The sequence below is a fragment of the gamma proteobacterium symbiont of Axiagastus rosmarus genome (genome assembly GCF_059730925.1).
In genome coordinates this window covers 3,646,524-3,704,194 of the sequence record NZ_AP035925.1, presented here as the reverse complement: position 1 = coordinate 3,704,194, position 57,671 = coordinate 3,646,524, and the positions used below count along the sequence as shown (strand labels likewise).

The window sequence follows — 57,671 nt, the reverse complement described above, 5'->3', positions numbered from 1 at the left end:
CAGTACACATCATCGTCATGATAATCAAAAACATATTTGAAGGTGGTGGCAGCATACACCAGGTAACCACCGGTGGTGTGCAGCACGCCTTTCGGCTTGCCGGTGGAGCCGGAGGTATAAAGGATAAACAGCGGATGTTCGGCCTCGACCGCTACCGGCTGATGCTGATCGCTGGCTTTCGCCATCAGTTCATGCCACCACAGATCGCGGCCTTCGCGCCAGCCGGTCTCTTTGCCGGTGCGCTGGAACACCACCACGTTTTTCACGCTGGTGACGTTTGGATTGTTCAGCGCATCATCCACGTTTTTCTTCAGCGGAATGCTGCGTCCGGCACGCACGCCTTCGTCAGCGGTAATCACCAGTTTTGCACTGGAATCCACTACGCGTCCGGCCACCGCTTCAGGTGAGAAGCCGCCAAAAATGACCGAGTGCACGGCGCCGATGCGCGCGCAGGCCAGCATGGCGACCGCGGCTTCCGGCACCATCGGCATGTAGATCGCCACCACATCGCCTTTCTTCACACCAAGGCCGGTCAGCACGTTGGCAAAGCGGCAGACGTCGGCGTGCAGTTCACGGAAGGTCAGGGTTTTGCTTTCGCTGGCGTCATCGCCTTCCCAGATAATCGCCGGGTGATCGCCGCGCGTAGCCAGGTGGCGATCGAGACAGTTGGCGGCAAGGTTCAGCGCGCCATCTTCATACCAGCGAATCGAAATATTGCCGGGGGCAAACGAGGTATTTTTCACTTTGCTGTAGGGCGTCATCCAGTCGAGGATTTTGCCCTGTTCGCCCCAAAAGGCCTCAGGATCGTCAACCGACTGTTGATACAGCGCCGCGTACTGATCGGCATTTATCAGGGCATTCGCTGCAATGGCAGCGGGTACGGGATGCTTGTGTATTTGGCTCATGGCTGACCTCCTTGAAGATGTTAATCATATGTCAATCAAAGGTTAATTGAAGAGTGAGGCCGGGCTTTGTTTCTGTTTTGCAGTCTGGATCACGACCTTGTGTAAGGCTGAAAAGTCACCCAATTCAATCTGTTTACCGGCGCAGGAAATGAGGCAAAACCACTGGCTGGATCAATAAAATTATGAACCAGTCGGTTAAATAAGCAGCAAACAGACCGGCACGTTTTTTCAGCAATCCTGAATAGCTATGCGGAAAATTATCGAATTAACACTTTTCATAACAGCGAGTTATGACAGGCGCATGTCAGCAGCATTTTATGCTGCCTGGCTGTGCAGGATTTAAGCTATCGCCCCAGGGGTTGCATTTACCGTAGTGAAAATGGTACTTATCTCGGCCCTGTTCAGCAGGTATCAACTCAGGCTGCATCATCGCGCGGGCGCATAATGCCGGCGCAGCGGTAATTGATGCAGTCCATTATAACCCTCTATTTTATCGGGCTTTTGCTCACTTCCCTGTGTGTAATGTCTTCTGCACCTTCGCAGCAGAGCAAAGGGGTTTTAACTGAGGAAATAACGCGTTATGAAAGGTTTTAAACTCACCCTCGCGTGGCAGATTCTGATTGCCCTGATTCTCGGCGTTATCGTCGGAACCGTGCTGCATAATCAGCCAGACGATCGTGAATGGTTAATCACTAACATTCTTACTCCTGCCGGCGACATCTTTATTCATCTGATCAAGATGATTGTGGTGCCGATTGTTATTTCCTCACTGATTGTCGGCATCGCCGGCGTGGGTGATGCGAAAAAGCTCGGGCGGATTGGTGTGAAAACCATCATCTATTTTGAAGTGATTACCACCATTGCCATTGTGGTCGGCATCACGCTGGCCAACGTATTCCAACCCGGCAGCGGCATTGATATGTCAACGCTGGCAACGGTGGACATCTCTAAATACGAAGCCACAACGGAAGCGGTGCAGGGTGCGCCACATGGCCTGGTGACCACCATTCTGTCGCTGATCCCGCAGAATATTTTTGCCTCGCTGGTCAAAGGCGACATGCTGCCGATCATCTTCTTCTCGGTGCTGTTTGGCATGGGGCTGTCGGCGCTGCCGTCGGAGCATCGCGATCCGCTGGTGACCGTATTCCGTTCCATTTCCGAAACCATGTTTAAAGTGACGCACATGATCATGCGCTATGCGCCGGTCGGGGTGTTTGCGCTGATTGCCGTCACCATTGCTAACTTCGGTTTTGCCTCGCTCTATCCGCTGGCCAAGCTGGTGCTGCTGGTGTACGTGGCGATTCTGTTCTTTGCGTTCGTGGTGCTGGGTGCGGTGGCGCGCTTCTGCAAGTTGCGTATTACGACCCTGATGCGCATTCTGAAAGATGAGCTGATTCTGGCGTATTCCACCTCCAGCTCAGAGACCGTGCTGCCGCGCATCATGCAGAAGATGGAAGCCTACGGCGCGCCGAAGGCGATCACCAGTTTCGTGGTGCCAACCGGCTATTCGTTCAATCTGGATGGTTCAACGCTGTATCAGAGCATTGCGGCGATCTTTATCGCCCAGCTGTACGGCATTGACCTGTCGCTGACCGATGAAATCATTCTGGTGCTGACCCTGATGGTGACGTCGAAAGGCATCGCAGGTGTGCCGGGCGTCTCGTTTGTGGTGCTGCTGGCCACGCTGGGCAGCGTTGGTATTCCGCTGGAAGGTCTGGCGTTTATCGCCGGCGTCGACCGTATCATGGACATGGCGCGCACCGCGCTCAACGTCATCGGTAACGCGCTGGCGGTGCTGGTTATTGCCCGCTGGGAAAACCAGTTTGATACCAAACAGGCCGCCGCCTACGAGCTGCAGCTGCGCACGCAAAATGCCAGCTAAGCGACACGCTCTCTGACTGAACCCGCCTTCTGGCGGGTTTTTTTATGTCCGCTGCCGCAAAAGGCAAAAAAATTGACCTGAGCAGGAGGAATTAACAATTCTATATGATATATAGTTTCAAGAATAAATTATTCCTGAAGGGAGCGAACATGAACATTGATCTGAGCCAGATGATCACCGAGGGCCGCAACCCGGCGAGCCAGAACATTGACGAGCTGAACACGGAAGCGATGCTGCGCGTCATTAACGATGAAGACAAAAAAGTGGCGCTGGCGGTGGAAGCTATCGTGCCGCAGATTGCTGAGGTGGTGGATGCCATCACGGCGGCATTCAGCCAGGGCGGACGTCTGATTTACTGCGGTGCCGGGACCTCCGGCCGTCTCGGTATTCTCGATGCCAGCGAATGCCCGCCCACGTTCGGCACGCCGCGCAGTCAGGTGGTCGGGCTGATCGCCGGCGGCCACACCGCCATTTTACAGGCGGTGGAAAACGCCGAGGACAATCGCGAGCAGGGAGCGCAGGATTTAAAAGATATCGACTTTTCGGCGCGCGATGTGCTGGTCGGCATTGCTGCCAGCGGCCGCACACCTTATGTGCTCGGTGCGCTGGCCTGGGCGAAGCAGCAGGGCGCCTTCACCGCCGCGCTGACCTGTAATCCCAACAGCGCCATGTCGCAGGCGGCGGACGTCGCCCTGACGCCGGTGGTAGGCCCGGAAGTGGTCACCGGCTCGTCACGCATGAAAGCCGGCACCGCGCAGAAGCTGGTGCTCAATATGCTGACCACCGGCGCCATGATCCGCAGCGGCAAAGTGTACGGCAACCTGATGGTCGATGTAGAAGCCACCAATCAGAAACTGGTGCAGCGGCAAATCAACATCGTTAAGCAGGCCACCGAATGTGACGATGCCCGCGCACAGCAGGCGCTGGCAGCGTGCGGCGGCCACTGTAAAACCGCCATTGTGATGATACTGGCGGACCTGAACGCCGATGACGCGCAGGCGCTGCTGGCGCAGAACCACGGCTTTATCCGCCAGGCATTACACCACGCAGGAGCGCAATGATGGCGGCGATCACTGAAAGCTTATTACGCGATATCCTGCAGGCGGTCGGCGGCGCAGGCAACGTGGTGCACTGCGGTAACTGCATGACGCGTCTGCGTCTGACGCTGGCCGATGCCGCGCGGGTCGACAGCGCCCGGCTGAAAACGCTGCCCGGCGTGCTGGGCGTGATTGACAGCGATGCCCAGTTGCAGATTGTGCTCGGTCCTGGCAAAGCGCAAACCGCAGCGGAAAAAATGCAGGTGATGCTGAACAGCGCCACGCCAGAGGCGCCGGGCGATCTGCACAGCATTGCCAGCGCGCAGAAGCAGCAGATGAAAGCGAAGCAAACCAGCGCGCTGCACCGTTTTCTCTCCTGCTTTGCCACCATTTTTACCCCGCTGATCCCGGGCTTTATCGGTGCCGGATTGCTGCTGGGATTTGCCACGCTGATTGAGCAGGTGTGCCATCTCAATCAGCCCGGGGAACACGCCCGCTGGCTGCTGGATACCGTGGCTTATATGAAGGTGTTCGGCAAAGGGTTGTTCACCTTCCTCAGCATCTTAATCGGCTATAACGCGCAGAAAGCGTTTGGCGGCACCGGCGTGAACGGTGCGATTATCGCCTCGCTGTTTGTGCTGGGTTATGTCCCGAACGCGACCGTCGGCTATTACAGCGGCATGCAGGATTTCTTCGGCCTGACTATCGATCCGCGCGGCAATATTATTGGCGTGCTGCTGGCGGCGATATTTGGTGCCTGGCTGGAGAAACAGCTGCGCAAAATTATCCCGGATAATCTCGATATGATCCTTACCTCGCTGCTGACGCTGTTAATTACCGGCGCGGTGACGTTCCTGGTGATCATGCCGATTGGCGGCGAGCTGTTTAAAGGCATGTCGTGGCTGTTTATCCACCTGAACAATAACCCGTTCGGCTGTGCCATTCTGGCCGGTTTATTCCTGATTGCGGTGATGTTCGGCATTCACCAGGGTTTTATTCCGGTCTATTTTGCGCTGATGGAAACCCAGGGTTTCAATTCGCTGTTCCCGATACTCGCCATGGCCGGAGCCGGTCAGGTCGGTGCTTCGCTGGCGCTGTGGTGCAAAGCCGACAAGCATTCGCTGCTGCGCAGCCAGATTAAAGGTGCCATCGTGCCAGGTCTGCTGGGCGTCGGTGAGCCGCTTATCTATGGCGTGACGCTGCCGCGTCTTAAACCGTTTATTACCGCCTGCTTCGGCGGTGCGCTGGGCGGCTTCTTTATCGGGCTGGTGGCGTGGCTCGGACTGCCGGTGGGCATGAACACGGTGTTTGGCCCGTCAGGACTGGTGACGCTGCCGCTGATGACCTCTTCGCAGGGCATCTTTGCCGGTATGGCGGTCTATCTGGTGGGGCTGATCGTGGCGTGGATCGGCGGCTTCGTCTTTACCTGGTGGGGCGGCACCAAAAACGTTGATTTAAGTTAGAAAAGCCCGCGCCGGCAGACCGTCAAGAGGTCTGATATCATTAAATGGATGATTTTGCTGCAATTGTGGTCTGGCTCACAATTGCAGCATTTCGTTAGCGCTGCTTATTATTGAGCGTGAGAATTATCACCCGTCCAGACTTTACTGGAGTGGCTGAAAATAAATGAGGTGATATTAATGCGTTATCACTATAAGCCTTATTTAATTCAGGGTTATAGCCTTTCATTTCCTGCGAAATTCTTATTTCATTCCGATAAATATCTCCGGGCTCGCTTTTGATCTGTGCAGCCATAAAGTCTATATAAGCAACAGCTTTCTCCTGATTTTCACGCATCAGCGGCACCCTCTGTGCCCATAATTAACCACTTGATTCGTTTTGTGAAAATAGAGTTCGCCCATCTACCCCTTTGTTCTTTTTTCGCTGTGCTCTCACAGCGTCGCTGATTGCTTGTTACTGGAGGTTGTATGAGATTCACCCGGAATCCCATTGCGTTAGGGATCGTCGCTGCGCAGGCGGTGTTTTATTTCCCCGGCGTGGGGGAAGCGGCAACACTGGGCGCGTATAATCCGCGCGATAACGACCAGCAGAGCGGCGCGCTGATCGTTAACGGCGGTAGCGCAACCTTAACCGGTAATCAGGCGTTTGAGCCGGGCATCGACGGGGCGGTCAACACCACGCTCGGCCAGGTGACCATCGCGGCGGGCGCACAATACCTTAATCAGGCACGTCTCGATCCCGGTCCGCAAAACCTGGCCATCACCGTGCCGGATCCCACTACCGGCGGCAACACCACCTTTCAGGTGTTTGATTCCGCCAGCCTGGTGGCGCAGGCACCGGTTACCGCCAGCACGGTGGTGCCGGATCTGCAAAACGTGAATGACAATCAGTATATCGACGCGCGCATCGCCGACGTCAGCGGCAGCGGCAGTTCGCTGGATGTCAGCATTGGTCAGGCTAACGCCAACAGCAGCGCCAGCACCAACGCCTGGACCATGGCGGCCAAAAACACCACGCTGTTTCAGGTCAGTAACGGCGGCACCCTCAACTGGAACAACAACAACCGCATCACCTTTAACGGTTCTGCAGCCAACGTCTCCGGCGGCCAGGTGACCGATAGCCTGGCGGTACAAAATCTCGCGACCTATAACGGCAGCTTTAGCGTGCAGACGCTGGACGGCAAAACCACCGCCTTCAACGTCACCAATGCCAGCCAGCTGCAAAGCTACAATAACTGGCTGGTGAGCCAGCTGCAGGCCGGCAATCTCGCGCCGGCCAGCTACCTCAGCGCGTTCAATCAGGCGGTCACTATCACCAACGGCGATATTGTCTATAACGTCAGCGCCACTGCGCCGGATGAAGTGACGCAGCCGATAGGTAGCCGCGTGGTGATCAATGCCGAAGGCGCCGGTTCGCAGGTCACTATCGCCGCCGGTAAAACGCTGGAAGTGGTAGGGGCCAGCGATGGCGCGGTACGCGTGGCCAATGGGGCCAATGCTACCATCGACGGGAAACTGGCGAGCCGCGGCACCGCGCTGGCGCTGGATGGCGCGACGGCTACCAACAGCAGCAGCGGCGTCATCAACGGCGGTTTCCTCAACCGTATTGATGGCACCGGCGTCGGCGCGGCCAGCAACAACGCCACGGCGGTAACGGTGCAAAACGGCGGTGATTTCACCAACAATGGCGTGCTTAACCTCGGTACCACCGGCAGCAATCTGACCAACGGCGTGGCGGGCATCCGTCTTGATGCCAATGCGCAGGCCAGCAACAGCGGCAATATCAACGTGGGCGTCAACGGTTCCAGCGCGCGCGGCACCACCTCCGGCGTGCTGCTCACCACCGACAGCAGCCGATTTACCAACATCAGCGGCGGCACGATTTATCTCGGGCGAGGCGCGCAGAACAGCCTGAGCGACAACGTGGCGGAGACCGCCCTGAACCAGAGCGGGCTGACCAGCGGCATTGCGCTGCTGGCCAACGGTAGCGCCACCAACGACGGGGCGATTGTGATTGGCTCGCGCGTACAGAACGCCGCCGGGATGTCGGTCAGCGGTGCCAGCAATGCCACGCTGATCAACAGCGGCACCATCGACGTCAACGGCAGCGCTGCGCGCGTGCCGCGCGAGAATGTCGGCATGCTGGTCACTAACAGCAACGGTACGCTGGAGAATCGCGGCACCATCAACCTCAACGGCGTTAACGGCACCGGCCTGAAAGTGCTGGCCACCAGTGGTAACAGCGCCGCCGCCAGCTCCACCGGGACCATCAACGTGGCAGGCGGAGCCGATCCGGCCAGCGGCACGCGCAACTTTGGCGTGTGGGTGGAAGGCCAGGGCAGCGGCACTGCCGCAGCGAACGTGGACGGGCCGATTAACCTCACCGGCAACGGCGCGATTGGCGTGCACGCGCGCGGCAACGCCACGGTTAACGTCACGCAGAATGCCATTCCCCGCTTCAGCACCGGCAGCAATCAAATTGGTTTTTTTGCCTATGGCCCGAATGCGCTGATCAACGTAGACGATAACAACGCGTTTGACGTCACCACCACTAATTCGACGCTTTTCCGCATCGAACAGGGCGCGACGTTTGACGGGACTAATACCACGCTGACCGCCTCCGGCGCGGGTGCGGTGGCGGTGAACGGCACCGGCGGTGGCGGAACATTGGTGAAGACCAACAACGCCACGATTAACGTCAGCGGCACCGGCGCCACCGGCGTCAATATCGAGGGCGGTGCGCAGGGCAATATTGACGCGGCGACCACCATTACCCTCAGTGGCAGCAACGCCACGGGCGCGATTGCCGACGGGCAGAAACATACGCTGACCGGTGCCAACAGCCGTGCGCCGGTCGCCAGCACGCGGCTGACCTCCGCCGCAGAACTCAATTCGGCGCAAAACGGCATCACCGGCTATCTGGCGCGCAACCGCGCGCAGCTCAGCAACAGCGGCAACATCAACTTCAGCGGGGCCAATACCACCGGCCTGCGCGTGGAGAGCGGGGCGACCGGCAGCAACAGCGGCAATATCAGCATCAGCGACGGCGGCACCGGTATCGCGGTGAACAGCGCGGGCAGCACCTTCACCACCATCGCCAGCAACAGCGGCAACATCGACGTCAATGGCGGCAGCACCACCCGCCGTTCGCGCGGCGTCAGCGCCAGCGGTAGCCAGGCGGTGGCGAACCTCAACGGCGGTACGTTCACGCTCAACGGCAGTGGTGCCATCGGCGCCGAAGCGCTGGATGGTGCGCTGGTGAATATCGCCGCCGGATCGACGCCGATCTTTAACAATAGCGACCAGATCGCCTATCACGCTGCAGGCAACGGTTCGCGCATCCGCGCCGCCACCAGCGCGCTGGATGTCAGCACGCGTGGCTCGACCGGCTACCGCCTTGACGACGGCGCGGCACTGAGCTTTAGCACGCCGAACAGCCTGAGCGCCAGCGCCGCCAGCAGCACCGGCGTGATTGTCTCCGGCAGCGGCAGTAGCCTCAACAGCGCCAACCTCAATCTGACCGCCAGCGGCGAGGAGAGCACCGCCGTGCGCGTCGAGGGCGGCGCAGCGGCAACGCTCGACGGCAGCAGCACCATCACGCTCAGCGGCAACAACGCGGTGGGCGTGCTGGTGAATACCTTGCGCAGCGATCTCAGCAATGTGCTGGACGGCAGCGCTGCCGCCACCCGCGTCACCAGCAATGCCCGCATCAGCGGCGCTGGCAACGGTGCCGTGGGTTTCGACCTGACCAACGGCGCGGAACTCGAGAACAATGGCGCAGTGACGCTGACCGGCAGCAACAGCATCGGCATGCGCTCGCGCGCCGGCAGCACGCTGACCAACAATGGCGTGGTTAACATCAGCAGCGGCACCGGGTTAGATGTCGGCGGCAACGGCACCACGCTGGCACAGGGCGGCAGCATCAATGTCGATAACGGCGTGGCCGGCGTGCGCATCAGCGACGGCGCGCAACTGGCGCTGACCGGCAGCGATACGCTGATCACCACGCGCGGCACGGCGCATGGCATTTTGCTCGACAGCGGCGCGGCGGCGCTCAGCGCGCGCGACGCCACCATCAACGTACTGGGCAGCGGCAACGGCATCGAAAACCGCGCGGAGCTGGACAACGTTAGCCTGAGCAACCTGACGCTTAACGTCGGCGATGGCAACGGCATCCGCACTGCCGTCGCGTTCGATCCCGCCTCCACCGTGACCACCAATGTATCCGGCAGCGGTAACGGCCTGACTATCGCCAACGCCGATGGATCGACCACCGGCGGCGATCTGACGCTGGGTTCGGGTTACGTTTTCAATGTCACCGGCGCCGGCGGCACCGGGATTCGCGCCAACACCACGGGAAATATCTTCACCGCCGCCAGCGTCAATATCACTAATGCGGCAGGCGGTTCGGCGCTGGTCTCCAGCACCGCCGGCACCATCGTCAACCGCGGCACACTGCGCTCCAGCAGCCTGACGGCGCCGGTGGTCGATCTGCGCGGCGGCAAAACGGTATTCGAAAACCTTGGCACAATCGTAACCGCCACGGCGCAAAGCGTGGCGGTGGCGGGCAGTAACGCCGACGATGTGATTTTGCTGACCCAGGGTGACGTGCTGGGCGACATCAATCCTGGCGGCGGCAGCGACACGTTCCGCTGGACCGGCGGCACGCTCAACGGCAGCCTGACCATGGGCGCAGACAACAACAATATCGCCGAGGTCAGCGGCGTCGATCTCAGCACTACTTACCATCTCACCAGCGGCAACGGCACCGGTAACAGCCTGACCTTCGACCAGATTACGGCGCGCGGCGGCAGCTTCAGCGCGGATGACCTGAGTAAAGGCGTTAACCTCGGCAGCGGCTGGAGCATCATTAACTTCGCGGATAGCCGCTGGACGCTGACCGACAACCTGCAGCTGGCGCACAGCACCATCAACATTGATGGGCGCTCAACGCTGTACGCCGGTGACAACGTGCATCCCACACTGGCGGGCGGCACAGCGGATTCGCTGCAGGTGAATAACAGCGGTACGCTGGACCTCACCAATGGCGGCGGTTCGCCAGGTAATACGCTGGACATCAACGGCTCGCTGGCGTCGATGGGCGGTCAGGCGAATCTGGTGACGCGCCTCAATGACGGCGGCGCGCTGAGCAACCAGTTCACCGACCACATCAACGTCAGCGGTAACGCCAGCGGCACCACGCTGCTCAACGTCAGGCTGGATGCGGCAAGCAGTGCGGCGCTCACCGATCGCAACCGCAACGGCGGCATTGAGGGCAATGAAGGCATTTCGCTGGCGCAGGTGGGCGGCAACGCCGGCCAGAACAGCTTTGCGCTCAGGGATGGCTATCTCGGTGCCGGACCGTGGCAGTACCGGCTGTACAGCTTCGCGCCGGGCAGCAGCGATCCGGCGCAGCGCCTGCTGAGTGGCAGCGGCAACAATTACTGGGATTACCGGCTGGCAAACTACTACGTGTGCGAGGACAGCGACAGCTGCCAGCCAGCGCTGGTGACCAGCGGATTTGGCACGCCACAGCGATACGATGCGCGTCCGGCGGTGGTGCCGCAGGTGCCCTCGTACATTTCGGCACCGGTTGGCCTCGCCTATTACACCGCCGCGATTATTGATGACCTGCACAAGCGTCTTGGCGAACTGCGTCACGAGCAGACGCGCCCGGCGGGTCAAGGCGGTGAGATGTTCCTGCGCTATATCGGCTCGAACCTGAAATACAAAAGCGACCGCAGCTTTAGCGATTACGGCTACGGGTTTGACCTCGACTACAGCGCGGTGCAGCTTGGCGGCAATCTGCTGCGTCTCGACGGTGAGCAGGACAGCCTGCGCGGCGGCGTGGCCTACACGCGCGGCAATACGCGCATCCGTCCGCAGGCGGCAGACGGTTACAGCAGCACCAGCTTCGATAGCGACAGCCTGGCGCTGTACGGCACCTGGCAGCGCCAGAGCGGCTTTTACCTTGACGGCGTGCTGTCGTTTGACTGGCATCGTGGTGAAACCGACATTGCGCGCCAACAGCGCGAGGCAAAGCTGAAGGGCCACGGCTGGACCGCCTCGCTGGAGAGCGGTTATCCGTTTGAACTCGGCGAGGGCTACAAGCTGGAGCCGCAGGCGCAGCTGATGTACCTGAAACTGAACATGAACGATTTCACGGATGAGGACAATAACCAGGTGCGCTATGGCGATTATCACCAGACGATTGGCCGTCTCGGCGTGCGTCTCGACCGCAGCTGGACTGATGACAGCAACCGCCAGTACACGCCTTATCTGCGCGCGAATTATTACAAAGGCTGGGGCGGCACGGCGCAGACATCGGTGTCGGCTGCCGATAACCCGGCGCTCGGCGCCAGCTTCAGCAGCGGTAATTTTGGCCAGATGTGGGAAGTGGGTGCCGGCGGCACGGTGACGCTGCAGCAGGATGTGTCGCTGTACGCCGAAGCGGATTACCGCAAGGAGATCGACGGCAACGGCGCCAGAGGCTGGCGTTACAACCTCGGCGTGCGCTGGCAGTTCTGACAGTATGTGCAAATGACGCGGTCGCCGTGAACGGCGACCCTACGAGAATGGGCATGTTGCGGGATGTGCAGGGATGCGGTCGCCGTGAACGGCGACCCTACGAGAATGGGCATGTTGCGGGATGTGCAGGGATGCGGTCGCCGTGAACGGCGACCCTACAAAATGGGGCATGCTGCGGGGTGCGCAGGGATGCGGTCGCCGTTAACGGCGACCCTACAAAATAGGGCATGCTGCGGGATGTGCAGGGATGCGGTCGCCGTGAACGGCGACCCTACAAAATGGGGCATGCTGTGGGATGCGCAGGGATGCGGTGATGGCACGTTTTTCTGTAGGGTGCGCATTCATGCGCACCGCTGCCGACACTGCGTTCAGCCAAAGCTCGATCTCATTTACCCTAAATGATTTTTTATCGATCCCGCCCGCGGCCAGAACTGTGAAGCGCCGCGCACTCCGGCTTTATTAAGAACAAAAATTAAATAGCCGCGCTAAAGCCAGGCCATTGTGCTGCCGAAAAGGTAAAAAAGTATTATCGATTTCTCTTCAGCCTGCGTTTTGCAAGGACTCACACATGCGTAATAACCAGCCCATCACCCAGCGTGAATTCGTCTTCGACGATCGCGCCACGCTGATGTCGACCACCGATCTCAACAGCCACATCACCTACGCCAACGACGCCTTTATTGAGGTCAGCGGATTCACCCCGGAAGAGGTCAACGGCCAGCCACACAACATGGTGCGTCATCCGGATATGCCGCCGGAAGCGTTCGCCGATATGTGGAGCACGCTGAAGCAGGGCGAACCCTGGACCGCGCTGGTCAAGAACCGGCGCAAGAATGGCGATCACTACTGGGTGCGCGCCAATGCCATTCCGGTGGTGCGCGAGGGCAAGCTGCAGGGCTATATGTCGGTACGCACCAAACCGTCGGCGGAGGAGGTCCGTCAGTGCGAGACGCTGTACCGTGATTTTCGTGAAGGGCGTGCCAAAGGGCGTCGCTTCCATAAAGGGCTGATTGTTGGCAGCGGCTGGCGGCGACTGACTTCAGTGCTGAAAACGCTGCCGCTGCGCTGGCGCATCCGCAGCACGCTGATCGCGCTGCTGCCGTTGTCGATACTGGGCGTCTGGCTGCTGGGCATGGCACCCCTGGCGATCGGCTGCTTCAGCGGCGGCATGGCCGGGCTGCTGCTGCTGGCCAGCCTGTGGCTGGAGCAGCAGATCTCGCGCCCGATGGAGCGCATGTGCCGTCAGGCGCTGAGCGTGGCCACCGGCGCCAGCCACAAAGTCGAGCACATAGATCGGGTGGATGAGATCGGCATGACGCAGCGCGCTATCGGCCAGCTGGGCCTGATGTTCCGCTGGCTGGTGGATGACGTCAGCGGCCAGGCGATCAACGTCCTGAGCGCCAGCGACGCCATCGCGCGCAGCAATGATGAACTGAGCCGTCGCACCGAGCAGGCGGCGGCGAACGTGCAGCAAACGGCGGCGACCATGAACGAAATGACCGCCACGGTCAAAAGCAATACGGAAACCGCCAGCGAAGTGAATACGCTGTCGGCCAGCACCAGCGCAGCGGCCATCAAAGGCGGTGAAGTGATGCAGGAGATGGTCGGCATGATGGCGGAAATTGCCGATAGCTCGAAGCGTATCGCCAACATCACCAGCGTGATTGACGGCATCGCTTTCCAGACCAATATTCTGGCGCTGAACGCGGCGGTGGAAGCGGCACGTGCCGGTGAGCAGGGCAAAGGCTTTGCGGTGGTGGCGGGCGAGGTGCGCAGTCTGGCACAGCGCAGCGCCAAAGCCGCCAGCGAGATCAAAAACCTGGTGGAAACCAGCGCCGGCCGCGTGCAGTCGGGCAGCGATCACGCCGATGCGGCCGGCCACACGATGCAGGCGATTGTCGATCAGGTGCAGAATGTCACCGCCCTGATCGCGCAAATCAGCGCGGCGACGGCCGAACAATCCATCGCGCTGAGCGAAGTCAGTAGCGCGGTGGAGGATCTCGACGACATCACCCATCAGAACGCGGCGCGCGTGGCAGAAGGCGCAGAAGCTTCCGGCCGAATGGCGCATCAGGCCAACCGGCTGGTTGAAGCGATCAGCGTGTTTCGCTAAGTTTCACGACGCTTCACGTCCGGCGCGCAGTGCGCCGGGCGGTGTGCCGACAATGCGTTTGAAGGCGCGACTGAAGGCGGCCAGTGAACCGTAACCGAGGTGGAACGCCACGCTCTCCACCGCTTCGCCATCGTTAACTATGCGCTCCACCGCCAGACGCATGCGCAGTTCGGTAAGGTAGCGCAGCGGCGTCATGCCGGTGGCGTTTTGAAAGCGCGCGGCAAACACCGAACGTGAACTGCCGGATTCGCGCGCCAGCCGCTCCACCGTCCAGTTTTCGCCGGGCGCGCGGTGCATGGCCGCCATCGCCAGGCTGAGGCGCGGATCGCGCAGGGCCTGCACCAGCCCGCTACCCTGGCCACAGCCATTCTCCACCCAGCCCCGCACAATTTGCGCCGCCACCACATCGGCCAGCCGCGACAAAATGCCGGCAAAGCCCGCTTTGCGCTGACGCGTTTCACGCTCCATGGCATCCAGAATCGGCTGGATCTCCGGGTATTGCGCCAGCAGCGTGCTGACCAGCATCACGTCCGGCATGGTGTGCACCAGCGGCTGCATGCCGCCCAGCTCAAACGCCATGCAGGCGCTGAATAAAATCACATCGCTGTCGTCCGGGCAGGCATCCGCGTCCGGCGCATCGTTGATGGCGCACACGCTGTCGCAGATGGGTTTGCTGTTAAAGGTAGCGATCGGCACGCACACCGCATCTTCGCCGGAGATCAGCGCGTGCGGCTTACCGTGCGGAATCAGCAACGCATCGCCCGCCTGCAGCGGATAGACGGTGCCGGAAGCGGAGCGAATCAGCAGCGAGCCGCGGCCAACAAAATGCAGCTGTGCCTTGCCCGGCGCGTCATCATATTGCAGGCCAAACGGTGCATGCAGCGCGATGCGCTGATATTTGACGCCGTACAGGCGCATGCCCATCAGCAGTTCGCTGGTCAAATCTTCATAGCGGCTCATACAATCCAGACGAATTATCAAAAAACAAAGTTTCTGTATCATAGATCGTCTTGCGTCGTCTCTCTATGCTTACAGCCTGATATTTTGTGATGGGGATCGCAGATGAGTCTGGATACTGAAGTAGTGGAAACAAGCATTGCGGTAGAGAAACCTGCATGGGGCGCGGTGTTCGCCATGGCGTTTGGCGTCTTCGGCCTGATCACCGCAGAATTTCTGCCGGTGAGCTTGCTGACACCAATTGCCGACTCGCTGCGCGTCAGCGAAGGGCAGGCGGGCCAGACGGTCACGGTTACCGCGCTGGTGGCGCTGCTGACCAGCCTGGTAATTGGTAACGTCACGCGCCGCCTCGACCGCCGCCTGGTGATGCTGGCGTTCACGTTACTGCTCATCGCCTCGGCGCTGCTGGTGGCGTTTGCCGAAAATCTGCCGATGATTTTACTGGCGCGCGTGCTGCTCGGCATGGCGATTGGCGGCTTCTGGACGCTGTCGACCGCTATTACCATGCGGCTGGTGCCCGCCGCTCAGGTGCCGCGCGCGCTGTCGATTGTGTTCAGCGGTATTTCGCTGGCCACCATCATTGCCGCGCCGCTGGGCAGCTATCTTGGCGGGTTGATTGGCTGGCGTAATATCTTCCTGCTGACCGGTGTTTTGGGCGTGCTGGCGCTGTTCTGGCAGTTCTTCACCCTGCCGTCGATGCCGCCTGAGAACAAAGCGCGCAGCGGCGGCGTGCTGGACCTGCTGCGTCAGAGCGTGATGCGCTGGGGCATGCTGGCGGTGATCATGATGTTTACCGGCCATTTCGCCTTCTTTACCTATCTGCGCCCGTTCCTGGAAACCAGCGCGCAGCTGAATGTGAATCAGCTGTCGCTGGTGCTGCTGGCGTTCGGCGTGGCGAACTTCTTCGGCACCTCGCTGGCCGCGTGGCTGGTGACGCGCAGCGTGTCGCTGACGCTGACCGGCATGGCGCTGGTGATGAGCGTGACGGCGGTGCTGCTGGTGAGCTTTGGCCACGTCTCCTGGCTGGTGGCGAGCGGCGTCGCGCTGTGGGGGCTGGCGTTTGGTTCAATGCCGACTGGCTGGTCAACCTGGCTGTCGCGCGCGGTGCCGGACGACGCCGAATCGGGCGGCGGACTGCTGGTGGCAACTATTCAGCTGGCGATCACCGCCGGTGCGGCAGCCGGTGGCTGGATGTTCGATCTGCAGGGTGCAGGCGGCGTATTCCTCGCCAGCGGCGTGCTGATGCTGCTGGCCGCCATCACCATCTTTACCCGCGTGCGGCATCACGGTTAAATCCGTTTACCGCCATCCGGCGCGCCGCGACTCGCTTCAGGGGGGTCGCGGCGCCGCTTTTGCCGCCGATGCCTAGTCTCACCAATCGCAGCAATAAATCCTGCCTTTTATTCAAACCGTGGTTTTTTAACCCTTTGCGCACAGGTTGCGCTAAATGTGCTTTTTATAGTCAAAATATTCGAATGACTTAGGCAAATCTCTGCGCTTTTTTTTGATCGGTTGCCGGCCTACTATATCTCACATCAAGGCGATGTCGCCTTATTCAATCAAACATCATTAAGGAAATGACCATGAAAACTATCAAAACTTTTGCTGCTGTTATTGCTCTCTCTGTTCTGCCATTTGCCAGCTTCGCGCAAAGCGTGACCGCTACCGCCTCTACGCTTGACGGTGCTGAAGCGCAAATCGCTGCTAAAGCCCAGGAACTTGGTGCTTCCTACAAAGTGACTGAAGCCAACTTCAACAACGGCGTTCACATGACCGCAGAACTGACCCAATAAGTTTGCCTTACCCTCTGTGCTGACAGGGTGCCTTCGGGTGCCCTGGCGGCGTTGCTAACGCCATAAAATCCTGTCCCTTTTCCGCATAAATGATTATTATTCGCAAAAACTAACATCCTTATCGGCTCGCCTCGGGCTGAATTTCCTATTGGTTGCAATGTCGGGCTTTCATTTCACTGCCGCACGGCGGTGGTTTTGCTATGGAGAAGTTATGAAAGCGAATAAAACAATGCAGTGGGCGCTGCGTCCGCTACTGGTGGCCACGGCGCTGCTGTCCTGCAGCGCGCTGCAGGCGGCGGAAACGCAGCCGCTCAATCAGCCGATCGCCAAAGGCGCCTACGAACTGGCCTTCAGCAACAGCGACAACGCGCTGTTCCTCGCCACGGCGCAAAACGCCGGCAACCCGCAGGGCGGTACCGTTTACCGTCTCGATCCGCAGAATCTGGCGGTGAAACAAACCATCAGCACTGAGCTGAAGACCTTTGGTGCCGCCATCAATCAGCACACCAACGTGCTGTACTTCGGTAACACGGTCAACGGTGCGCTGACGGCAGTGGATGCCAGCAGCGGTAAGGTGATCAACACGCTGGTGCTGGATGGCCGCAAGCGCGGTGACACGGTTCGTCCGCTGCAGCCGCGTGAACTGGTCGCGGATGCGCTAACCAATCGCGTGTACATCACCGGTCTCGGCGCGCAAAGCGTGGTGTGGGTGGTGGACGGCAAAACACTCCAGCTCATCAGCACTATCCCGAATACCGGCAAAATGGGCACCGGGCTGGCACTGGATGCCGCCGCGCAGAAACTGTATGTCACCAATGCCGATGGCGAGCTGGTCACCATCAATACCCGCCTGAACGCGATTGAAAAGCGCCAGAAAATTGACGGTGATAAAGAGCACTTTTTCCTGAACATTGCGCTGGATAGCAAAGGCCACCGCGCTTTCCTCAGCGATGCGAAGCAGCCGCAGGTGCTGGTGCTGGATACCCGGACACAGCAGGTGATTCAGCGTATTGAGGTACCGGAATCGCTGGCGGTGCTGTTCAATGCTGACCGTGACGAGTTTTATGTCACGCACCGTAAAGCCGGTGAGATCAGCATCATCGATGCCAGCAGCTATAAAGTGAAACGCACGGTGAAAGCGCCGGGCCTGCCGAACAGCCTGGCGCTCTCCGCCGATGGCAACACGCTGTTCGTCAGCATCAAGCAGCCGGGCTCACGCAAGGAACCGCCAAAAAACCCGGACAGCGTGTTACGCATCGCGCTGTAGGGCGTAATTATCCGAAACTCAGGGGCGACGTGTGTCGCCCTTTGCATTTCCGGCTTTGATCCCCCCTTTCCCGCCCGGCTTACGCTACCTTTAGGACGACAACACCTAAGGGGAGAGTGCAATGAGCCAGTTTTTTATGCATGAAAAAAACGATCTGGTGAACGAAGCGATCGAAGGCGTGTTACTCAGCACACCGTGGCACAACCTGACCCGTCTCGATCTGGGCGATGAGATTCGCGTGGTGGTGCGTTCGGACTGGGATAAAAGCAAAGTCGCACTGATTTCCGGCGGTGGCTCCGGCCACGAACCGGCGCACGCGGGCTTTGTCGGCAAAGGGATGCTGACCGCTGCGGTGTGCGGCGATATCTTCGCCTCGCCGAGCGTTGATGCGGTGCTGAACGCCATTGTTAACGTCACCGGTGAGGCGGGCTGTCTGCTGATTGTGAAAAATTACACCGGTGACCGGCTCAACTTTGGCCTCGCAGCGGAAAAGGCGAAAAATCTTGGTTACAAGGTGGAGCTGGTGATGGTGCAGGACGATATCGCGCTGCCGGAAAATCCACAGCCGCGCGGCATTGCCGGCACCGTGCTGGTGCACAAAATCGCCGGCTTTGCCGCGGAGCAGGGGCACTCGCTCGACGAGGTCAAAACCCTGGCGCAGCGCACCATCGACGCCACGTCCTCCATCGGCCTGGCGTTTGCCACCTGTCACATTCCGGGTGAAAAGCGCGACGATCGCGTGGCAGCTGGTCATAGCGAGCTGGGGATGGGCATTCACGGTGAGCCGGGCGTGATCACGCTCGATACGCAAAACAGCCGCAAAATTACCAGCATCATGACCGATCAGCTGGCGCAGGCGCTGCCCGACGGCAAACAGGCGCTGTTGATGATCAACAATCTCGGCGGCTTTTCCCAGCTGGAGCTGGCGCTGCTCACGCGCGAGGTACTGCAGTCGCCGCTGGCGGCACGCATCACCCATTTAATTGGCCCGGCAACGCTGGTCAGCGCGCTGGATATGAAAGGGTTTTCGCTGACGCTGCTGGCGCTGGAAGAGGCGTTTTTCGAGGCGCTGCATGCGCCGGTGCAGGTGCTGGGCTGGACGCCGATGTACGACTTTGCGCCCATCAGCCTGCAGCGCGCTGAACGCATCGGCAGCGTGCTGGATTTCGATCCTTCTGATAACGCTGAAGTGGCGCAGGTGGTTGAGCGCGTGACGCAGACGCTGATCGATCTGGAGAGCGAGCTGAATGCGCTGGACGCCAAAGTCGGCGACGGTGATACCGGCTCGACCTTTGCCGCCGGCGCGAAGAAAATCCAGCGCGGCCTGCGTGAACAGCAGCTACCGCTGGATGAGTTGCCTACGCTGCTGGCGCTGGTAGGCGAACAGCTGGCGACGGTGATGGGCGGATCGAGCGGCGTGCTGATGTCGATTCTGTTTACTTCGGCCGGACAGCAGCTGGAGGAGGGCAGCATGCTGCCGCAGGCGCTGATGCACGGGCTGGAACGGATGAAGCACTACGGCGGCGCGCAGCCGGGACATCGCACCCTGGTGGATGCGCTACAGCCGGCACTGGAGGCGTTAGCGGCCGGAGAGTCGCTGGCTGCGGCGGCGGCCGCTGCGCAACAGGGTGCCGACGCGACGGCGCAGATGCAGAGTGCGAAGGCGGGCCGTTCGGCTTATCTCAATCAGCAGAGTCTGGATGGCGTGAAGGATCCCGGCGCGTACGCCATCGAGAGGGTGTTTGCGGTGCTGGCGGGCTGAGGATGGGACGGATGGGTGCGGGGTTTGCCCTCACCCTAACCCTCTCCCGCAGGCGGGAGAGGGGACTGTCCGGAGTGATGCCGGAGTACAGCGCGGTTCTGCACCCGGTCCTCACCCTAACCCTCTCCCGCGGGCGGGAGAGGGGACTGTCCGGAGCGATGTCGGAGTACAGCGCGGTTCTGCACCCGGCCCTCACCCTAACCCTCTCCCGCAGGCGGGAGAGGGGACTGTCCGGAGCGATGTCGAAGTACAGCGCGCGCTCCTGCCGCCGAGCTTTTTCCGCTTACTCCGAGGCTTCGCGCAGCATCTCGTCGTGCGGAATATCCTGCAGAATCTGCTCGAAGCTGCGCAGACGTTTGTAGATCGACATCAGCGTAATCAGCGTGGACCACGAGGTGATCAGATACTGGAAGGAGGAGCGCACTTGATCGAACACGTTGGTGATCTGGTTAAGTAGCCCCAGCGTGATGGTGCCCGCAACAATCGAAGGGAACAGCACGAACAGCCCGAACACATTGTCCACCTGCAGATAGAGAATGCGCGTGATGTTGAAATAGAGATAGTGGAAATAGAGGCGGAAATAGTTGTGACGCACGCGGCTGAACAGCTCCTGCACCGTAGGCGGCGCGGCGCGCTGCGGATCGTCCTCGCCGTACACCAGTTCTTTACGGTACGCGGCTTCCACCCGCTGATTGCGGAACTCCAGCCCCGGCAGTTTAATCCCCACCAGCGCCAGCAGCGCGGTACCAAACAGCGACCACAGCAGCGCGGCGATCACCAGCGCATAAGGGATATTGCCGAGGATCGGCACTTCTTTCACGTGATGCGATAGCGTCACCAGCACCGGCAGAAACGCCACCAGCGTCATGATGGCCTGAATAAAGCTGATGCCCCAATCCTGCAGCGTGCTGGCGAAGCGCATGGTGTCTTCCTGCACACGCTGTGCGGCCCCTTCCACCAGGCGCAGGCGCTGCCAGTTATGCATGTAATAGTTGTTCATCGCGGTACGCCAGCGGAACACCCAATGGCTGACGAAAAACGAGTTCATCACGCCGATCACCACCGCGATCAGCGCAATGCCGAGAAATGCCAGCACCTGCACATAGAACTGATGGATGGCCACCGAGCCGGCTTTGGTCAGCGCCTGCTGAATCATGTCGTAGAACGGACCATACCAGGCGTTAACGCCGACGCCAACCTGCACGCCAAACCAGGTGACAAAGATAATCAGTAACGATCCCCATACCGACCAGCGCTGCCACGGATGGTTGTCGATGATGCGCCACACCAGCGCAAAGGCGCCGCCCATGATCCAGTAGTAGGCATAAAACCACAGCTGGCTGGCGTGGATAAAGCGGCTGGCGTTGGTCGGCAGCGGCTGCTGCATCGCCGCCTGCAAAGCGGGAAAGCGCGCCGGAAAATCATTGAAAAAGCCAAACCAGGCAAAAATGGCAATCAGGCTCCAAATCGCGGCCGAGCTGAAAAACAGCGCCGGCCGCGGAAAATAGGACTTAAACATAGGCACTCCGCTGTTGTGTGTACTCTTTATACCGCTTCCGGCATTTATTTGTCTGTTGTCGGTTGTATCCGACGATGACAGCATCGCCGCATTTATGTAAAGCGGCAGAGTTAGTTGTTAAGTTTTTTGTGCTCATTTGTTTCGGGAAGCTAAATTATTAACGGCGATGGTGTTACACTACGTCAACTGTTACCGGTAACAGTCTTGCTGTATCCCTTAAAACGCCAATAAAAATCATTACAACGCAACTACTTAACTTTCATGCCGCATTATATGCGGTAATGAGGCAATGTCATGTCAGAAGAAAAAAAGGGTCACACTCGCCGGGATTTCCTGCTGAGAACCATCACCCTGGCGCCGGCAATGGCGGTAGGCAGTACGGCGATGGGCGCACTGGTCGCGCCAATGGCCGCCGGTGCGGCAGCGTCGTCGGCAGCTGCGCCGCAGCAGGCGCGCGAGTATCAGCCGGTGTGGTTTACCGCCGAAGAGTTTGCCTTCATCAAAGCCGCCGTGGCGCGCCTGATCCCCAACGATGAACGTGGTCCTGGCGCGCTGGAAGCTGGCGTACCGGAGTTTATCGATCGCCAGATGAATACGCCGTATGCCACCGGCAGCAACTGGTATATGCAGGGACCGTTCAATCCGGATCTGCCAAAAGAACTCGGCTATCAGCTGCCACTGGTGCCGCAGCAGATCTACCGTCTCGGCCTGGCCGATGCCGATGGCTGGAGCAAACAGCAGCACGGCAAGGTATTTGCTGAGCTGACGCTCACGCAGCAGGACGCGCTGCTGAGCGCCTTCGAAAACGGCAGCGCGCAATTCCCGCAGGTGCCGGCCAAAACCTTCTTCGCCTTTCTGTTGCAAAACACCCGCGAGGGCTACTTCAGCGATCCGATCCACGGCGGCAATCAGGGCATGGTGGGCTGGAAGCTGATCGGCTTCCCTGGCGCACGCGCCGACTTTATGGATTGGGTAGAGCGCGGCGAACGTTATCCGTTCCCGTCAGTTGATATTCGCGGCGAGAGGGCGTAACCGTGGCAAATGCGTTAAAAAAAGTGGATGTGGCGATCGTCGGTTTTGGCTGGGCCGGGGCGATCATGGCGAAAGAGCTGACCGAGGCCGGTCTGCATGTGGTGGCGCTGGAGCGCGGGCCGCATCGCGATACCTATCCGGATGGATCCTATCCACAGTCGATTGATGAACTGACTTATAACATCCGCAAAAAGCTGTTCCAGGATCTGTCAAAAAGCACCGTAACTATCCGTCACGATGCCTCACAAACCGCCGTACCGTATCGTCAGCTGGCGGCATTCCTGCCGGGCACCGGCACCGGCGGCGCCGGCCTGCACTGGTCGGGCGTGCACTTCCGCGTCGACCCGGTCGAGCTGAACCTGCGCAGTCACTACGAGCAGCGTTACGGCAAAAACTTTATCCCGGAAGGCATGACCATTCAGGATTTCGGCGTCAGCTATGACGAACTGGAACCGTTCTTCGATCAGGCGGAAAAAGTGTTCGGTACCTCCGGCAGCGCCTGGTCAATCAAGGGCAAAGTGGTGGGCCAAGAGAAAGGCGGCAACCCGTATGCGCCGGATCGCTCCAGCGACTTCCCGCTGCCCGCGCAGAAGCGCACCTGGTCGGCCCAGCTGTTTGCCCAGGCGGCGGAATCGGTCGGTTATCACCCTTACGATATGCCGTCGGCCAACACCTCCGGTCCTTACACCAATACCTACGGCGCGCAGATGGGCCCGTGCAACTTCTGCGGCTTCTGCAGCGGCTACGCCTGCTACATGTACTCCAAAGCGTCGCCGAACGTTAACATTCTGCCCGCGCTGCGCCAGGAGCCGAAGTTTGAGCTGCGTAACAACGCGTATGTGCTGCGCGTCAACCTGACCGACGATAAAAAACGCGCGACCGGCGTCACCTATCTGGACGGTCAGGGACGTGAAGTGGAGCAGCCGGCGGATCTGGTGATCCTCTCCGCCTTCCAGTTCCACAACGTGCACCTGATGCTGCTGTCCGGCATCGGCAAGCCGTACAACCCCATCAGCAACGAGGGTGTGGTCGGCCGTAACTTTGCCTACCAGAACATCTCCACGCTGAAGGCGCTGTTTGATAAAAACACCACCACCAATCCGTTTATCGGTGCCGGTGGCGCGGGCGTGGCGGTGGATGATTACAACGCCGATAACTTTGACCATGGTCCGTACGGCTTTGTCGGCGGTTCACCGTTCTGGGTCAACCAGGCGGGCACCAAGCCGATCTCCGGCCTGCCGACGCCAACAGGCACGCCGAACTGGGGCAGCCAGTGGAAAGCGGCGGTGGCGGATACCTATAACCATCACGTGTCGATGGATGCGCACGGCGCGCACCAGTCGTATCGCGCTAACTACCTCGATCTCGATCCCAACTACAAAGATGCTTACGGCCAGCCGCTGCTGCGTATGACCTTTGACTGGCAGGACAACGACATCAAAATGGCGCAGTTCATGATCGGCAAGATGCGCAAAATCACCGAAGCGATGAATCCGAAGATGATCATTGGCGGCGCGAAAGGGCCGGGTGCCCATTTCGATACCACCGTGTACCAGACCACACACATGAGCGGCGGCGCCATCATGGGCGAAGATCCTAAAACCAGCGCGGTGAACCGCTATCTGCAAAGCTGGGATGTGCCGAACGTATTTGTCGCCGGCGCTTCTGCCTTCCCGCAGGGACTGGGCTACAACCCGACCGGCATGGTGGCGGCCCTGAGCTACTGGTCCGCCAAAGCGATTCGTGAACAGTATCTGAAGAACCCCGGCCCGCTGGTACAGGCATAAGGAACATGGCGATGATCAAAAGTTTAACAGCCCTGTTGCTGGGCACCCTGTCGTTCGCTGCGCTGGCGGAGGATACCGCTGCCGATGCGCTGGTGCAGCGCGGTGAGTATCTGGCGCGCGCCGGTGACTGCGTCGCCTGCCACAGCACCGCAGGCGGTAAACCGTTTGCCGGCGGCCTGGCGATGGCGACGCCGATTGGCACCATCTACTCCACCAATATCACGCCGGATAAGGCAACCGGCATTGGTGACTACAGCTATGACGACTTCCAGAAAGCGGTGCGTCATGGCGTGGCGAAGAATGGCGACACGCTCTATCCGGCGATGCCCTATCCGTCTTATGCGGTGGTCAGCGATGACGACATGAAGGCGCTGTATGCCTACTTCATGCACGGCGTGGCACCGGTGGCGCAGGCTAACAAAGAGAGCGACATTCCGTGGCCGCTGTCGATGCGCTGGCCGCTGGCGATCTGGCGCGGCCTGTTTGCGCCAGATGTGAAGGCGTTCCAGCCGGCCGCGCAGGAAGATCCGGCGCTGGCACGCGGTCGCTATCTGGTGGAAGGGCTGGGCCACTGCGGTGCCTGCCACACGCCGCGCAGCTTCACCATGCAGGAGAAAGCGCTGAATAACGGTCAGGGCAATGATTATCTTGCCGGTAGCAGCGCGCCGATTGACGGCTGGACCGCCAGCAACCTGCGCGGTGACAACCGCGATGGCCTGGGGCGCTGGAGCGAAGCGGATCTGCAGCAGTTCCTGCGCTATGGCCGTAACGATCACACGGCGGCGTTTGGTGGCATGACCGAGGTAGTGCAGCACAGCCTGCAGTATCTCAGCGATGCGGATATCAGCGCGATTGCCCGTTACCTGAAATCGCTCGGCGCGAAAGATCCGTCTCAGGCGGTGTTCCGTGAGGATGACGCAGTGGCCCGGGCGCTGTGGAAAGGTGACGACAGCCAGCCGGGTGCCGGCGTGTATGTCGACAGCTGTGCGGCGTGTCATAAAACCGACGGCAGCGGCTATCAACGCTTCTATCCGGCACTGCGCGGTAATCCGGTGGTGATGGCAGAGGATCCGACGTCGCTGATTCACATCGTACTGGTAGGCGGCACGCTGCCGGGCGTGAAAGGCGCACCGACCGCGATCACTATGCCGGCGTTTGGCTGGCGTCTGAACGACAGCCAGGTGGCTGATGTGGTGAACTTTATCCGCAGCAGCTGGGGCAACGGCGTGCAGACCAAAGTCACGGCGAAACAGGTGGCGAAACTGCGCCAGGATGACAGCGTGCAGCTAAAACAGGGCAGCGCGGATATCCGGGTGCTGGAAAAGCAGTAAGCCTGTCTTAAGCATTTCCTTCAGGTCATGGCGCGGTTCATGGCCTGAAGGGTGCGAAAAATCCCACTAAAATTCATTATCTTAGATTTTCCTTTCAGACGTTTCTTGTAAGAGATTTCTCCCCCACGTTTAAAAATCCCTGCCGCTTATTAAGCGTTACTTTAACGATATTAACTCTGGCGAAAAGGATGACCATATGTCTGTAGGCTATTACGACCCGACCAAACCGGGGCAGGAGAACTACGTCAATTCACCTTATCAATACTGGAAAGGGGTGGTTGAAGATAAGAGCGTCAGCTATATCGAATTTGCCATTAACGGCCAGCTGTTTACTACGCAGGTAAACGCGGACGGCAGCTGGGAGTATCAGTTGCCGCTGCGGTTGGAAGAGGGGAGCCACAATCTCACCATCCGCTTTTTCGACCGGGCCGGCAACGCCGGGATTCCGTTCCAGACGCGGCTGGAAGTCGATCTCAGCCCGCCCGATATGCCGGCAATTATGCGCGTACTGGATGATTTCGGACCGGTGCAGGGCCCGGTTGGCAACAAAGGCTTCACCGATGATAAAACGCCAGCCATTTCCGGTTATGCCGAGCCGGACAGCATTGTCCGCCTGTACAGCAACGGCGTGCTGGTTGGCAGCGTGCAGGCGGCGAAAAACGGCCAGTGGACCATTACGCCGGAACTGAGTGACGGTGAACAGCGCCTGTACGTCACCGCCACCGATAAATTCGGCCAGGTCAGTTTTGATTCCCCGGTCTATACGCTTTACGTCAATTCGCCGCGCATCGATAAGCCGCAGCTGCTGGAAGTCTATGATAATGAAGGGGTGAACACCGGTGTGATCAAAGCCGGTAGCGAAAGCGACGATCGCAGCCCGCGCCTGAGCGGCAACGCGCCGCTGGACGCAGAAAACGTCATCATCTTCGTCAACGGGGTACGCGTCGGCGTGGCACCGGTGATTGACGGGCAGTGGCGCTGGGAGAGCAACGTTGATCTGCTGGGCTACGGTGAAAACACCATTACTACCCGCGCGCAAAATAACCGTGGTGAGTTGAGCGATGCGAGCGAGCCGTTTACCTATACGGTGGTGCCCACCGCGCCGGTGAAGATTGAGTATGCGCTGGATAATTTTGGCACGGCACAGGGCAAACTGGAAAACGGCGCGCTGACCGATGACTTCACCCCCACGCTCAAAGGCACGGCGGAAGCCAACAGTATCGTCTACGTGTATGCCACACGCGAAAACGGCAGCTGGTGGCTGAAAGGCAGCACCCAGGCGGATGCCTTTGGCCACTGGCAGGTGGAAATCGCCCGACTGGATGGCGGGGCCGGCCCGTATCACTTCCAGGCCAGTAACAGCCCGACGCGCGATCCCGCTGCGCCGCTGTTCGACCTGTATGTGTCAGACAACGGCACCCGCCTGAAGCCCACCATCAACACGGCGCACGATAATGTCGGGCCCGAGCAGGGCAAATTAATCAACGGTGCCACCACCGATGACATGGCGCCGACGCTGCAGGGCAAAGCCGAAGCCAACAGCATGGTGTATATCCATGCGCGGCATATTGATGGCCACTGGGTAGTGTTAGGCAGCGTTAAGGCCGATGCCTGGGGCAACTGGATAACGGAAGTGCGTGCGCTGCGCGGGGGATACGGCACTTATGAGTTTCAGGCTGCCAAAACTTTTGATCGCGACACCAGCGCCGAGGTGTTCAGTCTCAACATGGTGCCGGAAAAACCCGGTATCGTTTCTGCCTGGGATAATTTTGGCGCGCAGACCGGCGTGCTGCATCAGGGCGATGTCACTGATGACCTGACGCCAACGCTGAAAGGCCATGCTGCAGCGAACAGCGTGGTTTATATCTATGCCCGTCACGTGAACGGGGTATGGGTGACGCTCGGCAGCACCGTTGCGGATGCTCATGGTCACTGGCAAAGCGAAGTGCGCGCGTTACGCGGCGGCTTTGGCAAATATGAGTTCCAGGTCTCAGACAGCCCGGTGCGTGACGCCGCCGCCGACGTTTTCGACCTGACGATTATCTCCGGCAAGACGGAGATTATTTCTGCGTGGGATGATAACGGACCAAAGCAGGGCCAGCTGAAAAGCGGTGATATCACCGATGATATGACGCCAACCCTGAAAGGCACGTCTGCACCCAATAAGGTGGTGTATATCTTCGGCTGCCATATTGAGGGCCACTGGGTATTAATGGACTCGGTCACAGCGGATGCTACGGGTAACTGGAGCTATCAGTCTTACGATCGCTCACCGTGGAAAGGACTGACGCAATTTCAGGTCAGTGATAGCGCCATTCGTGATGTGAATGCGCCAACCTTTCTGCTGGAGATCAATGTCGATCCGCCGAAGGTCGATCACAAGGGGTTATTGTGGAATTTCAACGACGGTACCCAGCAGGGCTGGATCGCCAGCGGTCTGTATCACAAAAATGACAACATCGGGGTTAAGCGCTGGAGCGGAGGCAATTCCTCTTATGAGTTGGGTTCCATGACCAACGGTTCAAACACCAACGGGTTCAAAGGAGAAGTGGTTTATCGCTATATTCAGGTCGAAGCGGGTAAAACCTACCAGTTCGATTTTGATGGCTACCGTATTCCTGGCGGTAGCCTGAAACCAAAAATCGGTCTGGACGTTAATGGACAGAAAGTAATTCCTAATATGGGGCTGGATGCTGCCTGGAATCATTTCAGCGGACTGTATACCGCCAGCAAAACAGAGGTGGTTCGCGTGGCGGTAACCAATGAGGTTAATAACGGTAACGGCAACGATTTCGCTATCGATAACATCGGGGTTAAAGAAATCAGCCGGGTTCGTGGACAACCTGATCTGGTGAAAGACGCTAACGGCCATCCGCGCTATATCGACTTCAAAACCGGGGTCAGTTATACCATCGACGACAGTCTGAAGATGACGCTGATTAAAGGACCGAATATCGGCGGCGAGCAAAAAACGCTGAAGCATGGCGAAATCATTGTTGGCCGTGGCGGCCAGATGAAGCTGGATTTCGACGGCGTGGCGGAGAAAGTGGTGCTGAAATCGGATTATGTGCACAGCAAAGGCAATTACATCGATTTCTATGACACGCAAGGTAAATTGCTGCACAGCTATGAGCTGAAGGCGCACCCTGGCACCCTGCGAAGCGACATTGTCGAGTACCACGCCCCGGCCGGTAAGCTGATCGGTTCAGCCGTGGTGCGCGTCAATCCGGCAGAAGTGGATTCGGTGAACAATCCGGGCGGCGTGCGCATCAGTGACGTTGAATGGGGCATGCATGACGATCATGTCGGTATCACTACCTTTGATGTTCCTGCCGTCATCACCCTGGGCGATGAATTCGCCGTTTCCCTGAGCGATGTGCTGGCGCAGGGCAAGCAGGGCAGCACCATCGATATGACGGGTCACGGCAAAAACGTCCTGAGCGTAGCGGTTGACGATATCCTGCAGGTTGGAAGTCAGGATCTGTTCGTGAAAGACGGCAAAACCCAGCTGCTGTTCAAAGGCGATGCGCAGGACGTGGTAAAACTGGATGACATCCTCGGCGACGGCGGTGACGTGGGCGATTGGGTGAAACAGCAGGGCAGCACCACGGTGGCTGGCGTGAAGTATCAGGTTTACAGCCACAGCGGCGTCGATGCCGACGTGCTGATCCAGGAAGGGGTGAAAACCGAACTGGTGTAAATCTGGCGGGGGCGGAAACGCCCCCAAAAGTTTGCACCAGGACGTAGCGGCGCAATTTATCGCGCGATGAATCGTGCCGCTCCAAAGGGTGCGCATTGCCGGGCTGAACCGGCCGCCGCCCACCCTGCGCCCATCCGGTTTAAATGTTCTCCAGATCCAGTCCCCGCGTCTTCGGCCCGTAAATCCCGACCGACAGCATCACCATCAGCATGCTCAGCACGATAAACACGATCACCCCCTGACTGCCGGCATACTGCAGAATCAGGCCAATCAGAATACTGCTGAAAGCGGTCGACAGCCGACTGAATGAATAGCAGAAGCCAACGGCGCGCGCACGAATGTGCGTCGGGAAGATCTCAGTCTGATAAGCGTGATAGCTGAAGGTGAGCCAGGCGTTGCTGTAGGTGATCAGGAAACCGCACACCACCATCAGCAGCGGGTTGCTGGTCAGCGCGAACAGCGTGCCGAACACCACCGTCATCAGCGATGAAAAAACGATCTGCCATTTGTTTTCCAGCCGGTCGGCGTAGCGGCTGCAGATCAGCGAGCCGAGCGGATAGGCCAGCGTGATGAAAAAGGCGTACAGCAGGCTGTGGGTGACGGTGGCCCCCTTGCCGGACAGCAGCGCCGGCAGCCAGTTACCGAAGCCGAAGAAGCCAATCGCCTGGAAGAAGTTCATCACCACCAGCATCAGCGTACGCTGGCGATAAGCCGGTGCCCAGATTTCGCTAAAGCGCCCTTTTTTCGGCAGCTGTGTCGCCGCATCACGCTGAGAGAAATCGTCTCCCGGCGCGATGCCGCAGCGTTTTTCCATCTCGCTCAGCACCCGGTGCGCGTCCTGATGCCGCCCCTGCTGCGCCAGCCAGCGCGCCGACTCCGGCAGATTTTTCCGGATAAACCAGATCACCAGCGAGCACAGCGCACCGGCGATCACGACCCAGCGCCAGCCTTCGAGGCCGAGCAGGGTTTGCGGTACCAGCCACCATGACATCAGCGCTACCGTCGGCACCGACAGGAACTGAATGAAAAAAGAGAAGGCAAACGCGCGGCTGCGCAGATGGGCCGGCACCCACTCCGACAGATAGGTATCAATGGTCACCAGCTCGACGCCCAGACCGATTCCGACCAGGAAGCGGCACAGAATAATCATCTCCGCGCTGTGCTGGAACGCCATCAGCAGTGAGAACGCACCGTACCACGCCAGCGCGCACATAAAGGTCAGGCGACGGCCGAAGCGGTCGGCATAGGGCGTCAGCAGGCTGGCACCGACAAACAGGCCGAGAAAGGTCGCCGAGGCGAACGCCGCCTGATCGGCGATACCAAACACGCCCGCGGCGCCGGTGTGGAACACGCCTGCGGCGACCAGCCCGGCGCTGATGTAGCCGGTTTCAAACAGATCGTACAGCTCGAAGAAGCCGCCGAGCGCCAGCAGCGTAATAAAGCGCCACAGCCCGGCGGAAGAGGGCAGGGCGTCGATGCGCCCGGCCAGCGTCTGGCGTTCGGTCGCGATGCGATCGGTCGCCACCCCTGTCGAATAGGTGGTTGTCATTATGATTGTTACCTCGGTGTTTGCAGGATCCGCCCGGTGGTGGTTTGTCAGAAATCATTAACCGTTAGCAAGCGAAGAAATAGCAGAATAATCAATTCGTCCGGGGTTGCCGAGAGGCGCAGCGGTGACATTTTGGCAACGTGCGTTGCAGTTCACAGAAAGCAGTACGCCGTCCATGGCGCCAGGTCAGGGCAGATGCGGATAAACGCCCGGACCGATGGGCAGGCCCAGCAAATACCACACCAGCAGCAGCGCGATCCACGTCACAAAGAACACCAGCGGATACGGGAAGATCAGCACGTAGTAGGTGCCGAGCTGCGCGTCTTTTTGATAGCGCTGCAGGAAACCGAGGAACAGCGGCAGAAACGGCGACATCGGCGCCAGCGGCAGCACGGCGGAATCGGCGATGCGGAAAATCATCTGGGCAAACGCCGGGTGAAAGCCGAGCAGCATAAACATCGGCACAAATACCGGCGCAAGGATCGACCAGATCGCCGAGCCGCTGGCGATAAACATGCACAGAAACGCCGAGAGGAACATCAGGCCGAGAAAGGCCGGCGCACCGCTGATGCCGGCGCTCTCCAGCACATCGGTCAGGCCGATGGCCATAAACTTGCCCATGTTGCTCCAGTTGAAGAACGCCACGAACTGCGACAGCGGAAACACCATGACGATAAAACCGGCCATGCTCTTCATCGGATCCACCAGCAGTCGGGGGATGTCGTCAGCGCGGCGAATCTGCTGCGTCACCGCGCCATAGGCAATCGCCACCACAAAGAAGAACAGGATGATGATCGGCACGATGCCCTGAATAAACGGCGAAGGGATGATGCCGCCGGTTTTCGGGTTGCGCAGCGGCGCATGCTCCGGCACCACCAGCAGCGCCATCACGCCGATGAACACCAGTGCGGCGAGACCGGCCGCCTTCAGGCCGCGATTCTCCTGCGCCGTCAGCGGTGGCAGGCGATCGTGGTGGCCGCTGTTCCAGACGGGCAGGCGCGGCTCGACAAATTTATCGGTCAGCAGCGCGCCGGCCACGGTCAGCACGATGACCGAGCTGGCCATAAAGAACCAGTTATCGATCACGCTGACATGGACCGTGTCGCTGACCGCTTTGGCGGCCTCTGTACTGATGCCGGAGAGCAGTACGTCGGTGGTGACGATCAGCAGATTCGCGGTAAAACCCGACGCGACGCCGGCAATCGCCGCCAGCAGGCCCGCCACCGGATGACGCCCGACGGCAAGGAAGATCAGCGCGCCGAGCGGCGGCATCACCACCAGTGCGGCATCGGAAGAGATATGGCTGAAGAACGCGATAAACAGCACCATATAGCTGGCGTAGCGACGGCTGACGCGCGACGCCATTTTCACCATCAGCGACTGCAGCAGCCCGACTTTTTCCGCCAGGCCGGCCCCGATCACCAGCGCCAGAATGGAGCCCAGTGGGGTGAAACCGCTGAAGTTTTTGATGATGTTGGGCAGGATCCACTGAATGCCCGCCACGCTGAGCAGGTTATTGACCCGCACCAGTTCGCCATTGGCGGGATTTTTAACAGTCACATCGAGGCTGCTGAGAAGCGCGGTGGCGATCATCAGCACCACGATCAGGTAGACAAACAGTAAGAACGGGTTCGGCACTTTGTTGCCGACCCGCTCAATCCAGCTGAACAGCTTGCCGGGACTGCGATTTTCGGTCATCACTTCCATCGGTAGATCCTCATGAGTCGTCTTGTCAGTTATGTTTGCGTAATGCTTATATTTTTTTAATGGTGATGCGTTGGTACCAGGTCGCCATAAATGGCGACCCTACACGGTAAGGAGCGGTGACCACCGGTCACGCCCTCGTAGGGTGCGCATTTATGCGCACCTGGCGTAATGCGTTGCTGAACTCAGGATGCTAATGTCGATGGCTGCACGCCGGCCGGAATCGGGCACACGTACGGCTGCTCGCGGCGCACGCGGTCGAACTCTTCACGACAGCGCGCCAGCGCGGCATCATCCTGCAGCAGCGTCAGCGCGGTGGCGGCCAGCACTTTGGCGGCGAGGCACATCCCTTTGTGGGCAATCGATGTGCGTCCCTGCGCCACCAGCTGCCAGGTGTGCAGCGGCGTGCCGAAGGCAAAGCAGGGCGCAAAACACTGCGCTGTCGGCGTCACCCAGCTGACATCGCCGACGTCGGTTGAGCCGTACAGAAACTCGCGCGTGACCGCATAGGGCGCTACCTCGTCCATCAGCACTTTATCGCCCAGCGCTTCAGCCCAGGCGATACCCGCTTCGCCGCCGGTGCGCGCCGCATTCAGTCGCGCGTTACGCAGATCGTCTTTACTCAGCGTGGCGCGGATCTCTGCCGCAAACGCCTGTTCCTGCGTGCTGTAGTCCGGCAGACCAAAATGCTGCAAATTGCGTTCCATTACCGCCTCAAGCGCGCGGTTCGGCACATAGTTGGAGCAGGCCTTATCAAAACGCACCGTCATTTGCGTGTCAGTCATCAGCGCCGCGCCTTTGGCGATGTTAATCACGCGCTGATAGATATCCTGCGCCTGGTCGAGCTGCGGCGCGCGAATCAGGTACAGCACTTCGGCATCGGCCTGCACCACGTTGGGCGATACGCCGCCGGTCTGGGTGACCGCATAGTGCAGGCGCGCCTCCTGCACGATGTGCTCGCGCAGGAAGTTAGCGCCGGTGTTCATCAGCGTCACCGCGTCCAGCGCGCTGCGCCCGAGATGCGGCGAGTTGGCGGCGTGTGCCGCCACGCCTTTGAAGTGAAATGCCGCCTGAATATTGGCGAGGGTGCTGAGGTTGAACATGCCGCTGAAGCCTTCCGGGTGCCAGGTCACGGCAGCATCGACATCATCAAACAGTCCCTCGCGCACCATAAAGGTTTTACCCGAGCCGCCCTCCTCACCAGGGCAGCCGTAAAAGCGCAGCGTGCCGCGTCCGCCCTGTTCTGCCCACCAGGCTTTGATGGCGAAAGCGGCGGCCAGGCCGGCGGTACCGAGCAGGTTGTGGCCGCAGCCGTGACCGTTGCCGTTTTCCACCAGCGGGCTGGGCGTGGCGCAGCCCGCCTGCTGGCTCAGACCGGCCAACGCATCAAACTCGCCGAGGATGGCGATCACCGGCTGGCCGTGGCCGATTGAGGCGATAAACGCGGTGTCGATACCGCCAACGCCGCGCTCGACCTCAAACCCCTCCTGCGCCAGCGCATCGGCCAGCAGCGCAGACGATTGCGTCTCTTCGAAACGGGTTTCCGGCACGTCCCAGATGGCATCGCTGAGGGCACTGAAACGCGCCTGGTGCTGGTCGATGTAGCGATCGATGAAGTCGTGTGCGCTCATCGGGCACCGCCGAATTGCGTCTGATTAAGCGCCAGCGTAGCCAGCATCTGCACGGCAGTAGCCATCACCGCTTCATCAAAGTCGAACCGCGCATTGTGATGGCCCGCCGCCAGCTCGCAGCCGAAGATGACGTAAGACGCCTGGCCGCCGCGCTGCTGCACGCGCTCCATCATATAGGTGGCATCTTCGGAACCGGCCGCCTGCTGTTTGCTGTCTATCACCGAGCTGAACAGACCCAGCGCTTCGGCCTGCTGATGGATAAAACTGACCCACGCCGGGCTCGGCGTGCAGCTGCGTGCGCCACCCATCAGCGTGACCTCGTGCTCAACGCCGTACATCGCCGCGGCACCGGCAATCACGCGCAGCGCCTGTTGATAGATATCGTCGTTGACCTGATTACTCGCGCCGCGCGTTTCCACCTTCATCAGCGCAACATCCGGCACTACGTTGCGTCCGCTGCCGGCCTGTAAGACACCAACGTTAACGCGCGCCACGCCGCCGCTGTGCTGCGGCAGAGTGTGCAGCGCCAGCGTGGCCTGCGCCGCCGCCAGCAGCGCGTTGCGTCCCTCTTCCGGTTTGCCACCGGCATGCGCGCCGACCCCGGTAAAACGCACGTCCAGTTTGGTCGTGGCGAGAAAGCTGTCGCTGCCGCAGACGATCTCGCCCGGCGGCACGCCGGTTCCAAGGTGAATGGCGGTGAACAGATCGACATCATCAAGTACGCCCGCGGCCACCATGGCTTTGGCACCGCGTACGCCTTCTTCCGCCGGCTGAAAAATGAGTTTTATGCGACCGCTCAGCTGGTGCTTCATCGCCATCAGCACGCCTGCCAGCGCCAGACCTATGGTGGTGTGACCGTCGTGGCCGCAGGCGTGCATCATGCCGGGATTGCACGAGGCGAAGCCTTCGCGCGTCGGCAGGTGATCGGCGGCGGCGCTCTCCGTCTGGTCGAGCGCGTCCATATCAACACGAAAGCCCATCACCGGACCGGGACGTCCGGTGTCCAGCGTTGCCACCACGCCGCAGAAACCGCCGGAGAAGTGGGGCAGCCACTGTGGCAACGCGCCCTGCTGCAGCGCCCGCGCTTCCTGCTGCGCCAGCACTTCAGCAGACGGCAGACCCATGCGCGCATCGGCATCAATCACCTCACGGCCCAGCTGCAGCTGATAACCAAGACGATGCAGCTCTTCCGCCACCAGCGTGGCGGTGCGGAACTCCAGCCAGCCGGATTCAGCATACTGGTGCAGGTCGCGGCGCCATGTCTGCATCTGCGGTATCCGCGCGTTGACGAGGTCGGAAAGGGTGTTCATCGGCTGTTCCTTAGTGTTGGTTTTTTATGCATTCAACCGAATCTACACAATGGTATTAGGGCGCATAAGATGCGAATATCTTGTGACCGATAGACAACGGTTATCACCTGATCATGGCGGCTAATCTCAAACTTCATCAGCTGCGCGCCTTTGTTGACGTGGCGCGCCAGGGCAGTATTCGCGCCGCCAGCCGGCTGTCGGGCCTGTCGCAGCCGGCGTTAACCAAAGCGATTCAGGAACTGGAGCTGGCGCTGGGCGCGCGCCTGTTCGAGCGTCGTCAGCAGGGCGTGATGCTGACCGATGTCGGTGAAACCTTTTTTCGTCATGCCTGTCTGGTGCTGGAGGAACTGCGCGTGGCGCAGGAGGATATCCAGCAGCGGCTCGGTCTGGCCGGTGGCAAAGTGAATATTGGGGTGGGCGGCAGCATTGCGCGTACCGTGATGCCGCAGGTGATAACCCAGTTTCATCGTGAGTATCCACTGGTGAAGGTGCGTATCGTTGAGGGGCAGCTGGTGTCGATGGTGCATGAACTGCGTCAGGGCGCGCTGGATTTCACCATCAACACCTACGACCGGCATCACTTCGATCAGGAGCTGATTTTCGAGCGGCTGATGCAGCGCGAGTATCAGGTGGTGATGCGTAAAGGGCATCCGATGGCGCATGCGCGCTCGCTGGCCGAGTTGCAGCACTGCGACTGGACCATGCCGACGCCGCAGGGCAGTTATTACCGACTGCTGCATGACCTGTTCGGTGAGCGCGGCATGGCACCTAAAATCGCGGTGACCTGCGAGACCTTTATGGCCTGCACCAGCCTGGTGGCGAAGAGTGATTTTGTCAGCATCATTGCGCGCGACGTGATTGAAGACCCTACGCACGGCGGGCAGCTAATCGCGCTGGATCTCGACGATCCGCTGCCGAAAGCCACCTTTTATCTGATTCAGCGTAAAGACACCGCGCTGACGCCGATGAGCGCTTACATGGCGCAGCTGTTCCGCCGCTACTGCCAGCCGTGACGGGCGAAAAACGGCATCGTCTACACTTTAGGTGTACGACACGCGTTAACGCACTCTCAACGGAGGTTACGATGCAGGTGAGTCCTTATTTATTTCTCTACGGCCGCTGTGAAGAAGCGATTGCCTTCTATCTGGAGGCCACCGGCGGCGAAATTCTGCAAAAAATGACGTTTGGCGATATGCCGGAGCAGGGCGAACAGGTGGGCGATCGGTCGGCGTCACCACAGCCGCCAGAAAAGATCATGCATGCGCATCTGCGTATCGGTCAGGGCGAATTGATGCTGAGTGACGGCAATACTGCCCAGCCACCGGCGTCTGAACATGCCGGTTATGCGGTGAGCCTGGCCACGCCAGATGAAGCGGAGGGTAAAGCCTGGTTTGATAAGCTCTCGGCGGGCGGCAAAGTGACCACTGAATGGCAGAAAACCTTCTGGTCGAACGGCTTCGGGATGTTTATCGATAAGTTTGGCATCCCATGGCGCATCAACGTGGTGAAGCCACAGGCGTAACAGACTGGCGTGGCCGCGATGGTGAGCGGCCACGCCGGAAGCGGTTTAGAAGTTGTAACCCACCACCAGGTAGTAACCCCAGCCGGTTGATTTCACTTCAAACGGACCGTTGCCGAAGTTCAGCTCCTGGCCATCAGCCCACTGGCCGCCGTTGTGGAAGTAACGCGCCACGGTAGAGACATGCCAGTGATCGTAGTTCAGCGACAGAATGTGGCTGGAGGCAATTGAGTTGCTGGTGCGCGAGCGGTCAGACTTGTCACGCAGATCGGAACCCCAGTCAAAGTTGGTGAAGCCGATATAGCTCAGCTTGCCGCCCCACAGGTCGGTAATCGGTACAAAGTATTTCACCTTGAAGCGATAACCATCCCAGCTATTTTCATTCGCCGCGCCGTAGTTTTCCCACTGGTATTTCGCGTACACGTTCAGTGACAGGCCGATATCGCTATGGGTATCGATGTCAGTACCCAGACCCATGTACCAGGTGTTCTGACGGCTATCGCTGTTGCGACCCATGTCGTAGATGTAGTTGTTTGCGAAGTACCACTCTTTGAACGGTCCGAATGCCAGGCTGGTGCCGGTCAGCTTATCGATGGAGAAGCGTGGCTCAATTTCCATGAACATCGGCGAACCGTGGTCAAAAATACCGTTGGCATTGCTGTTACCCACGCCAAAGAAGTTGGTCAGGTCAAGGTAGCCGTAGAAATCAAACCAGTCCTTTTTAGTAAAGGCTTCGTATTCGAGATACACATCATTGTTGAACTGGGGTCCGAAGCGGGTGTGATAACTGCCTACCACGTTCACGCTCTGATGCCACCAGTCAGAAAGGTACTGCGGATCGCTTTCCGCCGCCTGTGCGGCGCCGGTCCAGCTACTGGCCAGTAAGGCCCCTGCTATCAGTGTTTTAAATTTCATTATTTTTTAACCACTTGCTCGTGATCGCCGCGCAAATGCTGCGATCGGGTGAAATCGATCCCAGGGGATGGGCAGTGTGCTGTTGTCGCCGGTCTGACGCGCCGGATTTTCAGGCCCGCGTAATGTGCCTGTAACAGAGCGATAGAAAATAGATTTTGATCACGTTTGTCAAAAAGTGTTGCATTTCGATTCAGTAAATATGTGAAGTTGATCACATAAAGGCCGTGTAACGAACGGAACCCCGCAACCGTTTACGTTGTCGGGATACGCAGAGAACTGGCGGGAGAAGAAAATAGCCGGCGCGGATTATCGCGCCGGAGGAGGGAAGACGTCAGGGTAGGGTAACGCGCACCTGCAGGCCACACACTTCACCCTGCGGGTTCAGGCAATTCGACAGAGCCACCTGCATCTGATGCTTTTGCGCCACGCTGCGCACGATCGATAATCCCAGGCCGCTGCCCTGCGCCTGGACATCCGGCGAGCGGGTAAAGCGATCAAAGGCGCGCTCGATAAACGACTCCGGCATGCCGGGGCCGTTATCGACAATATCCACTACCGTATGATGACCGACGCGATGCAGCAGCACATCCACCAGGCTGCCTTCCGGTGTGTGCAGCATGGCGTTACCGATCAGGTTATCGAACAGGCTGCGCAGATCGGAGCGGCTGGCGTGCAGACGATAGTGCGCCGTGCCGTTGAAGCCGATATCAATGCCGCGCTTGTCCGCCACCACCATCAGCTGCTCAATGCTCTCCTTCAGCAGGTCATCAAGCTCAATGGTCTCGACGCTGGCGACCACGGACTGATCCTCCTGGCGTGAGATATTCAGCAACTGCGTCACCAGATGGCGCGTGCGCGTGACGCCCGCTTCCAGCTGATCAAACTGGCGGCTGGCTTCGCCCGGCAGGATGTGCTGACGCAGGTTCTCCAGCTGTAACGTGACGGCGGTGACCGGCGTGCGCAGTTCATGCGCGGCATCCTCAAGGAACTGGCGCTGTGACGACCAGGCCGCGCGTAGTTTATCCAGTAGCGAGTTATAAGCATCGACCAGCGGCAGCACTTCGTCCGGCAGACCGTCCGGCGACACGCTGTGCGGATGCAGGGTTTCCTGCGCCGCAATCTGGCGCGAGGCTACGCGCAGATCGCGCGTAATGGCCCGGACCACCAGCCAGATCACCAGCAGCGACAGCGGCATCATCAGGATCAGCGGAATGATGGCGGAGAGTACGCGTTTCACCATCAGGCTCTTCATGTAGCCGACGTTGTGCAGCACCTGAATATTGCCGATCTCGCTGCCCAGCTCGCCGGGTCGGGTGTAAACGCGCCACTGGCAGTCATCGCCGCAGTCGCCAACTTTTAAATCTGACCAGCCTTTTTTGCTCTGCAGGGGCGCATGCAACGCCGGCCAGGAACTGGCGCGCAGGTGATTATTGGTATCCCAAAGCTGAACGATATAGGTACTTTTCAGCTTCTCCTGCTGCATCACCATCGGCATCAGTGCCGGCATGCGCTGGCTGCTTGACCAGGCATCGGCAATTTTGGCGAGCTGGTCGTCCTTCATGGTGCCCATCATGTCGCCATAGCAGTGGTAGAAATACCAGGTGACACCGCCGATCATCGCCAGATGCAGCAGCACCAGCGTGGCCAGCAGTTTGTTGCGCAGCGACCGCATAAACGTAAAGGATCTCATATTGCCGGTACCCGCCAGCCCAGACCGCGTACGTTGCGAATCACTTCGTTATCGAGTTTGCGCCGCATGCCGTGAATCAGCACGTCCACGGCGTTGCTGGTGACCTCTTCGCCCCAGCCGTAGATGCGGTTTTCTAACTGCTCACGCGACAGGATCGCGCCCGGGCGTTCCAGCAGCGCATAGAGCAGGGCGTATTCACGTGCGGTTAGCTGCTCGCGCTGGCCTTTGTACAGCACTTCACGCGTCATCATATCGAGCTGCACGTCGCCGTTGCCCAGCAGGGAGTCCGCCGCACCGTGGCGGCGTCGGGTGATGGCTCGCATACGCGCCAGAACCTCTTGCAGATCAAAGGGTTTGAGTAAGTAGTCATCGGCGCCGCTGTCCAGACCCTGAATGCGCTGCTGCACGGTATCACGTGCGGTCAGCACCAGCACCGGCGTCATGTCACCGCGCGTGCGCGCACGGCGCAGCACATTGATGCCATCTTCACGCGGTAAACCGAGATCGAGCAGGACGCAGGTGTAACCGCCTTCCTGCCAGGCGTTGCTGGCAAATACGCCGTCACGCACCCAGTCCACCGACCAGCCGGCGGCCTCCAGCGCCTGCTGCAGGTTGGCGCCGATCATTTCATCATCTTCTACCAGCAGCACACGCATGATGCCCTCCTGAATAACTTGTCGCAGTGTAGCGCCCGATAATTAGCGCAGAATTAACCTGGCGCGCTGTTTCGTCGGGAAAGCCGTTTTTTTGCTTGCTAATTCTGCGCTAATTTTCTGCTAATTAAGGGATAAATTTAACGCGCTACAGTGACGTCACTGGACATTTTACCGACGCCGGAGGAAGTCATGAATCAGCGCGAATTTATCCGTAGTTTGCTGGAGTGGATTGAAAAAAATTTAGGGCACGATCTGCATCTGGATGAAGTAGCACGCCGCTCGGGATATTCCCGCTGGCATCTGCAACGTCTGTTCCGTCAGCACACCGGTTTTTCACTGGCAGAATACATTCGCCAGCGCCGGCTGACTGAGTCAGCGCTCACGCTGATCAACAGTGATGAGGCGATTCTGCAGGTAGCGATGAGCTACGGCTTTGATACCCAGCAGGCTTACACCCGCACCTTTAAAAATTATTTCCGCGTCACGCCAGGCCAGCTGCGGCGTCAGCGTCGCGTCGAGCCGGACCGCCTGCTGTTTCCGTTAGCGGTGGCGGTGTGACATCCCTCGCCCGATTTCCCGTGGCCGCTGCGTAACGGGAAATCGGGTGCGCATTCGCGTTTTTGCTTTTAAGCTGCGGTTCTCACTCTTTCGAATCAGCCAGAGAACATGGACAACAGCGATAATCTCACCGCCATGATGCTGTTTGCGCGCGTCGTTGAGCGGCAAAGCTTCAGCGAAGCGGCCCGTACGCTGGGGGTATCAAAATCGCACGTCAGCCGCGAAATCGCCCGGCTGGAGGTGCGGCTGGGTATCAAGCTGCTGCAGCGCACCACGCGCAAAGTGGCGCTGACCGAGCTGGGCCAGGCTTACTATCCGTTCTGCACCCGCATGCTGGAAGAGATGCATCGCGCCGACGCGTTTGTGCAGCAGGTGCATCAGCAGCCTGCCGGCAACGTGCGGCTGCAGGCGCCGATCACCTTCGGCTGCCAGTGCGTGGTGCCGACGCTGAACACCTTTATCCGCCGTCATATTCACATCAACGTCGATCTCGAACTGACCACCAGCGACGATCCGCAGCCCAGTGCGGACGTGGCGATTGTGATCCGCGCGCGTGCGCCGGAAGTCGCAAACTACCGCGAACTGAGCAGTATTGACTGGGGACTGTATGCGTCGCCAGCGTATCTGGCCGCGCATCCGGCCATCGATCATCCCGAACGTCTGATGCGCCACGATCTGCTGCTGTTTCACGGCCCGGCACACACGGCGGCGTTGCCGTTTCGCCGTGATAAACAGCGCCTGGCGCTGGATGTGCACAGCCGCTTTCGCGCGAATAACAGCATGGCGCTGCTCAATGCGGCCCTGGCCGGAACCGGCGTGGCGTATCTGCCCGCCTATATGACGCAGGAGGCGCTGGCGCGCGGCGAGATTCAGCAGGTGCTGCCGGATTGGCAGATGGATCGCCTGCACAGTTACCTGCTGCTGAAAGAGCAGCCGCAGCCCTCGTCACCGATCACCTTACTCTGCGACGCGCTGATCACCGCGCTGGGTGCGTCATGATTGTTGTTTTCTGGCAACAATAGCGCGCTGGCTGGCAAATATCCGCTTCTCCCTGTTTTCTGTGTGCTACCGCTGATAGCCTGCTAAAAAAGCCAAAAACAGGGATATTACTATGTCGCACTCTTCTATCGCGTTAGCGCCTGAGCAGCAACACTGGCGGCGAAATTTGTGGGTTTGCGTGCTGGGTTCGTTCAGCACTATCGTCGCCATGACCCTGCTGCTGCCCTTTCTGCCCCTCTATGTGCAGCAGCTGGGCGTGCAGGAACCGGCCGCGATTGCGCGCTGGTCAGGCGCCGCCTACGGTGCCACCTTTCTTAGCGCGGCGCTGACGGCACCGCTGTGGGGCAAACTGGCGGATCGCTATGGCCGCAAGCTGATGCTGATCCGCGCCAGCCTCGGAATGGCCGTCGCCATGTCGCTGATTGGTATGGCCACCGCGCCGTGGCAGCTGGTGGCGCTGCGCCTGCTGGCCGGCCTGCTCGGCGGCTATGCGTCGGGCTCCACCATTCTGGTGGCGGCGCAAACGCCGAAAGCGCAGACCGGCTGGGCGCTGGGCGTACTGTCCTCCGGCATCATGGCCGGTAATGTGGTCGGCCCGCTGCTGGGCGGCGTGCTGCCACCGCTGATCGGTATCCGCCACACTTTCTGGCTCACCGGCGCGGTGATTTTTCTCGCGTTTCTCGCCACCACTTTTCTGCTGAAAGAAGCGCCACGTGCGGCGAAGAAAGCCGCAGCCGGGGAGAGGGATGAGCCGGAGGCGTCGATCAACCGGCCAGTGGTACGGCTGATGTGGCTGTCGGGCATGCTGCTGATTTTTGCCAATATGTCGATTGAGCCGATTATCACGCTGTATATCGCGCAGTTTGTTCACGGCGATCACGCGGTGACGGTGACGGCCGGACTGGTGATGGCGGCCGCCGCGCTGGGCAGCATTCTCTCCGCGCCGCGCCTTGGCCGGCTGGCCGACCGCATCGGACATGCGCACGTGCTGATTTATGGCCTGCTGTTCTGCGCGCTGCTGCTGATTCCGCAGGCATTTATTAGCGCGGCATGGCAACTGGTGGTGCTGCGTTTCCTGATGGGGATGGCGCTGGGCGGCCTGATGCCCTGCGTGACGGCGTTGATTCGTCATAATGTGCCGCAGCGGCAGGTCGGGAAAATGCTGGGCTATGCGACCTCAGCCCAGTATGTCGGCCAGGTGAGCGGCCCGCTGTTCGGTGGCTTTATCGGCGGCGCGTTTGGTATGCGTCCGGTGTTTCTCGCCACCTGCGTGATTATGGCGCTGTGCGCGCTATTGAATGCGCGGGTGCTGCGTAAACCCTGACCTTCAGATCGACCGTAATGCCGACCGGCATATAAAAAAAGCGGGCATTGCCCGCTTTTTTACTTCAGTGCGAAAAATTACTTCGCATCTGGCAGCGCATAGGCAATCACGTAATCGCCCAGCTTGGTACCAAACGAACCGTGACCACCGGCCGCGATGACAACGTACTGCTTGCCATTCACTTCATAGGTCATCGGCGTAGCCTGGCCACCCGCTGGCAGACGAGCCTGCCACAGCATCTCACCGGTGTTGGTATCGAACGCGCGCAGGTAGTTATCTGCGGTCGCGCCGATGAAGAACACGTTACCGGCGGTGGTGATTGGGCCACCCAGCATTGGCATACCCATTTTGAACGGCAGCGGAACCGGTGCGCTATCGCGAACGGTACCGATACGTTTCTTCCACACGGTTTCGTTGGTCTTCAGGTCGATCGCTGAAACGTAACCCCAGGCCGGCTGTTTACACGGCAGACCAAACGGCGACAGGAACGGGTTCAGCTCGACGCCAAACGGCACACCGTACTGCGGCTGAATGCCGGTTTCAGTACCGGAACCGCCTTCTGCGCCCTGCGGTGGTTCAATCGGGTTGCCCGGACCGCGCGGAATCAGCTTAGAAACAAACGGCAGCGCCATTGGGTTAGCGATGGCGATCTGACGATGTGGATCAACCGCGATGCCGCCCCACTCGAACATACCAAGGTTGCCCGGGAACACCAGCGTACCCTGCTCAGACGGCGGCGTGAACGGACCTTCGTAGCGCAGACGCTTGAAGATCACGCGGCACACCAGCTGGTCATACATCGTCGCGCCCCACATGTCCTTGTCCGTCAGATTCTGTTTCGGACGGAAGGTCAGTTCGGAGTACGGCTGGGTCGGTGCCACGTGGTCACCTTTCGCCGCGCCCTGCGGTACCGGCGTCTCCGGTGCAGGCACGACCGGCTTACCGGTACGACGATCCAGCACAAAGATGTTACCGGTTTTCGCCGGGGCATAAATCACCGGTACGGTGTTGCCATCTTTGTCCGTGATATCGGCCAGCGTCGGCTGTGACGGCAGGTCCATATCCCACAGATCGTGGTGCACGGTCTGATACGACCACACCAGCTTACCGGTGGTGGCGTTCAGCGCCAGAACGCTGCTCGCGTAGCGCTCCTGCTCTGGTGTGCGGTTACCGCCCCAGATATCCGGAGTGGAAACGCCCATTGGCAGGTAAACGGTATCCAGTTTTGGATCGTATACCGCCGGCGCCCACGAGTTCGGCGAGTTCATGGTGAAGGTGTGTTCATCGGCCGGAATCGCGTTAGGATCTTTCGCGCCCGGGTCGAACACCCACAGCAGTTTACCGGTGTTGACGTCGAAGCCACGGATGGCACCAGACGGCTCACGGGTAGAGTAGTTATCGGTGACCGCACCAGCAATGACGATGGTGGTGTCAGTGATAACCGGCGGTGACGTCGGCTCATACTGGCCTGGCGTCTGTACCGGCTGCTTGTGCTGCAGATCCAGCTCACCGTTGTTGCCAAAGGATGGGCAACGGGCACCGGTATCGGCATCCAGCGCGAACAGACGACCGTCGTTCACTGGCAGGTAGATGCGGCGTGAGCACAGCGCAGGCTGGCTGTTGGCGGCATCGGCAGCAGCAGGCACTTCATGGTATGAAACACCGCGGCAGGTCACGTGCTGGAAGGTAGGATTTGGCTTCAGGCCCGGATCGAATTTCCACTTCTGCTTACCGGTCGTCGCATCCAGCGCAAACAGAATCTGGTGCGGCGAGCAAAGGTACAGCGTGTCGCGGATTTTAATCGGCGTCACTTCGTCAGTGATTTCACCCGGATCGTTGGCGGTTTTGAGATCGCCGGTCTGGAACTGCCAGGCAACCTGCAACTCTTTCACGTTGCTGGTGTTGATCTGCTTCAGCGGCGAGAAGCGAGTGCCCTGCTGGTCACGCGCATAGGCTGGCCAGTCAGCATCGTTGATGTTACTCAGCGGCTGGGCCTGCGGGACGTTAGCGGCTTCCGGCAGGTTGCCATTCAGCTCCTGCGGATCGTGGAATACTGCCCACGCCAGCACCAGTACGCTGGCTACCAGCGCAACGGCCATCGCACCCAGCGCACCTTTACCCGCATGATTCAGACCGCGATACACAAACGGCAGAATCAGCCAGATACCGAAGATTACCAGCACGTCGGTACGTGGAGCCAGCGCCCAGAAGTCGAAGCCGACTTCCCATACGCCCCACACCAGCGTTGCCAGCAGCAACAGGGCATACAGCAGCAGTGCGGAACCGCTACGGCGCCACAGCAGAACAGCGATGATCAGCATAATCACACCGCCAATAACGTAGTACCAGGAACCTCCAATGGTGGCTAACCAAACGCCGCCAATCAGCATAAATGCGCCCGTCAGCAGTGCAAACAGCACCGTCAGGAAGCGAATTACGCCAAAAGATGAGGAAGCTTTCCCCATAATATTGACCTCTTTCTTTGCCATAAAATCAAAGGAAACAACCGATTAGGCTGTATCCCGACATAGAGTACGAAGTGACTTAAGGTGTTCTGTCAGTGCTTTTCCGTTAAGCAGGATGATCCCTTTGCGTTAAATTTTATCTTAAAAACGTTAACAGGTTTGATTTTTTTAGCGCTTTGCTCTTTTTATCAGGCAGTGACACGACATTTTATGAGGATATTGCGCCATCCTGTCCGGCGTAATCGGGTGATAACGCCGACGCGCAGAATTTTGTGTAAACGTTTACCCAGTGAAGAGCGGATGACAGCTCCGCTGCGTTTGCCAGCCGCTTAGCTGTAAATGCAGGTAATCTTCGGCCGGTAATTGGAGCTGAGGCGTACGTAATATTACCTCTGCTTGTGTTTCCCGCAGCGAAGCGAGCAGAAAAGGAAAGCTGAACTTGAGATAATTTTCACGGAAGAAGTCATCGCTCAGAACAATACCGCTGAAGGGAAAATCGGTAATATTTTTCCACTCGGTTCCCGGCGGCGCGAGATCGTAAAGCCAGAAGGAAAAACGAGACGCCACAGCGCGTAAGGCGGATCCTGCCTGACGTAAAGTGGCATAGTTGATCGCCAGCCTTACATTCTCATGTTGCAGGCTGGAATAATTATCCATGTCATGCAAAAAGGACATCACGCTATTTCCCGCCAGTGGAATAATTATTAATCCCGCAGCATTCGCTGACTGATAATGTTGTGTAATTATCTCACCTTCATGAAGTAATGCATCACGTTCCGGCACGCAATGCATTAAGGACGCTGAATAGCATGCGCCGATAGGTGTGCCGTCGAAGCGACAGACACGCTCAGTGACATAAGGATGGTATGAATTGTTTTCCATTTATCTCTATGAATAAATTAATGAACGATAGCGTCTTAATTATTATAAGGACGGGAAGACTGCTGTGATTATCACAGGGGGCAATATAGATCGATTCGCCGGCAAAGATCACCTTTTTTAGCTGTTTCTGATAAAGAGATAAAAAGAATTGGCCAGGCATTAATTAACGCTTTACTGAATTATCTGGAATGATTCGGCTATTTTCAAAGTAAAACAATCAGTCTGCTAATATTCAGAACGCCATGTTTAACTGTCAATCCGGATAAACACCTGTTTTTACAGCGCACATCCAGCCATTGCCTGCCCCGGTCAGTTATCGCACTCTATGGCGTGAAAAACATAAGGAAAGCCGATGGTGGCTTTTCACCAGGCCGGTGCCATGACGCCGGCCGGTTCTGCTTCAGGATGGGATAAAACTATGGGTTCACCGGTCACCGCAGCGGAAGATTCGCTGCTGCGACACAGGTCGTTCGTCGCCTTCTGGCTGGCGCGTACCTGTTCATCGTTTGGTTTTCAGATGTTCTCCGTGGCCGTCAGCTGGCAAATCTATGCGCTTACCCACAGTGCTATGGCGCTGGGCATGATCGGTCTGATGCAATTTTTACCTTCGGTATTGCTGGCGCTGCCGGCGGGTCACCTTGCGGATCAGTATGACCGTCGCCGCATCGTGCTGCTTGGGCAGCTGATTGAGTGGCTGGCGCTGCTCGGGCTGGTGGCGCTGACGCTGCTGCACTGGGCGGGCCGGATTGAAATCTGGGGACTGGTATTCCTGATTTCGCTGGCCAAAGCGCTGGAGTGGCCGGCAATCACCTCAATGCTGCCAGCGTTGGTACCGCCGCCCATCCTCGCGCGCGCCATGGCGGCCAGCTCGGTGGGCGGTCAGGCGGCGGTGATTGTCGGTCCGACGCTGGGCGGCTTACTGTACGTGGCCGGGCCGGAGGTGGTGTACGGTGTTTCGGCGCTGTTCTATCTGTTGTCGATTGTGCTGGTCAGCCGTTTGCGCTACGAACGACCGCCGCAGGCACGTATTCCGGCCAGCCTCAGCACCATGTTTGCCGGTGTCCGCTTCATCCGCGAGCGCAAAGATGTGCTTGGGGTGATCTCGCTCGATCTGTTTGCCGTGCTGCTGGGCGGCGCCACGGCGCTGCTGCCGATCTTCGCCCAGGATATTCTGCATACCGGTCCGTGGGGGCTGGGCATGCTGCGCGGTGCCCCGTCGGTCGGGGCGCTGCTGGTCGGGGTGTGGCTCAGCCGTCACAAGCTGGAAAAGCACGTGGGCATGATCATGTTTGGCTCGGTAGCCGGTTTTGGTCTGGCTACGCTGGTATTTGCGCTATCGACGCAGCTGTGGCTCTCGCTGCTGGCGCTGGCGGCACTCGGCGGCTTCGATATGGTGAGCATGGTGATTCGCGGCGCGCTGGTGCAGCTGGACACGCCGGATGAGATGCGCGGGCGCGTCAATGCGGTCAACGCCATCTTCATTAATACCTCTAACCAGCTGGGGGAGTTCGAATCCGGCCTGTTGGCCGCATGGTTCGGTGCGGTGCCTGCAGCCGCGATTGGCGGTGTCGGCACCCTGGTGGTCGTGGCGCTGTGGATGGCGCTGTTCCCTCATCTGCGCAAACGGCAGAAACTGGAAAACGACAGTCTCGCCTGACGTTCGCGGCTGCCCGGCGCGGTGGCCGTGGCCAGGTACGCAGTCTGCCTCGTTATCTCGCACAGTTAAATTTGATTATTATTAATCACATTTGACTGTTTGTGAGCATGATCAAACTAATTAAACGCCAGTTAATCTATAAATTGCCCTGCCTGTGCGTAAATTTATTCATTTTTGAGTGAAGTAAATCATTTTGCACGGTGCGGGGTAGCCAGCGCAGCGACGCAACAACAATAATCATGGCCGCCTCATTAACGGTGCGTGTGAAGCCCGGCACGCACTACGACCCTACGTTATCAATGAGGCGAACATGAAACAGTTCTCTGCAGAAGGGATGGTGATTATTGTCGGGATTGTCATTGCCTACATCCTGTTCACTACCTGGCTGACCTGGCGGTTGCGCAGTAAAAACAGCGGCGACTTTATGGCGGGTTCAAACGTGATGCCAGCGTTTGTGGTCGGCGTGATGCTGATGTCTGAATACATTGGCGCCAAGTCAACCATCGGTACGGCGCAGGCGGCTTTTGAGGATGGCTTTGCCGCGTCCTGGTCGGTGATCGGTGCCGCCATCGGCTTTCCGCTGTTTGGTTTTTTGCTGGTCAAACGCATCTACAATACCGGCAAAATTACCATTTCCGGCGCGATTGCCGAGCGCTATGGCAACTCCACCAAAAATATTATTTCTATCATCATGATCTACGCGCTGCTGCTGGTGAACGTCGGTAACTATGTCAGCGGTGCGGCGGCGATCTCTACGGTACTGAACCTTGACCTCACCACGGCGGCAGTGATCACTGCGCTGGTCAGCACTTTCTATTTTATGTTCGGCGGCATGAAAGGCATCGCCTGGGTGACGCTGCTGCACAGCGGCCTGAAATATATCGGTATTCTGGTCATTCTCGGCGTGGCGCTGCACATGACCGGCGGCGTCAGCCCGATGATCAAAGAGATGCCGCACTTTTACTGGACCTGGGACGGTAACGTGGGCGCCAGCACCATTTTTGCCTGGATGATTGGCACCATCGGGTCGATCTTCTGCACCCAGTTTGTGATTCAGGCTATCGCCTCGACCAAAAGTGCGGCGTCTGCGAAGCGCGCCACCTGGGTCGCCTTCTTCTTCTGTATGCCGATTGCCATCGCCATTGCGCTGATTGGCGTGGCGGCAAAGTATCTGCATCCGGAGATTAACAGCCTGTACGCGCTGCCGGTGTTCCTGCAGGACATGAGCCCGTGGCTGGCAGGGATTGTCACCACCTCGCTGGTGGCATCGATTTTTGTCAGCGTCAGCACCGTGGCGCTGGCCATCGCCTCACTGGTGGTGAAGGACTTTTATGTGCCGTACCGTAATCCGACGCCGGAACGCGAATTTCGCATGACGCGCTGGCTGTCACTGCTGATCGGTTTCCTGCCGCTGATCTTCGTGCTGTTCGTACCGGAAGTGCTGAAGCTGTCGTTCTTTACCCGCGCCATCCGTCTGTCGATTTCGGTGGTGGCGATCATTGCTTTCTACCTGCCATTTTATAAAAGTACGCGCGGCGCGAACGCCGGTCTGATTGGTGCCTGCGTCATGACCTCGCTGTGGTATCTGCTGGGCGATCCGTTCGGCATCAACAATATGTACGTCGCGCTGGTCACACCGGCGGTGATCATGCTGATTGACCGACTGATCCCGTCACGCCAGCCGCAGCGCAAAAATGCACCTGATTCATCAATGCAAAACAGTGGAGCCTGACATGACCGACTCAACCATTACCGTCGAACGTAACGGTAAGCTTCATCCGCACGCGCAGGACGCGCAGCAGCTCACGGCGATGCTGCCTTCGGTCTGTCCGCAGAATCACGCCGCTAACCTGCTGCCGTTACCGAACGGCGACCTGCTGTGCGTGTGGTTTGGCGGCACGCAGGAAGGCATCGCGGATATTTCGGTGTGGTGCTCGCGGCTGGCGCAGGGCAGCGCACAGTGGAGCGATCCCCGGCAGTTATCCGACGATCCGGCGCGATCGGAACAGAATCCGGTGCTGTTCCTCGATCCCGAGGGCGTGCTGTGGCTGCTGTGGACCGCGCAGAAGTCCGGTAATCAGGACACGGCGATTGTGCGCTATCGCCAGTCACACGATTTGGGTCACAGCTGGAGTGCCATCGATACGCTGCTCGATCAGCCGGGCACGTTTATCCGCCAGCCGCTGGTGGTGCTGCCGAACGGTAACTGGCTGCTGCCGGTGTTCTATTGTCGCACCCAGCCGGGAGTGAAATGGGTGGGCAACGATGACATCAGTGCGGTAAAAATCTCCAGTGACAAAGGCCAGAGCTGGCGCGATGTGGCGGTGCCGGACAGCCTCGGCTGCGTGCACATGAACATTACGCTGCTGCAGGATGGCAGCCTGCTGGCGCTGTATCGCAGCCGCTGGGCTGATTATATCTACCAGAGCCGTTCGGACGACGGCGGTGAAAGCTGGAGCACGCCGCAGGCAACCGATCTGCCAAATAATAACTCATCGATTCAGGTGACTACGCTGCACAACGGCCATCTGGCGCTGGTGTTTAACGCCATGAGCGCACGTGATGCCAGCGAGCGTCGCCTGTCACTGTACGACGAAATCGAAGACGAAGATGAAGATGACGCGGCGGTGGCCGTGGCGGCGCAGCCGGTGGTTCAGGGCGCACGCACCGCCTTCTGGGGGGCTCCGCGCGCTCCGATGACGCTGGCTATTTCTGCCGATGGCGGAGTGAGCTGGCCTTGGCAGCGTAATCTGGATGAGGGGGATGGCTACTGCATGACCAACAATTCACAGCAGAAACTGAACCGTGAGTTCTCCTATCCCAGCATTAAGCAGAGCGCGGACGGCGCACTGCACATTGCCTACACCTATTTCCGCCAGGCCATCAAATACGTGCGCGTCGACGAACGCTGGGTGAGGGACAAAGCATGAGCCGCCACGCGCTGGTGACCGGTGTCAGTTCCGGCATTGGTGCGGCGATTGCCGATGAGCTGCTGACGCAGGGCTGGCAGGTTACCGGTTTTAGCCGTACGCCGGTGGAGAAAGATCATCCGGCGTTTACCTCTGTCAGCGTCGACCTGTTTGACGCCGGTCAGCTGAAACGGGCTTTGGCCGGGCTGGCGAAGGTGGATGCGCTGGTGCACGCGGCAGGCATGATGCTGGCCGCGCCGCTGGGTGAGCTGGAGGAAGAGCAGGGGGCGCGGCTGTGGTATCTGCACGTGCAGGTGGCGCAAATCATGGCCAACACCTTGCTGCCGCAGATGGGCCACGGCGATCGTATTCTGCTGCTCGGCAGCCGCACGTCACGCGGCGCGGCGAATCGCAGCCAGTATGTCAGCACCAAGGCGGCGATGGTGGGCATGGCGCGCAGCTGGGCCGCCGAACTGGCTCCGCAGGGCATTACGGTCAATGTGATCGCTCCCGGTGCCACCGCCACGCCGATGCTGCTGCAGCCGGACCGCGCCAACTCGCCGCCGAAACTGCCGCCTATCGGACGCTATATCCATCCCGAAGAGGTGGCCGCGCTGGCTGGTTTTGTGCTGTCGCCGGCTGCCGCTGCCATCACCGGACAGGAGCTGGTAATTTGCGGCGGCGCGTCGCTGTAGCTTTATTCTCCAGCGTGCCTCTCCCATCGTAAAAAACAGGATGGAAGAGGCTGATTATGTCTCGTCTGCGAAAACTCCTGGCTTATCGTGCTACGCTTTCTTTGGGTTTACCAAAATGGTAATCTTTTCACCGTTTTGGTAAACCCAATTTTATTGTCTACATATTAAGTGGTTACGGAGTGTAGCGCTCCGCAGCAGAGAAGCGCGCAATGAATCATGATGTTCTTCAGGAAATAAACGCCGAACCACTTTTTCCGGTACAGAGCGATCAACATATTGTTTTTGGCGTTGACGGAAAGTTTAAAGCGCATGCGCTAATCACGATTCTGTCCATCATGAAACACGCCGGAGACCGCGTGTATCATTTCCATCTGATCTCTTCAGAACTGACACCGGCCGATAACCCCCGGCTCGCCAGGCTGTTTCAGGGATCGCGCCACGGCGTGACGCTGCATCATCTGCCGGACCAGCTGTTTGCCACGCTGCCGGTCACCGAACTTTTTACCCGTGCGACCTACTATCGCTTTCTTGCACCGCTGATTTTGCCGCAGGCGGAAAAACTGCTTTATCTTGATGCCGATATGGTGTGCATTAATCCGCTCAATGAACTGTGGCAGATCCCGACCGGCCCTGAGGCGGTTGCGCTGGTGGTCGGTGAAATTGCCTCGCTGCAGCCGGTGCTGGCCAAGAATGCCGGCTTGCGCGGCGAGCGCTATTTTAACGCCGGCATGATGCTGATTGATGTGGCGCAATGGCGCGCTGACCATATCAGCGAACGCGCGTTTACTTTACTGTCCGAACACGGGCGAAACTTCCAGTATCTCGACCAGGATGCGTTGAATATTTTACTGGAAGATAAAGTGACCTTTGTTTCTCCTCGCTTCAATACCCTGACCATGCTGGCCCATGACGATCGTGGCTATACGCTCGACGTGCCGGCGGAAACCTGCCTGATTCATTATGCCGGTGCGGATAAGCCCTGGCAGGTATGGAATCAACAGTTTGTGGTTCACCATTATCGCGATATTTATCAGGATTCACCGCTGTCCACCATGGCGTTTGACCAGCCAGCCAATGCGCAGCAGGCAAAAAGAATGTATAAGTCGCTTTTTCGTCAAAAAAGATGGTGGCAGGCCATGCTGTGGCGCCTGAAACATATCAAGATGAGGTATTGTTAAGTGCAAGCTCACGCTTTTCGCCAGCTGATGACGGGAAAAAATATTTACCAGCTCTGTTTTGTGCTGCTGAGTATCGCGCTGGCGTCGTCACTGGTGGTTGAAGCCTTACCGCGCAAAATATTCTATTTTTCCAGTTATCTGGTGGCTCTGTATTTAGTAATTCTGGCGGTGAAAAAACAGTGGCTAACAGATAAAACGGCCATAACGGTAGCGCTTCCGCTGCTGTTCATTGGGCTGGTCAGGCTCATCTGGGCAAAGATGTTTTCCCACGCTGAATTCAGTGATGTGGTGAATAACTACTTCCAGGGCGGTAAGCTGTTTATTATCGCGGCTTTTCTCAGCTATTTTATCGTCGCGTGGCGCCACTATCTTAGTCGTCCACTCCTGATAACCTGCAGCGCCATCTTATTTGTCGGGCTGCTGGTGACGTTAGGTTTCGCTATCAGTGAACACGCAAAAACGCTGACCCGCATCAGATTGCTGACCGATTCCGCCGGTACCGTCTCTTATCTGATTACCGCGCTGGCGCTCTGTACTTTGTACACCGGCCACCGGGTCATCACCCATCGCGGCGGACAAATGATCTTATTCAGCGCGGTTTTTGTCGTGAATATGATGCTGATGATTCTGACCGAGTCACGCGCCGGCGTATTAACCCTGCCACTGATTTATCTGGCCTGGTTTTATTTTACCCACCGCTGGGCGGGTAAAATTTCGCTGGTGGTGTTAGCGCTGTTTATTATCGTGGGCGCTTTATTTATGCCGGGCAGCGTCTGGCAGCGCTTAGACAGCATCCACAATGAAGTCGACACTTATCAAACCAACAACAACACCTCGATTGGTGCCCGTTTCTCTATCTGGAAAGGCGGCTGGCACAGTGTTTCGTGGTCGCTACTGGGGCAAAGTCCGGATCAGCGCACGGCAAAAGCACGGGAATACATCACGCAGCATGAGCGCCACAATCCCGAAGCGTATAAAAACGTCATGTATCACCTGCACGATGATTTCCTTGAAACGCTTTCGCTGCAGGGGATCGCTGGCGCACTTTCCCTGCTGATTTTTTACCTGGTGCTGCTGATAGTAGCTGCACGCCGCGGCGTCGCCGGATTAACACTGCTGCCGCTGTCAATTATCATCTTTGGGCTGACCGACACGGTGTTAATTCAGAGTGGTTCGGTGCTAATCCTGGTGATGGCGATTATCATCAGCTATGCCATGATTCATCCCCCTGAGAAAGTATCGTCCTGATAAACCGGCGCTGGCATAGCGCCCGGTTGTTACAGCGGTTTGTTTAACTTCAGAGCCAGATATTTCTTTTTAAAACTGGTTCTGATTTTACTATCGAAAAGAAAAGACAGCGGCCTGATTTTAGTGATCGCCTCAATAACCTGCTTTCTGTCGTCAGGATTATCCAGGGCTTCCCGATGTTTATGTGCAATATTAATCCAGTGGCAGGATAGCAGATTGCGATAGCGCTCCTGCAACACCTCATCCATATGCTGCGTTGCGCTCACTAAAAGTGAAATTTTGTGTTTATCCAGCTGGCTGGATAAGCTGTTGCCGCGTTTAAAATAGAGATAAGGGCTCTGGCGGCTATAAGCGATTGCATCACTGCTGACCAGGATTTCCGGGAAAAGCCAGGCGTCCTCATAGCAGGTATAATCCGGGAAGGGATGAGCCAGCAGCATGGTGCGCTTAATAAACTGACCGATAAAGTGCGCCTGCAAATCGCGATGGATCAGGAATTTTTCAATGGCCTGATGCCGTGACAGTGTTTCCGCCTGCAGGCCCTGCCACGTGATGTGCTGAGGCCGGGATTCATATACCTCATTAAGCGCCGTGAACAGTGCGTCGGGACGATGGCTTTTCAGGTAGCGGACAATATCGGCGAGGGCGTCGGCCAGCAACTGATCGTCGCCATCCAGCATCGTAATATATTCACCGCTGCACTGCTGAACGCCAAAATTACGCACCCGGCCAATGTTGCGGTAATCAATATTAAATACTTTCGCCTGCGGATGCCGCCGGGAAAAATCATCGAGTAACGCTGCTGTGTTGTCGACGGATGCGTCATTGATAAGAATAAATTCAATATACTGCTCAACACCATGACAGGCCTTTTCTAAACTCGCCAGCGTGTCAGGCAGAAATTTTTCACTGTTATGGGCCGTTAGCAACACACTGATTAAATAGTCAGGAACCATCATTTTTTAAGTCAACATCTGAAGCAGGAATGCCGTCAAGCATACTACAAGTGGCAATTTGAGGGGAGGGCATTGACGCAGCGCAGCCCTGCGCCTGCTGTCGCCGATCAGGCACATTTACGACTGATACAATAATGCGTATGATTCTCATTCCTTTTTATGCTTCCTGCTCGCGCAGGTAACCCATCGGTCCTTACCGGAGACAGCAATGACTTCATCATTACGCCCGCGCGCCACCGCGCTGGCTCTGGCGCTGCTGGCAGCCATGAGCCTGAGCGCCTGTCAGGCGCCGGCTAAAAAATCAGTAGCGCCTGCCGCCGCGGCTAAGCCAGCGGCAGCGGAGAAGGTACAGCAGCGTGAACTGGGCGACGGCCTGTATGAAATGGCCTATGTGCCGGGCGATCCGGCTGCGCTGTATGTGGCCAGCGCGCAGGCATTTAAAACCGTCAACGGTGGCGTGCTGTATCGTCTGGATGCCCGCACGCTGGCAACGCTGGGCGAAACCCACACCGATCTGAAAAACTTTGGCATGACGGCTTCACCGGACGGCAGCGTGCTGTACATTACCAACACGCTGGACGGTGGCGTGACGAAAGTGGACGCCAGAAGCGGTAAAGTGCTGCAGCGTCTGCTGTTTGGCCTGAAAAACGACAAAGGCAATCCGGTTGGCGCGCGTGAAATCCTGCTGCATGACGGCCTGCTATACATCGGTGCGATTGAGAATCCGGCGATGATTTGGGTGGTCGATGCAAATACGCTGCGGCTGAAAACCACCATCAAAAACGCCGGTAAGTGGGTGACAGGGTTGCTCTATTCGGCGTCAACCGACCGTATTTACGCGGCGAACGGCAGTGGCGAAGTGCTGGTGATTAATCCGCGCAGTCACAAAATTGAGCAGCGCTGGACGCCAGGCGATGGCAAGGAGTATCTGCTGTTAAATCTGGCCGAAGATGCCGCCAATGGCCGCCTGTACGTCACTGACAATTCAAAGGGCAAAACCACGCTGGTGTTCGATGAGCGCAGCGGTAAGGTGATCAAACGCCTGGATGTCGGCGATTCGCTTGGCATCAAATTCAATGCGAAGCGCAACGAGATTTACATCAGCCAGCGACTCGGCGGCAAAGTGCTGCAGCTGGACGCGACGACCTACGCAGTGAAAAATAGCTGGGCGCTGCCGACCCACCCTAACAGCCTGCTGGTGTCGCCAGATGGTCAGACGCTGTACGTGACGGTGAAGCAGGGACTCAATAAAGATCGCTCGCCGCAAGGGCCGGATAGCGTGGTGCGGATTACGCTGGATTAACCGCGCTGGGTTTAATCGCGGCGCGAGGGATCGCGCCGCAGATAACCCGTGCTTAGCCACGGGTTACGTCATCCATTACGCCACGCCGTTCACCAGAAGTACGCGGTAGTTGGCGCCTTTCAGGCGATGCGCTTTGGCTTCCTGGTAGGCCGGGCTGAAGTACCAGGCTTTGGCGGCCTCGGCATCTTCAAACTGCAGCACCACCACGCCTTCAGCATCGCGCCCTTCCAGTACCTCCAGATCGCCGTAAAAAGCCAGTGGCGTGATGTGGTGATCGCCACGCGCCGCGCCGGCTTTCTGCGAATAGGTGGCCAGCTCATCTTTATCCAGCGTTTCGTCTTTAATCATAACGACATATGCGGCCATTATTGTTCGCCTCGCGCCTGACGCTTGTCTTCAGTATTGGTATCAAAATCGCTCGCATCGTGCCGTTCCAGCAGCTGATCCTGCGGCTCGGCGCCAAATGCCCGGTTCACTTTACGCCCGCGGATCACCGCCGGACGGTCGGCAATCTCTTTTGCCCAGCGCACCACATTTTTGTACGACTGCACATCGAGGAATTCGCCGCCACCGTACTGGTTGTTCAGCACCAGATTGCCGTACCACGGCCAGGTTGCGATATCGGCAATGGTATATTCGTCGCCGGCGAGGAAACGGTGGTCCGCCAGCTGGCGATCCAGCACATCAAGCTGACGTTTGGCTTCCAGCGTGAAGCGGTTAATGGCGTATTCAATTTTCTCTGGTGCGTAGTGATAGAAGTGGCCGAAACCGCCGCCAAGGTACGGCGCGGATCCCTGCAGCCAGAACAGCCAGTTCAGGGTTTCAGTGCGGCCCGCCACGTCAGAGGGAATAAAGTGGCCGAATTTATCTGCCAGATAGAGCAGGATATTGCCGGATTCAAACACGCGCAGTGGCGGCGTGATCGAGTGGTCGCGCAGCGCCGGAATTTTTGAGTTGGGGTTAACCTCAACGAAGCCGCTGGAGAACTGATCGCCATCGCCGATGCGGATCAGCCAGGCGTCATACTCCGCTTCCTGCACGCCGAGCGCCAGCAGCTCTTCCAGCAGAATGGTCACTTTCTGGCCGTTTGGCGTCCCCAGCGAATAGAGCTGCAGCGGATGCTTACCGACCGGCAGCGTTTGCTCATGCGTCGGCCCGGCGGTTGGACGGTTAGTCTTCGCCCCGTTACCTTTGGCTTCCGGGTCCCAGGTCCAGACTTTCGCGGGCTGATACTGATTTTCCGACATAATGCGTTCGCCTTGTTGTGAGAAGATTTTTGCTGCTACTGAGTGTAGCAGCACGCTATCACGCCGATTTAACCGCGCTGGCGATAAAAGACAAAGTCGAATCAGGCAAAATTCTCTTGCGTAAACAGCATAAAGTCGACTTTACCGGGCTGATAGGTCTCTGGTTGCTCACCCTCTTCCAGATGTCGCAGCAGCAGCGTCAG

At 58.6% G+C, this 57,671-nt stretch carries 42 protein-coding genes (2 of these 42 cut by a window edge); 25 read left to right on the top strand and 17 right to left on the bottom strand.

Features of this window, described 5'->3' with window-relative positions; all coding sequences use genetic code 11:
• On the bottom strand, positions 1–905 hold the start of the coding sequence (gene acs, locus AC6I8F_RS17505) for an acetate--CoA ligase (protein WP_058774926.1). It extends 1,051 nt beyond the left edge of the window; 905 of the gene's 1,956 nt are visible here — the first part of the coding sequence; its start codon is at positions 903–905; its stop codon lies off the left edge, out of view.
• Between the two features lie 580 nt (positions 906–1,485).
• Here acs and gltP point away from each other — a divergent pair.
• The 3 genes from gltP (at position 1,486) to murP (ending at position 5,287) form a co-directional block, all read left to right on the top strand.
• Positions 1,486–2,787 (top strand): glutamate/aspartate:proton symporter GltP, encoded by a 1,302-nt coding sequence (gene gltP / locus AC6I8F_RS17500; protein WP_021507820.1) that lies wholly within the window; start codon positions 1,486–1,488, stop codon positions 2,785–2,787.
• Between the two features lie 149 nt (positions 2,788–2,936).
• Complete coding sequence (murQ, locus tag AC6I8F_RS17495; protein WP_058780882.1) at positions 2,937–3,848, top strand: N-acetylmuramic acid 6-phosphate etherase; 912 nt, start codon at positions 2,937–2,939, stop codon at positions 3,846–3,848.
• A complete protein-coding gene (gene murP / locus AC6I8F_RS17490) occupies positions 3,848–5,287 on the top strand; it encodes a PTS N-acetylmuramic acid transporter subunit IIBC (RefSeq protein ID WP_059012566.1) in 1,440 nt (479 codons plus the stop codon). The genes murQ and murP overlap by 1 nt, the downstream gene beginning before the upstream one ends.
• 94 nt (positions 5,288–5,381) lie before the next feature.
• On the opposite strand, the gene AC6I8F_RS17485 is transcribed toward murP, so the two are convergent.
• Positions 5,382–5,621 (bottom strand): hypothetical protein, encoded by a 240-nt coding sequence (locus tag AC6I8F_RS17485; RefSeq protein ID WP_498028293.1) that lies wholly within the window; start codon positions 5,619–5,621, stop codon positions 5,382–5,384.
• A gap of 131 nt (positions 5,622–5,752) precedes the next feature.
• Here AC6I8F_RS17485 and AC6I8F_RS17480 point away from each other — a divergent pair, with 131 nt between their 5' ends.
• Together AC6I8F_RS17480 and AC6I8F_RS17475 are read left to right on the top strand one after the other, a co-directional pair.
• Positions 5,753–11,812, top strand: a complete 6,060-nt coding sequence (locus tag AC6I8F_RS17480; RefSeq protein ID WP_498028292.1) for an autotransporter outer membrane beta-barrel domain-containing protein — start codon at positions 5,753–5,755, stop codon at positions 11,810–11,812.
• 568 nt (positions 11,813–12,380) lie between these two features.
• A complete protein-coding gene (locus tag AC6I8F_RS17475) occupies positions 12,381–13,925 on the top strand; it encodes a methyl-accepting chemotaxis protein (protein ID WP_166712238.1) in 1,545 nt (514 codons plus the stop codon).
• A 3-nt stretch (positions 13,926–13,928) separates the two neighbouring features.
• Here the strand turns inward: AC6I8F_RS17475 and AC6I8F_RS17470 are convergent, their stop codons facing one another.
• The gene (locus AC6I8F_RS17470) at positions 13,929–14,885 is read right to left on the bottom strand and encodes an AraC family transcriptional regulator (protein ID WP_021507815.1); all 957 of its coding nucleotides are present in this window, start codon (positions 14,883–14,885) and stop codon (positions 13,929–13,931) included.
• Between the two features lie 102 nt (positions 14,886–14,987).
• On the opposite strand from AC6I8F_RS17470, the gene AC6I8F_RS17465 reads away from it, so the two are divergent.
• From AC6I8F_RS17465 to AC6I8F_RS17450, 4 genes are all read left to right on the top strand, one after another.
• Positions 14,988–16,175, top strand: a complete 1,188-nt coding sequence (locus AC6I8F_RS17465; RefSeq protein WP_498028291.1) for an MFS transporter — start codon at positions 14,988–14,990, stop codon at positions 16,173–16,175.
• Positions 16,176–16,465: 290 nt separating this feature from the next.
• Entirely contained in the window at positions 16,466–16,675 is a 210-nt protein-coding gene (locus AC6I8F_RS17460) for a YdgH/BhsA/McbA family protein (protein ID WP_058757538.1), read from the top strand.
• Positions 16,676–16,886: 211 nt separating this feature from the next.
• Positions 16,887–17,942, top strand: coding sequence for a 7-bladed beta-propeller protein YncE (yncE, locus tag AC6I8F_RS17455; RefSeq protein WP_104093920.1), 1,056 nt, complete (start codon positions 16,887–16,889; stop codon positions 17,940–17,942).
• 121 nt (positions 17,943–18,063) lie between these two features.
• Positions 18,064–19,704 carry a dihydroxyacetone kinase subunit DhaK gene (locus AC6I8F_RS17450; RefSeq protein WP_498028290.1) on the top strand — a complete coding sequence of 547 codons (1,641 nt, stop codon included), beginning with the start codon at positions 18,064–18,066 and terminating at the stop codon, positions 19,702–19,704.
• Positions 19,705–19,987: 283 nt separating this feature from the next.
• On the opposite strand, the gene sbmA is transcribed toward AC6I8F_RS17450, so the two are convergent.
• On the bottom strand, positions 19,988–21,223 hold the full coding sequence (sbmA, locus tag AC6I8F_RS17445) for a peptide antibiotic transporter SbmA (RefSeq protein ID WP_104093922.1): 1,236 nt from the start codon (positions 21,221–21,223) through the stop codon (positions 19,988–19,990).
• A 294-nt stretch (positions 21,224–21,517) separates the two neighbouring features.
• Between sbmA and AC6I8F_RS17440 the strand changes: the two genes are divergently transcribed.
• The 4 genes from AC6I8F_RS17440 to AC6I8F_RS17425 all read left to right on the top strand — a co-directional run bounded on the left by AC6I8F_RS17440 (position 21,518) and on the right by AC6I8F_RS17425 (position 29,073).
• Entirely contained in the window at positions 21,518–22,255 is a 738-nt protein-coding gene (locus tag AC6I8F_RS17440) for a gluconate 2-dehydrogenase subunit 3 family protein (protein WP_498028289.1), read from the top strand.
• Between the two features lie 2 nt (positions 22,256–22,257).
• On the top strand, positions 22,258–24,042 hold the full coding sequence (locus AC6I8F_RS17435) for a GMC family oxidoreductase (protein ID WP_498028288.1): 1,785 nt from the start codon (positions 22,258–22,260) through the stop codon (positions 24,040–24,042).
• 11 nt (positions 24,043–24,053) lie between these two features.
• Positions 24,054–25,373: a c-type cytochrome gene (locus tag AC6I8F_RS17430; RefSeq protein ID WP_498028287.1), complete on the top strand. Its 1,320-nt coding sequence runs from the start codon at positions 24,054–24,056 to the stop codon at positions 25,371–25,373.
• A gap of 196 nt (positions 25,374–25,569) precedes the next feature.
• Positions 25,570–29,073 (top strand): Ig-like domain-containing protein, encoded by a 3,504-nt coding sequence (locus tag AC6I8F_RS17425; protein ID WP_498028286.1) that lies wholly within the window; start codon positions 25,570–25,572, stop codon positions 29,071–29,073.
• Positions 29,074–29,212: 139 nt separating this feature from the next.
• Here the strand turns inward: AC6I8F_RS17425 and AC6I8F_RS17420 are convergent, their stop codons facing one another.
• The 4 genes from AC6I8F_RS17420 to AC6I8F_RS17405 all read right to left on the bottom strand — a co-directional run bounded on the left by AC6I8F_RS17420 (position 29,213) and on the right by AC6I8F_RS17405 (position 35,267).
• Positions 29,213–30,622, bottom strand: coding sequence for an MFS transporter (locus AC6I8F_RS17420; protein ID WP_058770039.1), 1,410 nt, complete (start codon positions 30,620–30,622; stop codon positions 29,213–29,215).
• Positions 30,623–30,808: 186 nt separating this feature from the next.
• Entirely contained in the window at positions 30,809–32,329 is a 1,521-nt protein-coding gene (gene abgT / locus AC6I8F_RS17415) for a p-aminobenzoyl-glutamate transporter (protein WP_498028285.1), read from the bottom strand.
• 182 nt (positions 32,330–32,511) lie between these two features.
• Positions 32,512–33,957 carry a M20 family metallopeptidase gene (locus tag AC6I8F_RS17410; RefSeq protein ID WP_498028284.1) on the bottom strand — a complete coding sequence of 482 codons (1,446 nt, stop codon included), beginning with the start codon at positions 33,955–33,957 and terminating at the stop codon, positions 32,512–32,514.
• Positions 33,954–35,267: an amidohydrolase gene (locus AC6I8F_RS17405; RefSeq protein WP_059011921.1), complete on the bottom strand. Its 1,314-nt coding sequence runs from the start codon at positions 35,265–35,267 to the stop codon at positions 33,954–33,956. The genes AC6I8F_RS17410 and AC6I8F_RS17405 overlap by 4 nt, the downstream gene beginning before the upstream one ends.
• 113 nt (positions 35,268–35,380) lie before the next feature.
• On the opposite strand from AC6I8F_RS17405, the gene AC6I8F_RS17400 reads away from it, so the two are divergent.
• Positions 35,381–36,280, top strand: a complete 900-nt coding sequence (locus AC6I8F_RS17400) for a LysR family transcriptional regulator (RefSeq protein ID WP_021507800.1) — start codon at positions 35,381–35,383, stop codon at positions 36,278–36,280.
• Positions 36,281–36,351: 71 nt separating this feature from the next.
• A complete protein-coding gene (gene yjdN, locus AC6I8F_RS17395; RefSeq protein ID WP_136545657.1) occupies positions 36,352–36,789 on the top strand; it encodes a VOC family metalloprotein YjdN in 438 nt (145 codons plus the stop codon).
• A 45-nt stretch (positions 36,790–36,834) separates the two neighbouring features.
• On the opposite strand, the gene AC6I8F_RS17390 is transcribed toward yjdN, so the two are convergent.
• The 3 genes from AC6I8F_RS17390 to AC6I8F_RS17380 form a co-directional block, all read right to left on the bottom strand.
• Positions 36,835–37,701 carry a nucleoside-specific channel-forming protein Tsx gene (locus AC6I8F_RS17390; protein WP_021507798.1) on the bottom strand — a complete coding sequence of 289 codons (867 nt, stop codon included), beginning with the start codon at positions 37,699–37,701 and terminating at the stop codon, positions 36,835–36,837.
• Positions 37,702–38,032: 331 nt separating this feature from the next.
• The gene (locus AC6I8F_RS17385; RefSeq protein ID WP_058759279.1) at positions 38,033–39,391 is read right to left on the bottom strand and encodes a sensor histidine kinase; all 1,359 of its coding nucleotides are present in this window, start codon (positions 39,389–39,391) and stop codon (positions 38,033–38,035) included.
• Positions 39,388–40,047: a response regulator gene (locus AC6I8F_RS17380; protein WP_021507795.1), complete on the bottom strand. Its 660-nt coding sequence runs from the start codon at positions 40,045–40,047 to the stop codon at positions 39,388–39,390. The genes AC6I8F_RS17385 and AC6I8F_RS17380 overlap by 4 nt, the downstream gene beginning before the upstream one ends.
• 189 nt (positions 40,048–40,236) lie before the next feature.
• On the opposite strand from AC6I8F_RS17380, the gene AC6I8F_RS17375 reads away from it, so the two are divergent.
• From AC6I8F_RS17375 to AC6I8F_RS17365, 3 genes are all read left to right on the top strand, one after another.
• On the top strand, positions 40,237–40,605 hold the full coding sequence (locus AC6I8F_RS17375; protein WP_021507794.1) for a helix-turn-helix domain-containing protein: 369 nt from the start codon (positions 40,237–40,239) through the stop codon (positions 40,603–40,605).
• A gap of 108 nt (positions 40,606–40,713) precedes the next feature.
• Positions 40,714–41,604: a LysR family transcriptional regulator gene (locus tag AC6I8F_RS17370; protein ID WP_498028283.1), complete on the top strand. Its 891-nt coding sequence runs from the start codon at positions 40,714–40,716 to the stop codon at positions 41,602–41,604.
• Positions 41,605–41,716: 112 nt separating this feature from the next.
• Positions 41,717–42,928 carry an MFS transporter gene (locus AC6I8F_RS17365; protein WP_498028282.1) on the top strand — a complete coding sequence of 404 codons (1,212 nt, stop codon included), beginning with the start codon at positions 41,717–41,719 and terminating at the stop codon, positions 42,926–42,928.
• Between the two features lie 77 nt (positions 42,929–43,005).
• Here the strand turns inward: AC6I8F_RS17365 and AC6I8F_RS17360 are convergent, their stop codons facing one another.
• A complete protein-coding gene (locus AC6I8F_RS17360) occupies positions 43,006–45,393 on the bottom strand; it encodes a glucose/quinate/shikimate family membrane-bound PQQ-dependent dehydrogenase (RefSeq protein WP_498028281.1) in 2,388 nt (795 codons plus the stop codon).
• Positions 45,394–45,675: 282 nt separating this feature from the next.
• Entirely contained in the window at positions 45,676–46,275 is a 600-nt protein-coding gene (locus AC6I8F_RS17355; protein WP_498028280.1) for a hypothetical protein, read from the bottom strand.
• Between the two features lie 418 nt (positions 46,276–46,693).
• Between AC6I8F_RS17355 and AC6I8F_RS17350 the strand changes: the two genes are divergently transcribed.
• From AC6I8F_RS17350 to AC6I8F_RS17325, 6 genes are all read left to right on the top strand, one after another.
• Positions 46,694–47,932, top strand: coding sequence for an MFS transporter (locus AC6I8F_RS17350; protein ID WP_031279748.1), 1,239 nt, complete (start codon positions 46,694–46,696; stop codon positions 47,930–47,932).
• A 310-nt stretch (positions 47,933–48,242) separates the two neighbouring features.
• On the top strand, positions 48,243–49,664 hold the full coding sequence (locus AC6I8F_RS17345) for a sodium:solute symporter family protein (RefSeq protein WP_125311526.1): 1,422 nt from the start codon (positions 48,243–48,245) through the stop codon (positions 49,662–49,664).
• Position 49,665: 1 nt separating this feature from the next.
• Entirely contained in the window at positions 49,666–50,862 is a 1,197-nt protein-coding gene (locus tag AC6I8F_RS17340) for a sialidase family protein (RefSeq protein WP_498028279.1), read from the top strand.
• The gene (locus AC6I8F_RS17335) at positions 50,859–51,536 is read left to right on the top strand and encodes an SDR family NAD(P)-dependent oxidoreductase (protein WP_498028278.1); all 678 of its coding nucleotides are present in this window, start codon (positions 50,859–50,861) and stop codon (positions 51,534–51,536) included. Before AC6I8F_RS17340 ends, AC6I8F_RS17335 begins: the two co-directional genes overlap by 4 nt.
• Before the next feature lie 209 nt (positions 51,537–51,745).
• Positions 51,746–52,714 (top strand): glycosyltransferase family 8 protein, encoded by a 969-nt coding sequence (locus AC6I8F_RS17330; protein ID WP_058759285.1) that lies wholly within the window; start codon positions 51,746–51,748, stop codon positions 52,712–52,714.
• The gene (locus AC6I8F_RS17325) at positions 52,715–53,962 is read left to right on the top strand and encodes an O-antigen ligase family protein (protein ID WP_498028277.1); all 1,248 of its coding nucleotides are present in this window, start codon (positions 52,715–52,717) and stop codon (positions 53,960–53,962) included.
• A gap of 29 nt (positions 53,963–53,991) precedes the next feature.
• Here AC6I8F_RS17325 and AC6I8F_RS17320 read toward each other — a convergent pair whose 3' ends face one another.
• Positions 53,992–54,921, bottom strand: coding sequence for a glycosyltransferase family 2 protein (locus AC6I8F_RS17320; RefSeq protein WP_262256491.1), 930 nt, complete (start codon positions 54,919–54,921; stop codon positions 53,992–53,994).
• 205 nt (positions 54,922–55,126) lie between these two features.
• On the opposite strand from AC6I8F_RS17320, the gene AC6I8F_RS17315 reads away from it, so the two are divergent.
• Positions 55,127–56,221: a YncE family protein gene (locus AC6I8F_RS17315; protein WP_125311530.1), complete on the top strand. Its 1,095-nt coding sequence runs from the start codon at positions 55,127–55,129 to the stop codon at positions 56,219–56,221.
• A 75-nt stretch (positions 56,222–56,296) separates the two neighbouring features.
• Here the strand turns inward: AC6I8F_RS17315 and AC6I8F_RS17310 are convergent, their stop codons facing one another.
• From AC6I8F_RS17310 to AC6I8F_RS17300, 3 genes are all read right to left on the bottom strand, one after another.
• Complete coding sequence (locus AC6I8F_RS17310) at positions 56,297–56,587, bottom strand: DUF1330 domain-containing protein (protein ID WP_021507781.1); 291 nt, start codon at positions 56,585–56,587, stop codon at positions 56,297–56,299.
• A complete protein-coding gene (yghU, locus tag AC6I8F_RS17305; protein WP_021507780.1) occupies positions 56,587–57,468 on the bottom strand; it encodes a glutathione-dependent disulfide-bond oxidoreductase in 882 nt (293 codons plus the stop codon). Before yghU ends, AC6I8F_RS17310 begins: the two co-directional genes overlap by 1 nt.
• A gap of 101 nt (positions 57,469–57,569) precedes the next feature.
• Positions 57,570–57,671, bottom strand: the end of a protein-coding gene (locus AC6I8F_RS17300) for a LacI family DNA-binding transcriptional regulator (RefSeq protein ID WP_498027457.1). The gene runs 918 nt beyond the window's last position; 102 of the gene's 1,020 nt are visible here — the last part of the coding sequence; its start codon lies off the right edge, out of view; the stop codon is at positions 57,570–57,572.

Coding starts and splice junctions, on each gene's coding strand:
- gltP (WP_021507820.1), top strand. CDS start 1,486: ATGAAAGGTTTTAAACTCACCCTCGCGTGGCAGATTCTGATTGCCCTG.
- murQ (WP_058780882.1), top strand. CDS start 2,937: ATGAACATTGATCTGAGCCAGATGATCACCGAGGGCCGCAACCCGGCG.
- murP (WP_059012566.1), top strand. CDS start 3,848: ATGGCGGCGATCACTGAAAGCTTATTACGCGATATCCTGCAGGCGGTC.
- AC6I8F_RS17485 (WP_498028293.1), bottom strand. CDS start 5,621: ATGCGTGAAAATCAGGAGAAAGCTGTTGCTTATATAGACTTTATGGCT.
- AC6I8F_RS17480 (WP_498028292.1), top strand. CDS start 5,753: ATGAGATTCACCCGGAATCCCATTGCGTTAGGGATCGTCGCTGCGCAG.
- AC6I8F_RS17475 (WP_166712238.1), top strand. CDS start 12,381: ATGCGTAATAACCAGCCCATCACCCAGCGTGAATTCGTCTTCGACGAT.
- AC6I8F_RS17470 (WP_021507815.1), bottom strand. CDS start 14,885: ATGAGCCGCTATGAAGATTTGACCAGCGAACTGCTGATGGGCATGCGC.
- AC6I8F_RS17465 (WP_498028291.1), top strand. CDS start 14,988: ATGAGTCTGGATACTGAAGTAGTGGAAACAAGCATTGCGGTAGAGAAA.
- AC6I8F_RS17460 (WP_058757538.1), top strand. CDS start 16,466: ATGAAAACTATCAAAACTTTTGCTGCTGTTATTGCTCTCTCTGTTCTG.
- yncE (WP_104093920.1), top strand. CDS start 16,887: ATGAAAGCGAATAAAACAATGCAGTGGGCGCTGCGTCCGCTACTGGTG.
- AC6I8F_RS17450 (WP_498028290.1), top strand. CDS start 18,064: ATGAGCCAGTTTTTTATGCATGAAAAAAACGATCTGGTGAACGAAGCG.
- sbmA (WP_104093922.1), bottom strand. CDS start 21,223: ATGTTTAAGTCCTATTTTCCGCGGCCGGCGCTGTTTTTCAGCTCGGCC.
- AC6I8F_RS17440 (WP_498028289.1), top strand. CDS start 21,518: ATGTCAGAAGAAAAAAAGGGTCACACTCGCCGGGATTTCCTGCTGAGA.
- AC6I8F_RS17430 (WP_498028287.1), top strand. CDS start 24,054: ATGATCAAAAGTTTAACAGCCCTGTTGCTGGGCACCCTGTCGTTCGCT.
- AC6I8F_RS17425 (WP_498028286.1), top strand. CDS start 25,570: ATGTCTGTAGGCTATTACGACCCGACCAAACCGGGGCAGGAGAACTAC.
- AC6I8F_RS17420 (WP_058770039.1), bottom strand. CDS start 30,622: ATGACAACCACCTATTCGACAGGGGTGGCGACCGATCGCATCGCGACC.
- abgT (WP_498028285.1), bottom strand. CDS start 32,329: ATGGAAGTGATGACCGAAAATCGCAGTCCCGGCAAGCTGTTCAGCTGG.
- AC6I8F_RS17410 (WP_498028284.1), bottom strand. CDS start 33,957: ATGAGCGCACACGACTTCATCGATCGCTACATCGACCAGCACCAGGCG.
- AC6I8F_RS17405 (WP_059011921.1), bottom strand. CDS start 35,267: ATGAACACCCTTTCCGACCTCGTCAACGCGCGGATACCGCAGATGCAG.
- AC6I8F_RS17400 (WP_021507800.1), top strand. CDS start 35,381: ATGGCGGCTAATCTCAAACTTCATCAGCTGCGCGCCTTTGTTGACGTG.
- yjdN (WP_136545657.1), top strand. CDS start 36,352: ATGCAGGTGAGTCCTTATTTATTTCTCTACGGCCGCTGTGAAGAAGCG.
- AC6I8F_RS17390 (WP_021507798.1), bottom strand. CDS start 37,701: ATGAAATTTAAAACACTGATAGCAGGGGCCTTACTGGCCAGTAGCTGG.
- AC6I8F_RS17385 (WP_058759279.1), bottom strand. CDS start 39,391: ATGAGATCCTTTACGTTTATGCGGTCGCTGCGCAACAAACTGCTGGCC.
- AC6I8F_RS17380 (WP_021507795.1), bottom strand. CDS start 40,047: ATGCGTGTGCTGCTGGTAGAAGATGATGAAATGATCGGCGCCAACCTG.
- AC6I8F_RS17375 (WP_021507794.1), top strand. CDS start 40,237: ATGAATCAGCGCGAATTTATCCGTAGTTTGCTGGAGTGGATTGAAAAA.
- AC6I8F_RS17370 (WP_498028283.1), top strand. CDS start 40,714: ATGGACAACAGCGATAATCTCACCGCCATGATGCTGTTTGCGCGCGTC.
- AC6I8F_RS17365 (WP_498028282.1), top strand. CDS start 41,717: ATGTCGCACTCTTCTATCGCGTTAGCGCCTGAGCAGCAACACTGGCGG.
- AC6I8F_RS17360 (WP_498028281.1), bottom strand. CDS start 45,393: ATGGGGAAAGCTTCCTCATCTTTTGGCGTAATTCGCTTCCTGACGGTG.
- AC6I8F_RS17355 (WP_498028280.1), bottom strand. CDS start 46,275: ATGGAAAACAATTCATACCATCCTTATGTCACTGAGCGTGTCTGTCGC.
- AC6I8F_RS17350 (WP_031279748.1), top strand. CDS start 46,694: ATGGGTTCACCGGTCACCGCAGCGGAAGATTCGCTGCTGCGACACAGG.
- AC6I8F_RS17345 (WP_125311526.1), top strand. CDS start 48,243: ATGAAACAGTTCTCTGCAGAAGGGATGGTGATTATTGTCGGGATTGTC.
- AC6I8F_RS17340 (WP_498028279.1), top strand. CDS start 49,666: ATGACCGACTCAACCATTACCGTCGAACGTAACGGTAAGCTTCATCCG.
- AC6I8F_RS17335 (WP_498028278.1), top strand. CDS start 50,859: ATGAGCCGCCACGCGCTGGTGACCGGTGTCAGTTCCGGCATTGGTGCG.
- AC6I8F_RS17330 (WP_058759285.1), top strand. CDS start 51,746: ATGAATCATGATGTTCTTCAGGAAATAAACGCCGAACCACTTTTTCCG.
- AC6I8F_RS17320 (WP_262256491.1), bottom strand. CDS start 54,921: ATGATGGTTCCTGACTATTTAATCAGTGTGTTGCTAACGGCCCATAAC.
- AC6I8F_RS17315 (WP_125311530.1), top strand. CDS start 55,127: ATGACTTCATCATTACGCCCGCGCGCCACCGCGCTGGCTCTGGCGCTG.
- AC6I8F_RS17310 (WP_021507781.1), bottom strand. CDS start 56,587: ATGGCCGCATATGTCGTTATGATTAAAGACGAAACGCTGGATAAAGAT.
- yghU (WP_021507780.1), bottom strand. CDS start 57,468: ATGTCGGAAAATCAGTATCAGCCCGCGAAAGTCTGGACCTGGGACCCG.